This window comes from Shewanella carassii (assembly GCF_002777975.1).
GTDB classification, from domain to species: Bacteria; Pseudomonadota; Gammaproteobacteria; order Enterobacterales; family Shewanellaceae; genus Shewanella; species Shewanella carassii.
This window is the reverse complement of sequence record NZ_NGVS01000006.1, coordinates 461,373-519,043: the sequence shown is the minus strand read 5'-3', so window position 1 is coordinate 519,043 and position 57,671 is coordinate 461,373. Positions and strand designations below refer to the sequence as shown.

51 protein-coding genes, 9 tRNA genes, 1 other RNA gene, 1 pseudogene and 1 riboswitch (2 of these 63 cut by a window edge) are annotated in these 57,671 nt (G+C 53.5%); of the genes and pseudogenes, 38 read left to right on the top strand and 24 right to left on the bottom strand.

The genetic code is table 11. The features are described 5' to 3' along the window. The 11 genes from CBE72_RS05350 to CBE72_RS05300 all read left to right on the top strand — a co-directional run. A protein-coding gene (locus tag CBE72_RS05350; protein ID WP_100142614.1) for an outer membrane protein assembly factor BamD crosses the window boundary here: on the top strand, positions 1–180 show its 3' end. 582 nt of this gene lie to the left of the window's left edge; 180 of the gene's 762 nt are visible here — the last part of the coding sequence; its start codon lies off the left edge, out of view; the stop codon is at positions 178–180. A gap of 269 nt (positions 181–449) precedes the next feature. Continuing rightward, positions 450–525, top strand: a tRNA-Phe gene (locus CBE72_RS05345). Between the two features lie 52 nt (positions 526–577). Further along, a tRNA-Leu gene (locus tag CBE72_RS05340) sits at positions 578–664 on the top strand. 40 nt (positions 665–704) lie between these two features. Continuing rightward, a tRNA-Leu gene (locus CBE72_RS05335) sits at positions 705–791 on the top strand. A gap of 40 nt (positions 792–831) precedes the next feature. Continuing rightward, a tRNA-Leu gene (locus CBE72_RS05330) sits at positions 832–918 on the top strand. A gap of 33 nt (positions 919–951) precedes the next feature. After that, positions 952–1,038, top strand: a tRNA-Leu gene (locus CBE72_RS05325). Between the two features lie 33 nt (positions 1,039–1,071). After that, positions 1,072–1,158 (top strand) — tRNA-Leu (locus tag CBE72_RS05320). A gap of 33 nt (positions 1,159–1,191) precedes the next feature. Continuing rightward, a tRNA-Leu gene (locus CBE72_RS05315) sits at positions 1,192–1,278 on the top strand. Positions 1,279–1,311: 33 nt separating this feature from the next. Next, a tRNA-Leu gene (locus CBE72_RS05310) sits at positions 1,312–1,398 on the top strand. A gap of 33 nt (positions 1,399–1,431) precedes the next feature. Continuing rightward, positions 1,432–1,518: transfer RNA gene (locus CBE72_RS05305), tRNA-Leu, on the top strand. Between the two features lie 168 nt (positions 1,519–1,686). Then, positions 1,687–3,309: a methyl-accepting chemotaxis protein gene (locus CBE72_RS05300; RefSeq protein ID WP_100142613.1), complete on the top strand. Its 1,623-nt coding sequence runs from the start codon at positions 1,687–1,689 to the stop codon at positions 3,307–3,309. 207 nt (positions 3,310–3,516) lie between these two features. Here CBE72_RS05300 and CBE72_RS05295 read toward each other — a convergent pair whose 3' ends face one another. Continuing rightward, positions 3,517–5,379, bottom strand: coding sequence for a methyl-accepting chemotaxis protein (locus CBE72_RS05295; protein WP_100142612.1), 1,863 nt, complete (start codon positions 5,377–5,379; stop codon positions 3,517–3,519). A 597-nt stretch (positions 5,380–5,976) separates the two neighbouring features. Here CBE72_RS05295 and CBE72_RS05290 point away from each other — a divergent pair. From CBE72_RS05290 to CBE72_RS05280, 3 genes are read left to right on the top strand one after another with little or no spacing between them, the layout of a single operon-like run. Next, positions 5,977–6,534, top strand: coding sequence for an RNA polymerase sigma factor (locus tag CBE72_RS05290; protein ID WP_372239340.1), 558 nt, complete (start codon positions 5,977–5,979; stop codon positions 6,532–6,534). Next, complete coding sequence (locus tag CBE72_RS05285) at positions 6,531–7,052, top strand: hypothetical protein (RefSeq protein ID WP_025009055.1); 522 nt, start codon at positions 6,531–6,533, stop codon at positions 7,050–7,052. The genes CBE72_RS05290 and CBE72_RS05285 overlap by 4 nt, the downstream gene beginning before the upstream one ends. Beyond that, positions 7,049–7,987, top strand: coding sequence for a DUF4097 family beta strand repeat-containing protein (locus tag CBE72_RS05280; RefSeq protein ID WP_100142611.1), 939 nt, complete (start codon positions 7,049–7,051; stop codon positions 7,985–7,987). The genes CBE72_RS05285 and CBE72_RS05280 overlap by 4 nt, the downstream gene beginning before the upstream one ends. Before the next feature lie 47 nt (positions 7,988–8,034). On the opposite strand, the gene rsuA is transcribed toward CBE72_RS05280, so the two are convergent. After that, on the bottom strand, positions 8,035–8,727 hold the full coding sequence (gene rsuA / locus CBE72_RS05275) for a 16S rRNA pseudouridine(516) synthase RsuA (RefSeq protein ID WP_100142651.1): 693 nt from the start codon (positions 8,725–8,727) through the stop codon (positions 8,035–8,037). A 289-nt stretch (positions 8,728–9,016) separates the two neighbouring features. Here rsuA and CBE72_RS05270 point away from each other — a divergent pair, with 289 nt between their 5' ends. The 4 genes from CBE72_RS05270 to CBE72_RS05255 all read left to right on the top strand — a co-directional run bounded on the left by CBE72_RS05270 (position 9,017) and on the right by CBE72_RS05255 (position 13,078). Further along, entirely contained in the window at positions 9,017–11,116 is a 2,100-nt protein-coding gene (locus CBE72_RS05270; protein ID WP_071237054.1) for a M13 family metallopeptidase, read from the top strand. Between the two features lie 142 nt (positions 11,117–11,258). Continuing rightward, positions 11,259–12,041 carry a RelA/SpoT domain-containing protein gene (locus CBE72_RS05265; protein WP_100142610.1) on the top strand — a complete coding sequence of 261 codons (783 nt, stop codon included), beginning with the start codon at positions 11,259–11,261 and terminating at the stop codon, positions 12,039–12,041. Positions 12,042–12,109: 68 nt separating this feature from the next. Further along, a complete protein-coding gene (locus CBE72_RS05260) occupies positions 12,110–12,514 on the top strand; it encodes an SMI1/KNR4 family protein (RefSeq protein ID WP_039035558.1) in 405 nt (134 codons plus the stop codon). Between the two features lie 60 nt (positions 12,515–12,574). Beyond that, positions 12,575–13,078 (top strand): DUF4447 family protein, encoded by a 504-nt coding sequence (locus CBE72_RS05255; RefSeq protein WP_100142609.1) that lies wholly within the window; start codon positions 12,575–12,577, stop codon positions 13,076–13,078. Between the two features lie 46 nt (positions 13,079–13,124). On the opposite strand, the gene CBE72_RS05250 is transcribed toward CBE72_RS05255, so the two are convergent. Both CBE72_RS05250 and CBE72_RS05245 read right to left on the bottom strand, forming a co-directional pair. Further along, complete coding sequence (locus tag CBE72_RS05250) at positions 13,125–13,700, bottom strand: glutathione S-transferase family protein (protein WP_229671867.1); 576 nt, start codon at positions 13,698–13,700, stop codon at positions 13,125–13,127. A gap of 280 nt (positions 13,701–13,980) precedes the next feature. Beyond that, a complete protein-coding gene (locus CBE72_RS05245; RefSeq protein WP_100142608.1) occupies positions 13,981–16,563 on the bottom strand; it encodes a TonB-dependent receptor in 2,583 nt (860 codons plus the stop codon). Between the two features lie 434 nt (positions 16,564–16,997). Here CBE72_RS05245 and CBE72_RS05235 point away from each other — a divergent pair, with 434 nt between their 5' ends. From CBE72_RS05235 to CBE72_RS05215, 6 genes and pseudogenes are all read left to right on the top strand, one after another. Then, a complete protein-coding gene (locus tag CBE72_RS05235; protein WP_100142606.1) occupies positions 16,998–17,540 on the top strand; it encodes a PH domain-containing protein in 543 nt (180 codons plus the stop codon). Continuing rightward, positions 17,537–17,695, top strand: a complete 159-nt coding sequence (locus CBE72_RS20075; RefSeq protein ID WP_157929040.1) for a hypothetical protein — start codon at positions 17,537–17,539, stop codon at positions 17,693–17,695. The genes CBE72_RS05235 and CBE72_RS20075 overlap by 4 nt, the downstream gene beginning before the upstream one ends. A gap of 6 nt (positions 17,696–17,701) precedes the next feature. Next, positions 17,702–17,935, top strand: a pseudogene (locus CBE72_RS05230) (divalent metal cation transporter); the annotation flags it as partial. A 9-nt stretch (positions 17,936–17,944) separates the two neighbouring features. Beyond that, the gene (locus CBE72_RS05225; protein ID WP_100142605.1) at positions 17,945–19,108 is read left to right on the top strand and encodes a serine hydrolase domain-containing protein; all 1,164 of its coding nucleotides are present in this window, start codon (positions 17,945–17,947) and stop codon (positions 19,106–19,108) included. A 104-nt stretch (positions 19,109–19,212) separates the two neighbouring features. Then, positions 19,213–19,677: a YehS family protein gene (locus tag CBE72_RS05220; RefSeq protein WP_025009045.1), complete on the top strand. Its 465-nt coding sequence runs from the start codon at positions 19,213–19,215 to the stop codon at positions 19,675–19,677. Between the two features lie 225 nt (positions 19,678–19,902). Beyond that, entirely contained in the window at positions 19,903–21,591 is a 1,689-nt protein-coding gene (locus CBE72_RS05215; protein ID WP_100142604.1) for an NAD-dependent malic enzyme, read from the top strand. A gap of 53 nt (positions 21,592–21,644) precedes the next feature. Here the strand turns inward: CBE72_RS05215 and CBE72_RS05210 are convergent, their stop codons facing one another. Beyond that, entirely contained in the window at positions 21,645–22,082 is a 438-nt protein-coding gene (locus tag CBE72_RS05210; protein WP_100142603.1) for a DUF3069 domain-containing protein, read from the bottom strand. 236 nt (positions 22,083–22,318) lie between these two features. Here CBE72_RS05210 and CBE72_RS05205 point away from each other — a divergent pair, with 236 nt between their 5' ends. Further along, the gene (locus CBE72_RS05205) at positions 22,319–24,190 is read left to right on the top strand and encodes a tetratricopeptide repeat-containing diguanylate cyclase (RefSeq protein WP_100142602.1); all 1,872 of its coding nucleotides are present in this window, start codon (positions 22,319–22,321) and stop codon (positions 24,188–24,190) included. Between the two features lie 24 nt (positions 24,191–24,214). On the opposite strand, the gene CBE72_RS05200 is transcribed toward CBE72_RS05205, so the two are convergent. Continuing rightward, positions 24,215–25,036 carry a substrate-binding periplasmic protein gene (locus CBE72_RS05200; protein WP_100142601.1) on the bottom strand — a complete coding sequence of 274 codons (822 nt, stop codon included), beginning with the start codon at positions 25,034–25,036 and terminating at the stop codon, positions 24,215–24,217. Positions 25,037–25,160: 124 nt separating this feature from the next. On the opposite strand from CBE72_RS05200, the gene queG reads away from it, so the two are divergent. Beyond that, entirely contained in the window at positions 25,161–26,342 is a 1,182-nt protein-coding gene (queG, locus tag CBE72_RS05195) for a tRNA epoxyqueuosine(34) reductase QueG (protein ID WP_100142600.1), read from the top strand. Between the two features lie 8 nt (positions 26,343–26,350). Here the strand turns inward: queG and CBE72_RS05190 are convergent, their stop codons facing one another. Further along, complete coding sequence (locus CBE72_RS05190; RefSeq protein ID WP_100142599.1) at positions 26,351–26,554, bottom strand: dodecin; 204 nt, start codon at positions 26,552–26,554, stop codon at positions 26,351–26,353. A gap of 137 nt (positions 26,555–26,691) precedes the next feature. Here CBE72_RS05190 and CBE72_RS05185 point away from each other — a divergent pair, with 137 nt between their 5' ends. Then, positions 26,692–27,018 carry a hypothetical protein gene (locus CBE72_RS05185; protein ID WP_100142598.1) on the top strand — a complete coding sequence of 109 codons (327 nt, stop codon included), beginning with the start codon at positions 26,692–26,694 and terminating at the stop codon, positions 27,016–27,018. 58 nt (positions 27,019–27,076) lie between these two features. Here CBE72_RS05185 and metE read toward each other — a convergent pair whose 3' ends face one another. Further along, positions 27,077–29,347 (bottom strand): 5-methyltetrahydropteroyltriglutamate--homocysteine S-methyltransferase, encoded by a 2,271-nt coding sequence (metE, locus tag CBE72_RS05180; RefSeq protein WP_100142597.1) that lies wholly within the window; start codon positions 29,345–29,347, stop codon positions 27,077–27,079. 166 nt (positions 29,348–29,513) lie between these two features. Here metE and CBE72_RS05175 point away from each other — a divergent pair, with 166 nt between their 5' ends. Beyond that, positions 29,514–30,416: a LysR family transcriptional regulator gene (locus tag CBE72_RS05175; RefSeq protein ID WP_100142596.1), complete on the top strand. Its 903-nt coding sequence runs from the start codon at positions 29,514–29,516 to the stop codon at positions 30,414–30,416. 48 nt (positions 30,417–30,464) lie between these two features. On the opposite strand, the gene CBE72_RS05170 is transcribed toward CBE72_RS05175, so the two are convergent. The 5 genes from CBE72_RS05170 to CBE72_RS05150 all read right to left on the bottom strand — a co-directional run bounded on the left by CBE72_RS05170 (position 30,465) and on the right by CBE72_RS05150 (position 36,316). After that, positions 30,465–31,187: an HDOD domain-containing protein gene (locus CBE72_RS05170; RefSeq protein ID WP_025009036.1), complete on the bottom strand. Its 723-nt coding sequence runs from the start codon at positions 31,185–31,187 to the stop codon at positions 30,465–30,467. A gap of 144 nt (positions 31,188–31,331) precedes the next feature. Further along, positions 31,332–31,952: a GDSL-type esterase/lipase family protein gene (locus CBE72_RS05165; protein WP_100142595.1), complete on the bottom strand. Its 621-nt coding sequence runs from the start codon at positions 31,950–31,952 to the stop codon at positions 31,332–31,334. Between the two features lie 108 nt (positions 31,953–32,060). Then, positions 32,061–34,010 carry a TonB-dependent receptor gene (locus CBE72_RS05160; protein ID WP_100142594.1) on the bottom strand — a complete coding sequence of 650 codons (1,950 nt, stop codon included), beginning with the start codon at positions 34,008–34,010 and terminating at the stop codon, positions 32,061–32,063. A 93-nt stretch (positions 34,011–34,103) separates the two neighbouring features. Continuing rightward, positions 34,104–34,295: riboswitch (cobalamin riboswitch) on the bottom strand. A 142-nt stretch (positions 34,296–34,437) separates the two neighbouring features. Beyond that, positions 34,438–34,785 (bottom strand): DUF805 domain-containing protein, encoded by a 348-nt coding sequence (locus tag CBE72_RS05155; RefSeq protein ID WP_100142593.1) that lies wholly within the window; start codon positions 34,783–34,785, stop codon positions 34,438–34,440. A 265-nt stretch (positions 34,786–35,050) separates the two neighbouring features. Further along, positions 35,051–36,316 (bottom strand): DUF3592 domain-containing protein, encoded by a 1,266-nt coding sequence (locus tag CBE72_RS05150; RefSeq protein WP_100142592.1) that lies wholly within the window; start codon positions 36,314–36,316, stop codon positions 35,051–35,053. Between the two features lie 147 nt (positions 36,317–36,463). Between CBE72_RS05150 and rihA the strand changes: the two genes are divergently transcribed. Further along, complete coding sequence (gene rihA, locus CBE72_RS05145) at positions 36,464–37,402, top strand: pyrimidine-specific ribonucleoside hydrolase RihA (protein ID WP_100142591.1); 939 nt, start codon at positions 36,464–36,466, stop codon at positions 37,400–37,402. Positions 37,403–37,405: 3 nt separating this feature from the next. Continuing rightward, entirely contained in the window at positions 37,406–38,311 is a 906-nt protein-coding gene (gene rbsK / locus CBE72_RS05140) for a ribokinase (protein ID WP_100142590.1), read from the top strand. Between the two features lie 68 nt (positions 38,312–38,379). Here the strand turns inward: rbsK and CBE72_RS05135 are convergent, their stop codons facing one another. After that, positions 38,380–38,901: a DUF2059 domain-containing protein gene (locus CBE72_RS05135; protein WP_157929039.1), complete on the bottom strand. Its 522-nt coding sequence runs from the start codon at positions 38,899–38,901 to the stop codon at positions 38,380–38,382. Positions 38,902–39,109: 208 nt separating this feature from the next. On the opposite strand from CBE72_RS05135, the gene azu reads away from it, so the two are divergent. Further along, positions 39,110–39,577, top strand: a complete 468-nt coding sequence (gene azu, locus CBE72_RS05130; RefSeq protein ID WP_100142588.1) for an azurin — start codon at positions 39,110–39,112, stop codon at positions 39,575–39,577. Between the two features lie 419 nt (positions 39,578–39,996). Beyond that, on the top strand, positions 39,997–40,233 hold the full coding sequence (locus CBE72_RS05125) for an HP1242/YdcH family protein (protein ID WP_100142587.1): 237 nt from the start codon (positions 39,997–39,999) through the stop codon (positions 40,231–40,233). Between the two features lie 121 nt (positions 40,234–40,354). Here CBE72_RS05125 and CBE72_RS05120 read toward each other — a convergent pair whose 3' ends face one another. After that, positions 40,355–40,930 carry a hypothetical protein gene (locus tag CBE72_RS05120; protein WP_100142586.1) on the bottom strand — a complete coding sequence of 192 codons (576 nt, stop codon included), beginning with the start codon at positions 40,928–40,930 and terminating at the stop codon, positions 40,355–40,357. A gap of 154 nt (positions 40,931–41,084) precedes the next feature. On the opposite strand from CBE72_RS05120, the gene CBE72_RS05115 reads away from it, so the two are divergent. Both CBE72_RS05115 and CBE72_RS20545 read left to right on the top strand, forming a co-directional pair. Further along, positions 41,085–42,020 carry a LysR family transcriptional regulator gene (locus tag CBE72_RS05115; RefSeq protein WP_100142650.1) on the top strand — a complete coding sequence of 312 codons (936 nt, stop codon included), beginning with the start codon at positions 41,085–41,087 and terminating at the stop codon, positions 42,018–42,020. A 158-nt stretch (positions 42,021–42,178) separates the two neighbouring features. Then, positions 42,179–42,304, top strand: coding sequence for a hypothetical protein (locus tag CBE72_RS20545; RefSeq protein ID WP_268239841.1), 126 nt, complete (start codon positions 42,179–42,181; stop codon positions 42,302–42,304). Positions 42,305–42,396: 92 nt separating this feature from the next. On the opposite strand, the gene CBE72_RS05105 is transcribed toward CBE72_RS20545, so the two are convergent. The 9 genes from CBE72_RS05105 to CBE72_RS05065 form a co-directional block, all read right to left on the bottom strand. Beyond that, positions 42,397–42,852, bottom strand: a complete 456-nt coding sequence (locus CBE72_RS05105) for a hypothetical protein (protein WP_100142585.1) — start codon at positions 42,850–42,852, stop codon at positions 42,397–42,399. A gap of 225 nt (positions 42,853–43,077) precedes the next feature. Next, positions 43,078–44,352: a serine hydrolase domain-containing protein gene (locus tag CBE72_RS05100; RefSeq protein WP_100142649.1), complete on the bottom strand. Its 1,275-nt coding sequence runs from the start codon at positions 44,350–44,352 to the stop codon at positions 43,078–43,080. A gap of 589 nt (positions 44,353–44,941) precedes the next feature. Then, positions 44,942–46,615 (bottom strand): hypothetical protein, encoded by a 1,674-nt coding sequence (locus CBE72_RS05095; RefSeq protein ID WP_100142584.1) that lies wholly within the window; start codon positions 46,613–46,615, stop codon positions 44,942–44,944. Between the two features lie 1,183 nt (positions 46,616–47,798). Further along, entirely contained in the window at positions 47,799–50,687 is a 2,889-nt protein-coding gene (gene gcvP, locus CBE72_RS05090; protein ID WP_100142583.1) for an aminomethyl-transferring glycine dehydrogenase, read from the bottom strand. 110 nt (positions 50,688–50,797) lie between these two features. Continuing rightward, entirely contained in the window at positions 50,798–51,187 is a 390-nt protein-coding gene (gene gcvH, locus CBE72_RS05085; protein WP_100142582.1) for a glycine cleavage system protein GcvH, read from the bottom strand. A 23-nt stretch (positions 51,188–51,210) separates the two neighbouring features. After that, positions 51,211–52,305, bottom strand: coding sequence for a glycine cleavage system aminomethyltransferase GcvT (gene gcvT / locus CBE72_RS05080; RefSeq protein WP_100142581.1), 1,095 nt, complete (start codon positions 52,303–52,305; stop codon positions 51,211–51,213). A 249-nt stretch (positions 52,306–52,554) separates the two neighbouring features. Further along, positions 52,555–53,766 (bottom strand): FAD-dependent monooxygenase, encoded by a 1,212-nt coding sequence (locus CBE72_RS05075; RefSeq protein WP_100142580.1) that lies wholly within the window; start codon positions 53,764–53,766, stop codon positions 52,555–52,557. Positions 53,767–53,768: 2 nt separating this feature from the next. Then, positions 53,769–55,037 carry a 2-octaprenyl-6-methoxyphenyl hydroxylase gene (gene ubiH, locus CBE72_RS05070; protein WP_100142579.1) on the bottom strand — a complete coding sequence of 423 codons (1,269 nt, stop codon included), beginning with the start codon at positions 55,035–55,037 and terminating at the stop codon, positions 53,769–53,771. A gap of 67 nt (positions 55,038–55,104) precedes the next feature. Then, a complete protein-coding gene (locus tag CBE72_RS05065) occupies positions 55,105–55,686 on the bottom strand; it encodes a UPF0149 family protein (protein ID WP_100142578.1) in 582 nt (193 codons plus the stop codon). Between the two features lie 265 nt (positions 55,687–55,951). Here CBE72_RS05065 and zapA point away from each other — a divergent pair, with 265 nt between their 5' ends. The 4 genes from zapA to CBE72_RS05045 all read left to right on the top strand — a co-directional run. Beyond that, on the top strand, positions 55,952–56,260 hold the full coding sequence (gene zapA, locus CBE72_RS05060) for a cell division protein ZapA (RefSeq protein WP_039034557.1): 309 nt from the start codon (positions 55,952–55,954) through the stop codon (positions 56,258–56,260). A 40-nt stretch (positions 56,261–56,300) separates the two neighbouring features. Further along, positions 56,301–56,481: non-coding RNA, 6S RNA (ssrS, locus tag CBE72_RS05055), on the top strand. 7 nt (positions 56,482–56,488) lie between these two features. Further along, positions 56,489–57,163, top strand: a complete 675-nt coding sequence (locus CBE72_RS05050; protein WP_100142577.1) for a 5-formyltetrahydrofolate cyclo-ligase — start codon at positions 56,489–56,491, stop codon at positions 57,161–57,163. 32 nt (positions 57,164–57,195) lie between these two features. Further along, positions 57,196–57,671, top strand: partial view of a hypothetical protein gene (locus CBE72_RS05045; protein WP_100142576.1) — the 5' portion only. The gene runs 34 nt beyond the window's last position; the window shows 476 of its 510 coding nt (coding positions 1–476); it begins with the start codon at positions 57,196–57,198; its stop codon lies off the right edge, out of view.

Genomic DNA, 57,671 nt, shown 5'->3' with positions numbered 1-57,671 from the left:
AGCGCTGCCGCCATCAGGGCTCAGTCGGTGATGGAAACCTATCCCGGCACTCCATCGATAGAACGCGCGCTCGAGATCATGGCCACCGCCTATGGTGAGTTGGGTCAGGAACAACTGAAACAGCATGTACTCACAGTCATGCGAGCCAACTATCCGGGGAATGACCTCCTCAAGGATTAATCCCTCCCAACGCCCCACATCAATGTGGGGCGTTTTGTTTTCCGGGAAAAGTAAAAAGCACTTTGCCTTAAATAGCCAAGCCCCGCTTTTGTCGACCAGGTTTTCGGTTGAGTTAATTTCCCCCTAACCCAGCAATGACGCGGCTTTCGTTCAAAAGCTAAACAATATGCGTCTTTTCGAGCAAAACTTACTCAAACGAGCCTCGTTTTTAAATATTTCTCAGAAAAGAGTTGACTCAAAACCGTAAAAGTCTTTTAATGCACGCCGTCGCCCGAATAGCTCAGTTGGTAGAGCAGCGGATTGAAAATCCGCGTGTCCCTGGTTCGATTCCGGGTTCGGGCACCACCTTCAACTTTAAGGTGCTCAGGCGACTGAGAAAATTGCAAGGCAGTACAGTGCAGGTGTGGTGGAATTGGTAGACACGCCAGCTTCAGGTGCTGGTGCCCTCACGGGCGTGGAAGTTCAAGTCTTCTCACCTGTACCACTTTGCAATAATAGTTAGCTGTACGTTAGACTCTCAATGTGCAGGTGTGGTGGAATTGGTAGACACGCCAGCTTCAGGTGCTGGTGCCCTCACGGGCGTGGAAGTTCAAGTCTTCTCACCTGTACCACTTTGCAATAATAGTTAGCTGTACGTTAGACTCTCAATGTGCAGGTGTGGTGGAATTGGTAGACACGCCAGCTTCAGGTGCTGGTGCCCTCACGGGCGTGGAAGTTCAAGTCTTCTCACCTGTACCAATTAACACATTAAAGAGTCGAAATGAAAACAGTGCAGGTGTGGTGGAATTGGTAGACACGCCAGCTTCAGGTGCTGGTGCCCTCACGGGCGTGGAAGTTCAAGTCTTCTCACCTGTACCAATTAACACATTAAAGAGTCGAAATGAAAACAGTGCAGGTGTGGTGGAATTGGTAGACACGCCAGCTTCAGGTGCTGGTGCCCTCACGGGCGTGGAAGTTCAAGTCTTCTCACCTGTACCAATTAACACATTAAAGAGTCGAAATGAAAACAGTGCAGGTGTGGTGGAATTGGTAGACACGCCAGCTTCAGGTGCTGGTGCCCTCACGGGCGTGGAAGTTCAAGTCTTCTCACCTGTACCAATTAACACATTAAAGAGTCGAAATGAAAACAGTGCAGGTGTGGTGGAATTGGTAGACACGCCAGCTTCAGGTGCTGGTGCCCTCACGGGCGTGGAAGTTCAAGTCTTCTCACCTGTACCAATTAACACATTAAAGAGTCGAAATGAAAACAGTGCAGGTGTGGTGGAATTGGTAGACACGCCAGCTTCAGGTGCTGGTGCCCTCACGGGCGTGGAAGTTCAAGTCTTCTCACCTGTACCAATCATTTAAACCTCGCGAATGCGAGGTTTTTTTGTATCTAAAATTTACTCCCCTCCCCCGTATCACACGTCCGATACTTTTTTGCTATACCTTTTGTATGGCTCAACAAATTGGAATGACAGGGCCTAATCCAAGGACAAGTTCCCTTCTGGACTAAGGTTCTCAAGCATGAAGTTACAACTGAAACACAAGATGTTGCTCGGTATGGCCGTGCCACTTCTCTTGATGCTGCTACTGTGCGGTATTGCCATCAATATCATGAACAAAATCGACTCTGGGGTAGAAAACATCTATAGCGACCGGGTTGTACCACTCAAAGATCTGAAAACTATTGGCGATGATTACGCCGTCTTCGTTATCGATGCCATCAATAAGGCCAATGCTGGAGACTTCAGCGCCGAACAAGCCAGTACCGCACTCAATGAGGCCAACAGAAGCATCAAGCAAAAATGGCAGGACTACACAGCCACTCAGTTAACCGCCAGAGAGTCTCAACTGGTCAATGAGGCCAAACGCTTGTTTATTCCTGCCGATGAGCAAATAAAACGTCTGCAAAATCGATTGGCTACCATGAGCGGCAATATTGAGGGGCAACTCAACCAGGAGATCATGCCGCTCTATCAAGTGATAGATCCCATCAGCGGCAAGATCGCCGAGTTAGTCACCCTGCAGTTGGATGTCGCCAGACAGGAAAGGGATCGGGCGCAAAACCTTTACTCCTCTTCCGTTGTGCTGTTTATCTCTCTGGTCAGTGTGGCCGTTGTTGCCAGCTTACTGCTTAGTGTCTGGGTTAACCGCAGTGTCATGTTACCCATAGGCGATATTCTCACCCAGCTGAAAAAAATTCGCAGCGACTCGGACTTAACCGTGCAGTTCAAAACCTTTAATAGCGACGAGCTGGGGCAGATATCCGATAACTTAAGAGATGTGATCTCGCACCTCAGGGGGATACTCAACAATATTGCCAATGCCGCCAATACGGTCAGCGACTCGGCGACAGAGCTCTCCAGCTTCACCCAACAAACTAACGAGCGCATGCACAGACAACAGGCCGAAACGGAGCAGACGGCTACCGCCATGAATGAAATGACCGCCACAGTCTCCGAAGTAGCCCAAAGCACCACAGCCGCTGCCGACTCGGCTCGTAGCGCCGATGCCAGTGCTGCCAATGGCGATGTGATAGTGCAAGAGTCGATAGCCAGCATGGTGGCGCTTTCCGCACAAATTCAGGGTACGGCGCAGGTGATCACTCATCTGGCCAATGAAAGCCAAAACATAGGTAGAGTACTGGATGTGATTAAGGGTATTGCCGAGCAAACCAATCTGCTGGCACTGAACGCCGCCATTGAGGCGGCCCGTGCCGGCGAGCAGGGCCGAGGCTTTGCCGTGGTGGCCGACGAGGTCAGAACCCTGGCCAGTCGCACCCACAGCTCAACCCAGGAGATTGAATCCATGATAGCCACCCTGCAAACAGGTGTGCAGGAGGCCGTAACCGCCATGGAGCAAGGCATCACCCAGGTCGAACAGGCCAACAGTAAGGCCAATATGGCCGGTGAGGCCCTGAAAGAGATAGTGGTGTCGGTCGACTCCATTGCCCAGCTCAATACCCATATCGCTACCGCCGCCGAAGAGCAAAGCAGCGTGGCCGAAGATATCAATCGCAGCATTATGGCAATCAGCGACATCACCCAGCAATCGGCCCAGGCAGCCAATGAGTTGACCGAGTCTGTCAGCAACTTAAGCCATCTGGCGGAAAACATGCGCGCCGAAGTGGCTCGCTTCCGGCTTTAGTCCCCACTCTCCCTCTGGGCCCTTCGGGGCCTCTTTTTTATCCTGAATGATTCAGCACCCTAGGTGGCCCAAGGGTCGTTCAAGGCGAGTATCTAACTGTCTGTATCCTAGACAAAGAAAGCGATAAAAGCAGTGTCAAAACAGTCAGCGAAAGCAACTAAAACAAAACCGCGGACATGCCGCGGTTTTTCATCTGAGCCTGGATAGCTAGATTTTGAATTGACTCACAGCCTGATGCAGATAATCGGCGCGGCGACGAACCTCATCGGATGCCGTGGCATTTTCTTCTGCCGCCTGCGATGATTCTTCGGCAATATCACGGATCACCACCACATTCTTATTCACCTCTGCAGCCACCATACTCTGCTCTTCTATGGCGGCGGCAATCTGAGTGCTCATATCCATGATATTGGTGACATCGGCATTGATCTGCGCAAGCAAGGTGCCGGCACTGGCCGCCTGCTGAGCGCTCTCACCACCCTGCTTCTGGCTCTGCTCCATAATATCCACTATCGAATGGGTACGGCTCTGCAGAGTTTGAATGATGCTGGCAATCTCTTCGGTCGACTCTTGAGTTCGCATCGCCAAGCTGCGCACCTCATCGGCCACTACCGCGAAGCCTCGGCCCTGCTCACCGGCACGGGCCGCCTCAATGGCGGCATTCAGTGCCAGCAGATTGGTCTGTTCGGCTATGCCACGGATCACATCCAACACACTGCCTATGGTTTGACTGTCTTTTTCAAGCTCGGCGACCACATTGGCAGAATGATCCAACTGCTGTGCCAAAGACTGGATCTTGTTGATGGTATCCTCAACGCCAACCTGACCTTCCTGAGCATTATTATGGGTCTGCTCGGCCTTGCCCGCAGCCAATTCAGTATTCTTGGCAATCTCGTCTATGGTAGCGCCCATCTCGGTGATCGCCGTCGCAACCATATCGGTTTCGTTCAGCTGCTTCGCCACGCCTTCCGAAGCGCTGATGGCGTTGCGGGACAGCTCTTCACAGGAATGGCGCATGGCATCCACTGATTCGATAACCTGTTCTATCAACTGCTGGAAACTGCCCACCATACTGTTGAAGTGGCGTCCTATCATGCCCAGTTCATCATTGGAGCCAACTTCACAGCGCAGTGATAGATCTTTTTGCCGTTCGATGCGGGATATGACCCCAGTAATACGCTCGACCGGCCCCATGATGCTGCGAATGATCACCACAGTGCTAATCACCAACAGAAGTGCTATGAGTCCAAATAGTGCCAAACCCAGCACAAAGCTACTTCTTTCCTCACTCTTGACTTCCGCCAATGCCAATTCACGTAACTTGGTCGATGAGGTTTCAGTGGCAAAAATCGCCTCACGCAGCTGTCCCATCTTGCCCTTGGACTCATCGAGCCCCAACTCCTGCTCCTTGGCCACTAAACTCTTGAAGCTCTGCTGGTACTTGCCCATCAGTTGCTGAATATTGTTACGGACACTGAAGTCCAGCAAACTGGCATCGAGTGTCTCGTTGAAGCGTTCAATGTTAGCGTCAAATCTGGTCAGGTAACTGAGATCCCGCCGCAACATAAAATCTTTCTCGTTGCGTCTCAGTTGCAACATCAACACCATCAATTCGGGTGTTTCATTCTCAGCCACCAGGGTCTCAACATTGTGCACCGCAGAACGTAATTCACCATAAAGACCACTCTTGGGATCCAGGCCTATCTCCTGTTGCAATTTCACCACTTCGGCAAACAACCGCAGATAACTGGCAAAATCTTGATTAAAGCTGTTTATCGGCGCTTCCGGGAGATTGTACTCTTTAAAAATCCCCGCCAACTCTTTCATCTTCTGCGCCGTGGCCTGTGCTTCCTGCTGGTGCACCTCAACATACTTGAGATCCAAGCGGCCAAAAAAATCCTTCTCATTTTTGCGCATGCTTAATACTTCTTTGTCCAGTTCAACCACTTTTTGAATGGCGATGGACAGCTCTGTCTGCACCGAGCTGGAATACTGTTGCAATATAAACATCAGTATCAAGGCGCCAATGGAAACAGCGGCACTCAGCAACAACTTGTGGCGAATAAGCATGGTGTTACCTCAATAAAAAACAATCACTCTAAAAAAATAGTCGCAATTCTGTTTCCATGTCAGCAGAGTTAAACAGGCAACAAAAATGTTAACCCATATTGTCAATGATTAACCTCTTGAAAAACACCCCCATTGTCCTACTACATGGCAAAAAAGTTATTAACCAAGTCAAAATTTGCGTAATCGCCCCCGTTCACAAGAACAGTATCGCTTTCCATTGGCACGCCAGCAGTCCATCACTCTTGAGGGGCGTTTTTACAGATTACCAAGCCCTATGTTCATGCCTTGGGATTGTTGGGATTGGCGCGGCTCAAATGAAAGGTCATACAGAAAATGCGATACCTCCTCGAATTCTGCCTCGTCCCATGCCTGCAAGACTCTTAGGAAACCGACAAGTTTCGAGCGCAACAGCAAGATAAGGCATAATCAAACCCGCCATGAAGGCGCGGCCAATAAATCAACCTCTTGATTTAGGATTAGCCTACAAACCAAGGTTCCAGGAAAAATATCAAAGATTTTTTCAATTGTTTTTAAACCTTTTAAGCGGGTCAAACTATCCAATTACCATGACTCGCCCAAACCATTAAGGACAGCCCAGTGAATGCCAGCCCGCAGCTGACAGAAACCAGATACCAGCAAGAAGTGGACTTCCCGCTGGTGCAGCGTGCCCGTTTGGGGGACAAGCTTGCCTTCGCCGAGCTCTACCGCCTGCACCATGGCAGAGTCTATGCACTGTGTTTGCGCCTGGCCGGCCAGGTGCCACTGGCAGAAGAGATGACCCAGGACTGCTTTATCCGTGCCTGGGAGAAGCTGGACCAATTCCGCGGTGAAAGCAAATTCAGTACCTGGCTGCACAGCCTGAGCGTCAATCAGGCATTGAGCAGTTTGAAGAAGCAGCGCAGCTTCTGGGCCAGATTTCTGCCGGTGACCACAGAGGCAGACACAGAAGAGTCGACCACAACCCACACGGAGGAAACCTCTGTGTTGGAGCGCAAGATCCTCAAGTTACCCGAGCGGGCCAGAGTCGTGTTTGTGCTGTTTGCCATTGAGGGCTACAGCCATGAAGAGATAGCCGCCATGATGGGCACAAGTACCGGCACCAGCAAGGCGCAGTACCACAGGGCAAGAAACTTGCTTCAGGAGATGTTGTCATGAACAAGCAGCCAACATTGGAACAACTGATAGAACAACTGCCACGGGAAAAAACACCCGAGCGCGACCTCTGGCCTGAAATCGCCGCCAGGCTGGAACAATCTCAGCCACCCAAGGCCGCAAAATCCAGCAACGGCTGGCGCAATCTGGCTATCGCCTGCAGCCTGCTGTTGGTGTCTCTGCTCGGCTATCAGGGATTGCAACAAACCCAAAGCCGCGTCGACCCACAGATGCTGGCCATGCTGGAGCAGTTGCAGTATCAACACCAACAACAGGTGAAACAACTGGAAGCCAGTGTCAATTTCGGCCAATGGCAAAAGGTCAGCATGACCACGCCGCTCAGTCGCGGCATAGATGAACTCAGGGAAGCCGCCACGCAGATATTCCAGGCACTAAAACAAGACCCGACCGATCAACAACTTTGGCAACTCTGGCTTTGGGTACAGCAAAGGGAGATAGAGCTGCTCACCCGGGGTGAACAACTGCCCACTCAACTCGACCAACAAGGAATCAGCATATGAACAAGATATCACTAACCCTACTCTCTTCAGCCCTGCTGCTGAGCCCAGTATTGCATGCGGCCGAGAAGGTCGATCAGAGCGCGGCGCTGGAATCCGGAGCCAAATTGAATATCAAGATCCAACGGGGAGAAGTGAAGATCCGCAGTTGGGACAAGGCTGAAGTCGCCATCAAGGGCAAGCTGGATGAGCTCAGTGAAGGCCTGGTGTTTGGTCAGCAGGGCGGCAGCTTTGTTATCGAAGACAAGCTGCCAAAAAGCTATAACAGCCGGGACAAAGACGGCTCAAAGCTGGAGATCTTTCTGCCCACCACAGTCAATATGAAGCTTAAAGGCGTTTCCGCCGATTATGACCTTCAAGGGTTGGAGGGTGAGATCAGCTCGGCCAATGTCAGTGGCGATATCAAGGGCCAGGATCTCAAAGGCAATCTGCAACTGACCACGGTTTCCGGCAGTATCCTAACCCAGAGCAACCAGGGTGAACTGTATCTGGAAACCGTTTCCGGCGACATTGAGGATAAACAGAGTCTGGGCAAGGTGAGTTATCGCCTGGTGAGCGGCGAACTAAACGCCGAGAGTGATGCCATAGAAGTGGAGCTGGACCAGGTCTCGGGCAAGAGTCAATTGACCCTCAAGGCTCCTGAGTCACTCAAGGCCAGAACCGTCAGTGGCGACTTGAGTATTGCCATGCAAAGCCTGGCCGGCAATGCCAATGTCGATAGCGTCAGTGGCGATATTGAACTCAAGTTTGCCAAACTGCCGAATGCCGCCTTTGATATCAGCGGTGGCCCAGGTGGCAAGATTGACAACCAACTGACTCAGGACTCACCGAAAAAAGCCAAGTACACCAAGGCTGAATCGCTGCAATTCCAAAGTGGTTCCGGCCAAGCCGATGTCAGTATCAACACCATCAGTGGCCGGATTAAACTGCAGCAATAATCAGCTGTATCGCACCAAGGCCTCCGGCTGGCCTTGGTGCCTTTTCTTCAGCCTACCGAGGCTATCTCCGCTTCGGTCAGATAACGCCACTCACCGGGTTCCAGTTCGCTATCCAGTTCTATGGCGCCGATTGACTCACGATGCAGGGCTTCCACTTTGTTGCCCACAGCGGCAAACATACGTTTCACCTGATGATATTTACCTTCGGTAATGGTTAACAAGACTTCGGTTGGGCTAATCAGCTGCAGCTGCGCCGGCCGGGTCAGCCCCTCTTCCCGGTGCAGCGCCAGGCCAGCGGCAAATTGTGGGATCAAGTCTTCAGTAACTGGGCTGGCCAGCCACACCCGGTAGCGTTTGCCGCATTCCTTCTTGGGAGAGGTTAGCTTGTGCGACCACTGACCATCGTCGGTAATCAACACCAGACCTGTGGTATCAGCATCCAGGCGCCCGGCAATATGCAAATTCTCGGGCTTTTCTATCTCCATTAGACTGATGACCGAAGGATAGACCTCATCCACGGTTGAGCAGATGGTATCGACCGGCTTATGCAACATCAGATATCTGTTGCCTATCAAGCTGATAGGTTCACCGTCGAAGCACACTCTCATGCCATCACGCACCTTGAAGCTGGAGTCCTTGACGATTTCACCATCGACACTGATTTCACCGCGGTGCAGCGCCTTCTTGGCCATGGAACGGGTCAGCTCTGTAGACTCACAGATAAATTTATCTAAACGCACTTGGCTATCCAACCTCTTGAGTTATGCCGTGTCAATTGCGCGCCATTATGGAGCCTGACACGCTAAAGGGCAAAGACTGTCAAACGCTCACTCAAATAAGCGCCTGTAACCTTTGCTTACAACTCCCGCGGCGCCGAGGCTCGCTGTCATCGCTGCGGGACTTGTTTACATTCCCACACAGGCCTTAACATAGGCATCACTGCGGTTTTTCCCGAACAAACGGGTGTGCAGCCAATCTGATAAAAATGTCCCCTCGCGGGACACCAAAGAACAAAGAAAAGGAAACAGCATGAGAAAAGTACTCATTGGGGGATTGTGTGCCTCACTCATCGCAGGCCTATCTGCCTGTAATGACAAAACGGCTGAGACCCAGGCTGAAACAGCCAAACAGCCGGAAGTCGCCAAAACCGCAACTGCCGCCGCCGTCAGCCAAGCCCTGGGCTCGGGGATTGAATTTGCCAACTTTGACAAGTCTGTTCGTCCTCAGGATGACTTCTATACCTATGTCAACGGCGGCTGGATCAAGAACACAGAGATCCCGGCAGATCGCACCAGCACAGGCGCATTCTATGACCTCAGGGAAAAATCCCGTGACGATGTCAAAGCCATTATTGAAGAAGTGGCGCAGAGCAAAGATCTCAAGCCCGGCAGCGACGAGCAAAAAGTGGCCGATCTTTACCGCTCCTTTATGGACAGCGATACGCTCAACCAGTTGGGGATCAAGCCACTGGAGAGCGAGCTGGCAATCATAGATGCCATCAAAGACAAGCAAGCTCTGGCGGCCTACTTCGGCAAGAGCCAAATTCTCGGTGGCGGCACGCCCATGGCCTTCTATATCGATGTTGATGCCAAGGACTCCAGCCGCTATGCCACCCATATCTGGCAATACGGCCTGAGCCTGCCGGAGAAAGACTATTACTTCAACGAAGGTGAGCGTTTCGTCAACATCCGCAAGGCCTTTGTTGAGCATATCGCCAAGATGTTCACCCTGGCCGGTTTTGCCGAGCCACAACAAAGCGCCGAAGCCATCATGAAGCTGGAAACCGCCATCGCCGCCAAGCATTGGGATGTGGTTGAAAGCCGTGACAGCACCAAGACCTACAACAAATTTGAGGTCAAAGAACTGTCAACACTGGCGCCGGATATCGACTGGAACGCCTACCTGACTGCGCTTGGCGCCGACAAGCAAGCCGATATCATCATTAATCAGCCCAGCTTTATCGAAGGTCTGAACCAGATAGTCAAAGACACAGATCTGGCGACCTGGAAGACATATATGCGCTGGCAGCTGTTGACCCACTTCGCCTCAGATCTGAGCGAGCCGCTGGATAAAGAAAACTTCGAGTTCTTCGCCAAGACACTCAACGGCCAGCAAGAACAGGAACCTCGTTGGAAGCGCGGTGTAGCCAAGGTCAACAGCCTGCTGGGTGAAGTCGTGGGTAAAGTATACGTCAAGCGCCACTTCGCCCCTGAAGCCAAGGAGCGGATGGAGCATCTGGTGGAAAACCTGCGCGGTGCCTACGCCGACAGCATAGATGAACTGGAGTGGATGGGCGCAGACACCAAAGTCGCCGCCAAGGAAAAACTGGCCAAGTTCAACCCGAAAATCGGCTATCCCGACAAGTGGGAAGACTACAGCAAGCTGACTATCAAGGCTGACGACCTGGTCGGTAACGAGATCCGCGCCGGTGAAGTGGAACATCAGAAGCAACTGGCCAAGTTGGGCAGCCCCATAGACAAGGGCGAATGGCACATGACGCCACAAACTGTCAACGCCTACTACAACCCGACCATGAACGAAATCGTGTTCCCGGCCGCCATCTTGCAGCCACCTTTCTTTAATATGGCTGCCGACGATGCCGTCAACTATGGTGGTATAGGTGCGGTTATCGGTCATGAGATGGGTCACGGCTTTGACGATCAGGGTGCCAAGTTCGACGGCGAAGGCAATATGCGCGACTGGTGGACCGAACAGGACCTGAAAGAGTTTGCCGCCCGCGGCAAGGCGCTAATCGCCCAGTACGACGGCTACTATGTGTTTGACGACCTGCACGTTAACGGCAGTCTGACCCTGGGTGAAAACATCGGCGATCTCTCTGGTGTCACCATAGCCTACAAGGCCTACAAAAAATCCTTGGCGGGCAAAGAGGCTCCGGTAATCGATGGTCTGAGCGGTGATGAACGCTTCTTCCTCGGCTTCGCTCAAATCTGGCGCGCCAAGATCAAAGAGGAAGCCATGCGCAACCGAGTGGCCACAGATCCTCATTCACCGGCCAAGTTCCGCGCCATAGGTTCACTGTCCAATATGCCGCAGTTCTATAGCACATTTGATGTGAAGCCAGGTGACGGCATGTATATTGAGCCGGCCCAGCGCGTGAAAATCTGGTAATTTTACGCTTGCTAACAAAGGCGCCTCAAGGCGCCTTTGTTTTTAGATGAATAAAGTTTCATTTGAGGTTCAGCAAGGGTTCAGAGCAAAGTGCTACATTGGAGTCAAAGCCACTTAGAAGTCATTCTGGATGCGAGGCCCCATGACCCGATTATTCCGCACTTTCCTGGTTTTCCTGTTACTGCTTTCGGCGCGCACCGCCTACGCTCAACCTTCAGAGTATGAAGCTGAACCGAGAGACGACAGCGGCTACAGCCTGCGCCAAAACTCGGCCCATCCATTCAATGCCCTCAAGAAACAAAGCTTTAGCACCCCAAGGCAGCCCGTCTCCAGCCTCAATGCCCTCTATCAGCAGGCACCGATGGCACAAAATGAATTGCACAGTCTCCTGTCACAGGTAGCCAATCAGAGCGAAACTGAGCTGCTCCTTGCCAAAGTGAAAGAGCGTCAACGGGCCGAAGTCAAGGTAGCGCACAAGCTGAATAACGACCCCGCCGCTCTGACAGATCTGGTGCGAGCCACCCTGATAGCCGACAACCTTGATGATCTGCAACAGGCCTTTGACACCCTGAATCAACAGGCCAATGTGCTACAGGTCAAAGACAGGTTTGCCCAGCCAAAGGCCTCTGGCTATCGGGATATCAACCTGCTGCTGCAGCTGCCGAAAAGTGGCCTGATTGCCGAAGTTCAGTTGCACTTAAGGGAGATTGCCGCCATCAAAAACGGCGCCGAGCACCAAGTCTATGAAGAGGTGCAGGCGATGGAACGCAAGGCTGCCCGCGAGCAAAGGCCTTTGAGCGAGCTGGAACTGGCCCGGATCCAGAAGCTACGCCAGGAATCACACAAGCTGTACCACAAGGCCTGGTTGGGTTATAAACGCCAACAAACCCAGACTCTTGGCATAGAAAATACCATAGTCGCCTGACAAAGCTTGTCAGCGGCCAACAAGCCGCTATACTCCAGCGCATTGACCCTCGGCCAAAGCGTAAAATCATGCATGAAATCATAGAGCAACTGCAGGAACTGTCAGAGCAGGTTCCTGTACCGCTGGATCTGCCCGGCTTTGACGATCTGGTGGATATCGAAGAGCAAATACTCATCCCTTTGCCTGCGGAGCTGAAAGAATATCTGCTGCATGCCAGCGATGTTATCTATGGCAGCCTGGAACCGGTGACCGCTGCCGATCCCCAGTCCCACACCTATCTGCCGGAAGTGACCTCCTATGCCTGGTCGCTGGGAATGCCCAGAGATCTGATTGCCATCTGCCAAACCGGTGATGACTTTTACTGCATAGATCAGGAAGGTGTGGTCTACTTCTGGAACCAGGACGGCCTGGATGAAGAAGATTGCTGGGAGTCATTCTGGCAATGGGTCGAAGACGTCTGGCTGCAAAGCTGACACAGGTCGGCATTCCCTAGGCGCCACGCCATCAGACACATAGAAAAAACAGGAAGCATTATGTCCAAACAATATCCGCTCAACGCCATCGAGTTTCAGTGCCTGCGCCAATCTCTTGGCTTGGGCACCGCCCAGGCCGCCGAGTTGCTGAAAGTCGATGAAGCCGAGTTGCTCTCCTGGGAAACGGGCGAGGCGCAGGTAAGCGAACTGGCTCAGAAAAAACTGCTGGAAATCGACGATATTATCGAGATGCAGGTGCTGAACACCTGTGATGGTATCGAGGCCATGTTCAAGAAAGAACCCAAGCGCCGTTTGGCCTTTGTGGTTTATCCCACCCAGGCGATTTACACCCAGTACAACCCTGAGTTTTTAAGCTCGCTGCCACTCACTGAGCTGTACAACACCGCTGCCTGGCGGATCAAGAAAGAGTGCAAACTGGTGCTGGAAGTGGATATCAGCCTGGTGCCATTGGATGTGGAAGCCTACAAGGCCTTCAGAGAGCAGCAAGGCGGGCTGGGTGAGAGCCGCGAAAGCCGCGCCAAGTGGGCGGCCGCGCAGCTCTGAAATATCACGGCCCTGAAATACCGCGGCTTTGAAACCAGAGTTTGAATTAATCAGTTAAATTGGCGCTGGCTTTGTCCAGCGCCTTTTTCATTGCCGGACGCAGGTTAAGCCTGTCTCGGTAAGCCGCCAGTTTGGGCGGGATCTGCTGCTCAAAAATGGTGGCCCAGTTCAGAGTATGGGCCAGCAGTATATCGGCCACAGTCAATTCATCACCGAGCAAAAATGGGCTATCAGGCAGCCACTGCTCGGCAATGGCCGCGGCCTTGTTGAACTCCCATACGGCAGTGGCTTGAATCGCCGCCACCCGCTGCTGCTCCGGCAAGGCAAACCTGTGCTTGCCCATGGTCCATAACGGCTGCTCCAACTCGGTTATCACAAAGCTCAACCATTGATGATGATGCCCGGAGGCTGCCGTGCCGGGCTTGGGCAACAGACGCCCCTCACCGTAACGCTCGGCCAGATAGAGCATAATAGCCGCCGATTCGGTCAATACCAGACCGTCATCCTCGAGCACGGGGATTTTGCCGCAGGGATTAAGCGCCAGGAACTCAGGAGTGCGGTTCTGCTGCTTGGCCATATCCACAAAGTGGAACTCCCAGGGCAGTTCCAACTCTTCCAACAACTAGGAAACCCGCAGCGCCCGGCTTCGCGGCGTGCCATAGAGTCGAATCATATTACTTTCCTTAAATTGCCCTGTCGCCATAAGCAATGGCTAACGCAGGTATGATGGCAGAAAAGGCGCCCGCTGGCGCCATGATGATAAGGTCAACAGCAACAAGATACTCCCACTGCCTCAAGCTTGTCACTCAGTCCCTATTTCTCGGCTCTTATGTCTCACTTCTTATCTCAACTCTCTAGCATCCGGCCCTTGTCAGTTTGCCATCAAGGGCCGGGTGCCTGCCTCAGAAGTTAAGACTGACCTTGGTGTAGATGAAACGGCCTCTGGGGTTATGCACAGACATCACATAGCCATAGAGATCCGCATCGCCATCGCCTATGGCAAACGGCGGCTCTTCATCCAACAGGTTGTTGACCCCGAGCGTCCACTTGAACATCTCGTTGAAACGGTAGGAAGCCTGCAAGTCCACCAGGAACTGGGCATCCACCATACGTGACTTGTTTTCGGTAAAGTCGAGGGCGCCGTCGAAGTTGATATCCGGCGTATCCTCAAATTCGCCTATGTAGCTGACATTGAGGTTGGCGGCAAAGTCGCCCATGGTCCAGTTAGTGCTGGCCAGCCAGCGGTACTGGGGATACTCATACTCGCCGGTATAATCCAGGCCGTCCTTTTCAAACTTGTCCAGATAGCTCCACTCAAGGCCAAACTTGAGATCGCCATAGCTGTCCAGCTCTAGGCCGTAGTGAGCCGAGATATCCAGGCCCTGGGCCTCCTGGGAGCTTAAGTTAACAAAGCTTGAGTGAATCACATCAAGCACCCCGAGCGGCTCGCCACCGGCGGGGGGCAGGCGCACACAGATAGCGCTGTTTTGATCATTACAGTTGGCGGCATAGATATCGCCCAGAGGCTGCTCGTCTATCTTGTTGTCCTGGGTGATGTTCCAGATATCGAAGCCGATATCGAACTTCTGGCTCGGCGCCCAGATCATACCTATGTTCCAGGTTTCCGACTCCTCGGCGTCCAGATCCGGGTTACCGGCAAATACCGTGTTGTAATCCAGTACCTCACAGTCGGCCTCGGAGATACCCTGAGCGGCGCAGGCATAGGTATCTTTAAAGAAGTTACTCTTTTCCGAAGGGCCCAGGCCTATCTGAGCCAACGATGGTGCCCGGAATCCCTGGGCCCAGGAGGCGCGCATGCTCAAGTCTTCCGTCATGCCCCAATGGAACGCCACCTTGGGATTGGTGGTGGAGCCAAAATCGCTGTAATGATCGTAGCGCCCCGCCAGTTGCAGCTCGAAGCTGTCGGTCACCGGAATGGAAAACTCCAGGTAGGCGGCATACTGATCGCGCTCGGCCGCGGCGGAAACCGCTTCAGTCCCGAAGATAAGCCCGCGCTGGAACTGCTCATCGGGCACATCGCTGACATCCTCTTCACGATATTCCATCCCGGCGGCCAGCATGATATCCCTGTCTGCCAGGGTAAAGGCATGCCCCGAAATGCTGGCATCATAGGCGGTAATGTGTGACTTGCCCTGACGCACCAGACTGGTGGTAATGGCATCTATCACCTCGGGTGAGTTGATGGTGCCGCCAAAGGGGTTGTAGTTGCCGAGATTGATTTGCTCCTGCAGATAGTCCACCCGCACCCAGCCCTGGCTGCGATCCCCTGTCTGGGTCGACTCACTGCGCCCCTTTTGGGCCGAGACTTCCCAGTCCCACTCCTTGAAGCTGCCGCGCAGACCGGCCACCAATCTCAAGCTGTCGGACTCGATATCCCAGCGGCGGGGACCGGCATCCACTGTGCGGAAGCGGCCTATGTCAATGTCCTGACCAAAAGGATTGTTGGGATGTGAACCGGGAACCGTCAAACCGGCAGTTTCATCCAGCGGTGTGGCGGCGCCACCAGCCTTGGAGGTATTGTGCTGAGCCGCCAGCTCCAAAAAGGCGGTCAGGGAGTCACTCAGGTGATACTCAAACTGACCTATGGCGCCTATGCGCTCGGCCTCGGGGATCACCAAGTTATAGGGGCCGTAATCGAACAGGCAACTGCCGCTCGATGTGGTGGAATCGGCCGGACAAGCCGGATCTATGGTCTTGACGCCGTTGACATAGAAATACCCCGGAAAGCCCCGGGAAGAACGGAAATCCTCCCCGCCCCAGGGCGACTGATTGGCGGTACCAAACTGCCCCATCTCATCGGCGCTCAGGGTCGAGTTGCTGAAGTAATCCAGGATCACAGACGCGCTGCCCTTGTCACTCATGGTGCCCCACACCAGACTGGCGGTCTTTTCGTTGTAATTGGGGCCATCTGTGGCGCCATAGCCGAGATTGACTTCAATGCCTTCGATGTTTTTCCTCAGCACTATGTTGACCACCCCGGCGATGGCATCCGAGCCATAGATGGCCGAGGCGCCGTCCTTGAGTATATCTATCCGCTCAATGGCCGATACGGGAATGCTGTTGATATCGACAAAAGAATTGCTGACCCCTTCGGCAAAGGCACTGATGGAAACCCGGCGACCATTGATCAGCACCAGGGTCGCATCCGGCCCCATGCCACGCAGGCTAATGGCGGCGGCACCGTTGGCGGTAGAGTCCTGGCTGTTGCCGCGGGTGGAGAAAGTGCCGGCCCCGGCCGCCGGCATTCTTTCCAGCAACTGCTGCAGGTTGTCGTAGCCCATGTTGGCAATATCTTCCTTGCCTATGGATTGAATGGGCGATGGGCCTTCCATATCGGTACGTTTGATCCGCGAGCCTGTGACTTCGATACGCTCCACAGACTCCTCGGCCGCGAAGGATTCTCCGGTAGGGGTCAAGGCTAGTGCCGCGGCGCAGGCACTCAGGACAAGGTGAGGTCTGTTCATAATTATCCCTAATTTCTTCAGCTGTTTTTGTGGAAAACAACCACGACTACAAACTTCCGCGTTGTCATATTTTTTTAACATTTACCGATTCAACTTAACTCTTTAATATCTAAAGTCAATGCCTCTAACTGGGGTAAATTTGATTTTACTGATATAGAAAGTCGCCATGTCCACAGCCGCCGCGCCACTGCTTCAGGCCCGCTTTGCCGATAATCTCGGACTCTATTGGTTGATGTCTGGAGTCGGGAAGGTGCAAACAAGTCCCATGTGTGCTCTGCGTCGGCTTACAGGCTTGGATGCAAGGCGTGGTTCGCAGCAAATGGCCCAAGCCCTTTGCAAGAAACACAACACAGCAGGCAGGCCTGTAAGCCACGCCCTTTGGGGCTTGCACAGCAATCGGCTCTCTGCGTTATCCGACTTCGACAGGCCCCGGCATGCCTTCAGTCAGATGCCTTGAACACCAATTGCTGTGCAAGCCAGAGTGCCACGAGGACTTATTCGCACCTTCCTTAGCCCTCTGCCTCAGTATTGTCGGCATTCCCTTGTTGCTGCTATGGCTGCCCATTGGCTTGTGGGGCACACGCCGCTATATCGCCAACATGAGCGCCGAGCTGACCGAGCGTAAGCTAGTGGTGCGCCGCGGCCTGCTGACCCGCACCGAAAATACTGTGCCCTTGGATAAAATCACCGACATGGCGCTTATTCAGGGGCCACTGATGCGCCTGTTCGGTCTGAAGAAACTCAAGGTGGAAACCGCCGGACAATCCGGCAATGACGCCCTGATAAGCCTGGTTGGCATAGTCGATGCTGACGGATTTCGCGCCGCTGTACTGGCACAAAAAGAGCGTTTGGATCACAAGGAGCCCAGCTCGAATGGACATGACAACAACTATGAGCAGCTGATGTTACTCAGGGAGATCCGTTCCTCGCTGGTCAATATCGAATCCTTACTGGCCCGGGAAAAGAGCGCGCCATGAATGACACCATACTGAATCGCAAAGGTTTTTCTTTCATTCACCTTAGGCACCTAATGGCCGCCATGGGCCCGGGCGTTCTGGTGGCCGCGGCGGCCATAGGCGCCTCGAATCTGGTGGCATCAACCCGTGCCGGCGCCGAATTTGGCTGGCAGTAGGCCTGGCTGCTGATCCTGTTCTTTAAGGGTGCCTTGCTATCACTGTTGGAATTGGTGATGATCCAGGCCTTTATGACCACCTGCATCTTTGCCTAGTTGAATCTACGGCTGATGAGTTCCAAAACCCTGCCGACTGAGGCCCGTTACGGCAGGGGCATGCAACTCTGGGGCTGGCTGGGACTCGGTTACCTGTTTGGCTTTGCGCTGCTGTTTATCTATTGGTATTGCTACATCAAATAAGGAAGTTGCATGAACTGCTCACCGCTGGCGCAGCCGCGCTTTTTGGGGCTAAAACTCTCATCGACAGTCAAAGGCATCACCATGGCCTGCCTGCTGGGATTCACTCTTAGCCTGAGCGCGGCGCCAGGGCCCAAACAAGAGCCAGCACCAGGCAAGGGTTCGGCGCCATCTGTCTGCCACAGCCAAGAGCTGACACGACAGCTGCAGCTGATAATCAAGCAAAACCCCCTGCCCTTCAGCGGCGTAATCGAGTTAAGGCAAGGTAAAAAGACACTGCTGAGCCATGCGGCCGGAGAAAGCCAAGGCAAACCCATCACCCTCGATAGCCAATTTGTGCTGGGTTCACAGTCAAAGCAAGTGTTTGCCGTCTTGGTGATGCGGGCGATAGAAAGAGGCGATTTCAAGCTCAATGACAGCGCCGCTCCCCTGCTTGGCAAAGAGGCCGAACTGGATCCGGCCATCACTGTCGCCATGCTGCTGAGCCACACATCCGGCATAGGCATCCAAGGACAAGCCTTGCTGTTCACCCCGGGCAGCGATTTTAAATACAGCAATGACAATTATTGGCTGCTGGCCGAGATCCTCAAGCGTGAAGGCAGCAGCAGTACCCAATTGCTGCAGCGCTTCTTTGATGCCGAGGGGCTTGAGCTCAAGGCCCGCACCGGCAGTATTGAAAGTATCCAGGAACAGTTACCCAATCTGGCAATAGGAAGAGCCGAGACAGACAGCGGCTTTGAAAGCGTGGCCGAGCAGTTGACTCTCACAGATAAGCTACTGGCCAGCGGCGCCCTTATTGGCTCCGCCTCTGCATTTGCCCATTTTCAGCAGGCTCTGCATCAGGGGCAACTGCTTAGCCGTGGCGGCTATCTACAGTTGCTGGCGCCGAGAGGCAAACGCCCCCATCGTTGGGGCGAGTTGAATTATGCCGCCGGAATACAACTGAGCCCTGAGTTGCCCCTGGAGTTCAGCCACAGTGGTTACATAGCGGGTTATATCAGCACTGCGATTTATTATCCGGACTCGGGCTTCAATCTGGTGGTGCTGGAAAACACCTCTTGGTCACTCAAAGATATAGGCCGGGTGTTCGCCCTTCACGACAAGCTGCGACAAGCGGTGCGTGAAACGGCCGCGAACTGTCCACTGGAAAAAGCGGCAAATCTGCCCGGCTTTTAGGTATAATGCCGCAATATTGCGGAGCCTCCGCGCCTAACGCACCTAAGTCAATCGCCAGACAGTGTTAAAACTAAGCCGGAAGTCAAACCGGCCCAGGGACATTCATGACCAACAACGATATTCTGCGCCGCTTGCGCTTTGTCTTTAATTTCAACGACTCCAAGGTATTGCGTCTCTACGCCAAAATGAAGCGTGAAATGAGTGAAGCTGAGCTGGCCGGCCTGCTCAAGAAAGAAGATGAAGAAGGGTTCCGTCCCTGTGACGATCGTACCCTGTGCCAGTTTCTCGATGCCGTGATCATCGACAAACGCGGCCTGCGTCCCGGCAGTGGCATTCCGCAGCCGCTACCCAGCCTGAACAACAACATCATCTTCAAGAAACTCAGAATCGCCTTGGAACTGAAAGAAGAAGATATTATTGCCATTCTTGAACTGGCCAACTTCCGTATCGGCAAGGCTGAGCTAAGCGCCCTGTTCCGCAATCCGGAGCACAAGCATTACCGCTACTGTGGTGATCAGTTGATGCGTAACTTTATCAAGGGCTTGTCACTTAAATATCGCGGTAAATAAGCCAACAAGCAACAGCTGATATCTCCTTTGGAACCAGGCATTCGCCTGGTTCTTCGTATTGTGTCATTACCATCTCTGACACCGGCAACCGAACTTGCCGCGTTTTAAACAAATATTTTGCACAAGCCCTCGCCCACCAGCAACAAAGATCACATTTCATGGTAACCTATGCGGATTTAGATCACAGCCCGTCATCCACAAGCAAAGAACATAAAAAGGTTAGCCATGGACGATAATAAACGCCCCTTATATCTGCCTTTTGCCGGTCCGGCTATTCTCGAAGCGCCGTTGATCAACAAAGGTAGTGCATTTACCGAGGAAGAGCGTATTTTCTTCAACCTCGAAGGCCTGGTGCCCTACGTGATTGAAACGATCGAAGAGCAGGCCTCACGCGCCTACGATCAGTTCAAGAACTTCAGCAATGATCTGGACAAGCATATCTATCTGCGCAATATCCAGGACACCAACGAGACCCTCTTCTATCGTCTGGTTCAGAACCACATCACAGAGATGATGCCTATCATCTACACCCCAACCGTCGGGTTGGCCTGTGAGCGCTTCTCCAAAGACTACCGCCGTAACCGCGGCCTGTTTGTCTCCTACCCGAACAAAGATCGCATCGACGACATCCTCAACAACTCCACCCGTCACAAGGTGAAGGTGATAGTGGTTACCGATGGTGAGCGTATTTTGGGGCTTGGCGATCAGGGGATCGGCGGTATGGGGATCCCGATTGGAAAGTTGTCGCTCTACACCAGTTGCGGCGGCATCAGTCCGGCTTACACTCTGCCCATAACCCTGGATGTGGGAACAGATAACCCGCATCTGCTGGAAGATCCCATGTATATGGGTTGGCGCCACCAGCGCATAGGCGGTGAAGAATATCTGGAATTTATTGAAGCCTTTATGCAGGCGGTTCATCGCCGCTGGCCCGAGGCCTTGATCCAGTTCGAAGACTTCGCCCAGAAAAATGCCATGCCGCTGCTGGAGCGTTACAAGGATAAATACTGCTGTTTCAATGATGACATTCAGGGAACCGCCGCCATCACAGTTGGCTCACTGCTCGCCGCCTGTAAGGCCGCCGGCACTCAATTGAGCCAGCAAAGAGTTGCCTTCCTCGGCGCCGGCAGCGCAGGCTGTGGCATCGCCGAAGCGATTATTGCGCAGATGGTTTCCGAAGGGATCAGTGATGAGCAGGCCAGGCGCCAGGTGTTTATGGTCGATCGCTGGGGACTGTTGCAAGACAATATGCCCAACCTGTTGCCATTCCAACAGAAGCTGGCGCAAAAGCGCGAAGAGCTGCAGCAATGGAGCAACTTTGGTGACAACATCTCATTGCTGGATGTGGTCAACAACGGCAAGCCAACAGTGCTTATCGGGGTTTCCGGCGCCCCAGGGCTGTTCAGCGAGGAGATCATCCGCGCCATGCACAGCCACTGCCCAAGACCGATAGTGTTCCCACTGTCCAACCCCACCAGCCGGGTTGAGGCCACGCCCAAGGATATTCTGCATTGGACCAATGGCCAGGCGCTGGTTGCCACCGGCAGCCCCTTTGAGCCTGTGGTCATAGACAACCAGACCTATGAAATCGCCCAGTGCAACAACAGCTATATCTTCCCCGGCATAGGCCTTGGGGTATTGGCCAGTGGTGCCAAGCGGGTCTCTGATGAGATGCTGATGGCCTCTAGCCGCGCCTTGGCAGAATGCTCACCGCTGGCACTCAACGGCAGTGGTTCCCTGCTGCCTAAGCTGGAAGAGATCCAGAAGGTCAGCAAGCACATCGCCTTTGCCGTCGGCAAGGTCGCCATCGAGCAAGGCCACGCATTGCCGACTTCCGATGAGATGTTGCAACAGGCTATCGAGAGTAACTTCTGGCAACCTGAGTATCGCCGCTACAAACGTACTTCCTTCTAAGAGCGTCCGTGCCCATAAAAAAACCGGCATTAAAAATAATGCCGGTTTTTTATTTAGCCATTGGCTATCACATCTCGAATACTGTTGAGCAAGCGCCTATCGGTACGGGCCTTTTTCAACTTGCGTACACTTTCTTTGAGCGCCGATTGTGAAATACGATCATATATGCCGCTATATTCCTGCTCGGCAATGGCCTTATCGGTATCCGCCAACTGGGCGATATCCTGGGCCATCAAACTCAGTTGCAACCAGGCCGACGCGATAAAAAAGCCGTGAAAATCGGCTCTCGGCAACAACTTGGCGGCACTTGGCGGCAACTTGTCCCAAGCCTGTTTGAACTCAGACTCCTTATCCTCCAACAGTTGTTCAAAAAGATTGTCATAGGCTTCTTTCAGCGCCGTCGGCAACTTATCCATGGGCAGAACTTGAGAGCAGATATTGATGGCGGCACTATGTGCCTGTTGCCGGTATTGAGCATCAACTTGAGTCATTGTGTATTCCGTCTAAAAGCAGTTGGCGGCGAGTATAACATCGGCCATAAAGGGCAATCCATTCCATCAACCTCTCCCCAGTTCTAGCATCACCACGGGAAAAATCGCGGTTCACCTGCATTGCTGCAACAGTAAATCACCGAAGCGATTGGGTTAATCCACAATTAACTCTGGTCAGTCTCAAGCTTGGTGCGTATGCTTAAGCACATGATTTAAACACAACGTACTCGGTCAGCGTGAAGCCCTATTTTCTCAAATCAGTCCTCACTCTGCTGCTTCTGTCCGGCATATCTCCCTATGCCGCGGCACAGGACAACCCAGAGGCTGATCAACTGTTTAAGCTTATTGAAGATGGGCAAATCAATAACGCGGCGAAAGTACAGCAAACACTGGATCAGATAGCTAAGTTATTGGCGGACGATGATGATGACCGACAGGTAAGGCTAAGGCGAGCACGCTGCTGGGGTTTTGACTCGCAAAGCGCAGCCCAGATCGATGCCGCCATTACCTTTGCCAACCAACAGTTAGATGCTCCGGCCAATCAGTCCTATCCCGACGCGTTAACCGATTTTCGTCTCTGTCATGGCTGGTACTCCCAACAGAAGGGGGATATGGAACAGGCCAGAGCCGATTACGATCTGGCGCTGGAACAGGCTTATCACCTCGAAGATCATCGCCTGATCGCCGATACCCGCAGTATGCGCGGCGCCATGTATTCCTTTCAGGGCAATTTTGCGCTGGCGCTGGAAGATCTGTTGACGGCTCAGCGACTCTATGAGCAACTGCAACTGAATTATTGGGGCCAGTTTAACCTGATCGATCTGGCCACCAGTCTTCGCCGCTTCGGCGATCCACAGAGTGCACTCAACTATTATCGTCAACTGGAACAGCTCTACCGCCAGAGTGGTAGAGAAGATCTGGCCTATATCATCAATGGCGATATGGCATTAGCCCTTGAAGAGTTAGGCGATTTCGAGGCGGCTGTGGCCAAATTCCAGCTCTCCTACAACTATTTCAAACAGCAAGGGATAGCTATAGAGGCGGCCGGGGTTTCGGTCAATATGGCCGGTTCACTGTTGAAACTCGGGAGAGTCGAGGATGCCATAGCGGCACTGGAGCGTGCCAGACCCTTTATTACCGAGCAGCAGGGGGCATATTACAGCTTTATGCAACTCTATAGTGCCGAGGTACTGCTGCGCCAAGGGCATCCAGAACAAGCTATGGCACCACTGGCAAAAGCCGAAAAAAGTTTCAGGGATATCAATAATGACCGCGGCCTGGCCGAGCTCTACCTGCTCAAGAGCGAGGTATTTGCCGCCCAAGGACTATGGCAAGAGTCTACCAAGGTACTGAAATTATATATCTCCCTGCACTCTGAGCTGGACAACAAACTACAGTCTTATCGCACTACAGAGATGCGTACCCGTTTCAACGCCGACCGTATGGCCAAGGAGAACCAACGGCTGCTGGAAAGTGAACGTCTGAAAGAGCAAGAGGTACAGATACTGCGACAAAACCGTCTATTGCAGTTGGCGGTGCTGGTTCTTGCCAGCATCATCATCCTCATCACGGCGGTCATGGCCTTTAAGCAAACCCGCAAATCACGCCAGTTTCAAAAAATTGCCCACACAGACCACCTGACTCAGTTGGCTAACCGCCGCTACACCTACTACAAAGGTGAAACCTTATTCGACCAGGCATTGGCAACCGGTAAACCCTTATCTCTGATTCTCTTCGATGCCGATAACTTCAAGGATATCAATGATCAGTTTGGTCACGATGGTGGCGATAAGGTCTTGCAACATCTGGCAAGTCTGAGCCAAACCCTGATCCGCGAACAAGATCTGCTGGGGCGGATTGGCGGTGAAGAGTTTCTGTTGTTGTTACCGGAAACCGATAAGCAAGAGTGTTTTAAAATCGCCGAACGTCTGCGCCAGACCATAGCCCAATCTCACCCCGATGACATGAAAGATGGCCCCATGGTTACCATTAGTGTCGGCATTGCCACGCTGGATAAGGAAAAGGAGTTTGAAGAGCTTTTGAAATTGGCCGACGATGCCCTCTATTGTGCCAAGAATCGAGGTCGCAACCGGGTGGAAACCGCCTGATAGGCCAATCAGAGTCTCAGCAAATTATGGCGTACGCCACAATACTTCAGCTGGCTGTAGAGAAGGGTTAACGCCAAACCACTCATAATAGAGCGCGTCAAATTCACCATTTTGCTGCAATGCCAATAGCGCCTTGTGCCAGGCTTCGACCCGCTCAGGAGCCGTACCGCCGGAGAACGCCAGATAAAGGCGCAAGTGTGCCAATTCCAATACAGGACGCACCGCCGCCGGAGTTTGGTCCAACTGCCGCAAGACGTCCTGTACCGCGATATCCGCCTGGCACCAATAACGTACTCGCTTATGCAATAACTGTCTGGCCGAATATTGAGGAAAACTTGAGATCAACAACTGCTCATCCGGAACAGACTTCAACAACATCTGCGCCGGAGAGTTGCGGTAAAGGGCAATATTACCGGCTGCAACCGCCTGCGACAGATCTGCCGGGGTGAAATCATCATCCTCGCGGGCATAGAGCTGAATGCGGGTCTCGGCAATCGGGCCAACAAAATCAAATTCCGGCCGCCGTTGTTCATTGATGGAAGTGGCAAACAGCAAGACGTTGGGCTCCTGGTTCGCGATATTCATCGCCCGGGCCCAAGGCAATACTTCTATCACTGGATTGCTGTCGGTGGCTGCAACCCGGCGATATAATGCCCGCACCAGAGCCACCGCATAACCTTCGGCGTTACCATGACGCTCATAGCTCATAGGAGGCCAAGTTTCGGTCAAGAATCTCAGCTTAGGCAACTTATCCTCTGCAGGCCGAACATTGGCCAGGGCTAGGCTAGCAAGCGCACAACAGAACACTATCACGCAGCCCCTGAGCAAGGTGTCGATTCCCGGCATATTGTCTCCCAGTCAATTTCTTCAAGCATAGCACCGGCAAAGGCCGACATAGGCGTTTGCGGCAACTGTGAGCGATTCTGCTTTACTGATATAATCACCACTTTTACCCGGTCAGCCTCTGTTCATGCCTATCCCCCAAGCGCCACAATTTGATCCCAACATGCTTGGCAAGCTTGCCCGCGACATAAAAGCCTGGGGTAAAGAGCTGGGTTTTGCTCAAGTGGGGATCACAGATACAGATCTTCGCCGCGAAGAACCCAAACTACAGGACTGGCTCAATAAGGGCTATCACGGTGAAATGGGCTATATGGCCAGCCACGGCATGATGCGCGCTCGTCCGGCCGAGTTGCATCCCGGCACTTTGAGAGTCATCTCGGTACGGATGGACTACTTACCGCCAGAAGCGGGATTTGCCTTCAATCTCAAAGATCCCAACCTTGGCTACATCTCCCGCTATGCCGGTGGCCGCGACTATCACAAGCTGATGCGCAATCGCCTGAAAAAGTTGGGCGAGCGCATAGATGAAGCACTCAAAGCCCTGCAACTTGAAGGCAGTGGTTTTCGGCCCTTCGTCGACTCGGCTCCCATTCTGGAACGGCCGCTGGCAGAAAAGGCCGGGATCGGTTGGACAGGTAAACACTCACTGATCCTCAACCATGAGGCCGGCAGTTGGTTTTTCCTCGGCGAACTGCTGGTGAACCTGCCACTGCCTGTGGATGTTCCTATAGCCGAAGGCTGCAATACTTGCGTCGCCTGCATCACAAGTTGCCCAACCGGGGCCATAGTCGAGCCCTATGTCGTCGATGGACGCCGCTGTATATCCTACCTCACCATAGAGCTGGCCGGCAGCATTCCGCTGGAGTTTCGACCAATGCTCGGTAATCGCATCTATGGCTGCGATGACTGCCAGCTGGTATGCCCCATCAACCGCGCAGCCCCCTTGACCGCCGAGGCCGACTTTCATCTAAGGCCACAGCTGAAACAGCCCAAGCTACTGGAGCTGTTTGCTTGGAGTGAGACCGAGTTTTTGAAAAACACCGAAGGCAGCGCCATCCGCCGCATAGGCCATGAACGTTGGCTACGTAATATTGCGGTGGCGCTGGGCAATGCCCCCGGCAGCGAAGCCATAGTCGCCGCCCTGCAGGCACGACTGACAGATGCCTCGGAGCTGGTCGCCGAGCACATCACGTGGGCACTGGCGCAGCAGGCCGAAAAACTCAGCGGCAAGGACACAGCGCCCATTCCCGCCCGTAAGACGGGGCGCCTGATCCGGATAGTGGAAAAGGGTTTGCCAAGAGACGCCTGAATTCAAGCCTAATCCAGGGTAAAACCCACCTTGATGGTGACCTGCCAATGAGCGATAACACCGGCTTCCAGGTGGCCACGGGTATCTATCACTTCAAACCAGCGCAGATTGTGCAGCGACTGGCTGGCGGCCTCAATGGCATTCTTGACCGCTTCATCTGAGCTGATGGGGGATGAACCTGTCAGTTCTATTATCTTGTACACATGGCTCATAAGGCTTCTCCTGAGAGTGGCAACATCCAAGTTTGCGTGCTGACCTGAGTATAGACAGAAATGCTCGATGGCATATTTCCCTCATTTTCTGTATATTTCTCAGATGGATAACCATAGGAAGAAATCAAGGGATTGCTATGCAATTAAAACATTCGGGTCCGGGGATCGCCTCATTTGCCACCAGCATTTTTAGCGGAATCACCCTGTTTATCATGCTTATTGTCGCCGGGGTTCTGGAGACGACCACACCGGGCGGCCTGGATGAAAACTCCGTCGAAGCGGTTCTTGTGGGCTTGATGCTGATCTTCATGATGCTGGTCTGCCTGGTATCGTTGGGATTGGGTATTGGTGGCCTGCTACAGAAAGAGCGCCAGAAAATTTTCGCCATACTGGGCACGACCTTCTCAAGCTTGATCATCCTGGGCACAGTTGGCCTGATCATGGTGGGAATGAGCATGGGTTAAGCCTTGGGCTCATTAACATCAAGATACCGTCAGGGGCGCAATGCGCCCCTGACGGCTTTTAGCCGAGTCGACGTCGCAACTCCCTGGTGGCATCGACCATGTTCTTCAAGGCTGGCTCGACTTCCTCCCAATTACGGGTCTTCAAGCCGCAATCCGGATTGACCCAGAGCTGACGCAAAGGAATTTTCTGCGCCGCCTTTTCAATCAGGCTCACCATGGCCTCAACAGTTGGAATATTGGGGGAGTGAATATCATAAACCCCGGGGCCGATTTCATTGGGGTAGTCAAAGTCTTCAAAGGCATTCAACAACTCCATCCGCGAGCGTGAGGTTTCTATAGTGATCACATCGGCATCCATGGCGGCAATTGCGGCAATCGTGTCGTTGAATTCGCTGTAACACATATGGGTATGGATCTGGGTCTCATCCCTGACACCGGCGGCGCTGAGTTTGAAGGCAGCCACAGCCCAATCGAGATAATAGGCCCAATCGCTGCGTTTGAGCGGCAAGCCCTCCCTAAAAGCCGGCTCATCAATCTGAATAATGCCTATGCCCGCCTGCTCCAATGCCACTACTTCATCGCGTATCGCCAGAGCCAACTGAGTCGCTATCTGCTCGCGGCTGATATCCTCGCGGGCAAAGGACCAATGCAATAGGGTCACGGGACCGGTCAACATGCCTTTCACCGGCTTGTCAGTGAGACTCTGGGCATATTCGGCCCAGTCGACTGTCATCGCCTTGGGACGGGTCACATCGGCGTAGATCAGCGGTGGCTTAACGCAGCGGGAACCATAACTCTGCACCCAGCCATGTTTGGTAAAACCTACGCCGTCGAGCTGTTCACCAAAGTATTCCACCATGTCGTTGCGCTCGGCTTCACCGTGTACCAGCACATCTATTCCCAACTTGAGCTGCCGTTCTATGGTGTCCCGGGTCACCTGTTGCAGTTGCTCTGTGTACACAGCATCGTCCAACTCACCCTTGCGCCAGCGGCTACGCAGGTTACGAATGGCTGCCGTCTGCGGGAATGAACCTATGGTAGTCGTCGGCAACAAAGGCAACTTGAACCTGGCCTGCTGGGCTTGTCTGCGCACCTCAAACTCATGGTTTCGGTCGTAATCGGTTGCGCTCAGGGCATCGATTCTGGCACTGAGCTGCTGATTACGCCCCTGCGCCCTGGCCAAGCGCCGACTCCGGCAACGAGCCACCACGGCTTTGGCACTTTCAGTCTCAGGCGCCGCCAAAAGCGCCTTGAGCTCCTGCAACTCTTTGAGTTTTTGCCGGGCGAAGGCCAGTAGGCTCTTGAGCTCGGGCGCCAACGCGGTTTCCACTTCGAGATCCACCGGGGTATGCAACAGAGAGCAGGAAGTGGCGAGCCAGAGCCTGTCTCCCAGATCCCGCGCCAGTGGTGCCAACTGCTCGGCCACAAGATCCAGCTCGGCGGCCCAGACGTTACGGCCGTTGATCACCCCAACCGACAACACCTGCTCAGGCGCCAGTGCCCCGACAAAGGCCTGCAACTGCTCGGGCGCGGCGACCAGATCCAGGTGAATACCCGCCACCGGCAGTGCCGACAACAGACTTTGATGGTGAGCAACAGTGCCGTAATAGGTTGCCAGCAACAGCTTGAGCGGCGCCAACTCGAGCACGCCGTAGGCCTGATTGAAGGCCTGCTGCCAGTTGTCATCCAGCTCGAGTGCCAGCGCGGGTTCATCCAGTTGCACCCATTCAACCCCCTGGGCGGCAAAGCGGGCCAGAATGGCTTGATAACATTCCAGCAGCGCCGGCAGCAGTGTCAAACGGTCGAACTCTGAGCCCACTGTCTTGGACAGATACAGGAAAGTGACCGGCCCCAGCAGTACCGGCTTGGCGGTGTGGCCCAGCGCCTGAGCCTCGGCCACCTCTTCAAACAACTGTTCCCAGGCGATATCGAAGCGTTGATCTTCGCTAAGCTCCGGCACCAGATAATGGTAGTTAGTGTTGAAGTACTTGGTCATTTCTGACGCCGGGGCCTCCTTACCGCTAGGGGCTCGGCCACGGGCAATCCGGAACAGAGTATCGAGATTGACTGCGCCGCCGTCACGGTGACGCTCAGGAATGACTCCCAGAGTCGCACTCAGGGTCAGCACCTGATCATAGTAAGCAAAGTCACCGACCGGCAACAGCGCCACCCCGGCATCGGCCTGCCACTGCCAGTGGGTACGCCTAAGCTCCTTGGCAACACTCTGTAGTTCGGCTTGGCTGGACTCTCCACGCCAATACTTTTCTAGGGCGAACTTGAGCTCGCGGCGACGTCCGATACGGGGAAAGCCAAGACTGTTTAACTGCATAGTGTATTCCATCCTTTATAAAAACATGCGGCAAATGACTGGTGACGCCGGAATACAACAAATAGACATGGGCGTCTGGACGTCTAGAAGTTTATTGTGTTAGTCTCAGCACAGGCAACCGAATTGAATTCAAGGGCAACATGAGCGGCATTCATGTGGAGAGGAAATGATAGAGCTGAGACACCTTCGTACTCTGATAGCACTGAAAGAAAGTGGCAGTCTGGCCGGCGCGGCGAAGAAACGTTTTGTCACCCAGTCGGCGCTGTCACATCAGATTAAAGAGTTGGAGACCCGAATTAACTCCCAGGTATTTGTTCGCAAAAGCAAGCCTCTGACCTTCACGCTGGAAGGCAGTCGCCTGCTGACCCTGGCAGAAGAGATACTGCCGCGGGTACAGGAAACTGAGTCGGTACTCAAACGAGGCCTGGCAGTTAGCAGCGGCCCGTTAAAGGTTGGCATTGAATGCCACAGCTGTTTTCGCTGGCTGATGCCCGTGATGGAGGCCTTTCATCAGTCTTATCCGGATGCCAACCTGGATCTCTCCAGCCGCCACCTGTTCGACTCACTCAATGCACTGGAAACCGGTGAGCTGGATATAGTGCTGACCTCAGATCCCGTTCCCGGCCATGCCCTTGCCTATCAGCATCTATTTGATTTTGAAGTGAGACTGGTGATGGCCAAAGATCATCCGCTGGCGGGAAACAAGTATATTCTGCCGCAGCAGTTAGCCGGGGAAGCTATCATCAGTTATCCGGTGCCGCTGGAAAGGCTGGATATTTTCCGTCACTTCCTCGAACCGGCCGGGGTGGTGCCCGGCCCACAAAAACGCTGCGATCTCACCAATGTGTTGCTGCAACGCATCGCCTGTAAGGAAGGGGTTGCGGCCTTGCCCAGCTGGTCACTGACCGAAGCCCAAGGCTTGAGCCTGACCTCGGTGAAACTGGGACAAGAGGGCCTGAAACGGCCGCTGTTCGGTGCCTACCGCCGCGACAACAGCAATAGAGTGCAGCTGCAAAGGCTGCTGGAGTTGATTGCCAAAGAGGGATTACTGCGCCAGGACAGACACTGACTGGGCGGCTGCCACCGTCACTGATAGTCGGCGGCAGTCAAAAAGCATTTAGAGAGGATTCAGCAGCAGGCCGCGCTGCGACAATACCCTTCTCAGTACTAGTCCGGGTGAATTGGGATCCCGGGTCTGTCTCAGGTTATGGGCGACCATAAACTCGCTTTGCAGCTCATCATCCAACCCCAGAGATTCAAAAGCTTCCACCGTCAGCGTCTGCTGCTGGGTCTCTATCAGAGTCTTGATAATGCCCAGCGGGAAGCACTGCTCGGCTTCGGCGTTGAGATAGGCAAACGCTGTCAGGGCAATGATCTGACCAAAGACGCTGAACAGCGCCAGAGTCTGCACTTCATCCGCGTCTATCTGCACCCCTTGCATCTGATGCAGGCTGTCTACCGACTCGGTCGCTACGGACTCGGTCAGGCGCCAATAGCCCAGAACCAGTTTACGATAAGGCTGCGGCAGTTCATCGAGCCGCTCTTTAAGATAAAAGCTAAAGGCATAACGGTAGATATTGACCTGTCCCAGACGCACCAAGGCATCCTTGAGGCTGCGATTTGGCTGAACGGAAGGTGAAAGCGCGTTATTGCTGCGCCACAGCAGATGAGCTGCCAGAGCGGGATCGGTCGCGACAATATCGATCACATTGCGAATATCGCCATCAGCAATAATGGCCTTCTTAAGCGGGATCAGGATGCCGCGACGCCCTATCACCTGCTCTTCGTTGGCAATAATGGCACGCACTTGAGTAAAAACCTGCTGCTCAAGATCTGTCATGTGATTCTTTAAACCTGTTGTTATTTATTATGGAGGCACTATTGCCACTTATTATGGCAGAGAATTTACCCATAAAATGTCCTACAGGGTCAAGTTGAATCGATAATTAGCCTGGTTTTTGCTAAATAGAATCAAAAAGTAGCATCAAAAAGCGCCCGCCTCCTGCAGCCTGGTGAAGATGGCTTGTGCCAAACGCGAATACCCCTGTTGATTGAGATGCACAGTATCTGACTTGAGCTCGTTTGAACGCAGCAGCTCAGACAGAGTATCTTCCAGCAAGATGGCGCCGTGCTTGTTGGCCAGTTCGGCATACAAAGGCAGGGGCGACAGCAATAAATTCTTTTGTGGCACAGCCAGCAGCACTACCGGAATTTGCCGCACCTTGGCCTCAAGTAACATGGCCTCAATGTTTTGCGCCAATTGTGCCTGGCTGCGGCCGCGGAGAATATCGTTACCGCCTTCGAGCAAAATAAGCAGATCCGGCTTGGTTTCGTCCAGCAGTGCCGGCAAACGCTCAAGCCCGGCAGCAGATTGCTCACCGGAAATCCCGGCGTTGATCACCTCACAACGGCACAACTCGGCCAGACGACTGGGATAGTCCTGCCCGGCCTTGACACCAACGCCTTGGGTCAGGCTGTCACCGAAGGCCAGCAGTTTGCCATTGCTGCCGATATAAGCCAGCTTGGGCTCGGAGCAAGCGAGCAAAAGCAGCGACAACAGAGCTATGGCCACGCCTCTCAAACCATATCTAAAATCAGCTTTCATATTTCGGCTCTTGCCTCCTTGTCAGTGCTCGAAAAAGCCCAGGTTCTAAACTACAACAGATAGAAATACGGGCAGAAAAAAGCCGGGAAACCCCGGCTTTCTATGCTATCAGAAGCGATAGCTGACGCTGAATCTCAGCGCACGGCCGCTACCCGAGTAATAACCATCGCCCCAGGTACTGAAATAACCTGAGCTGGCGTATTGCTTGTCAAACAGGTTGTCGACCCTCAGGCTGGCAAGCCAGGCATCACGGCTGTAGTTGAGGGCGATATTCCCCAGCCAGTAGCTGTCCAGTTTATCGTGCTGGTTGCCATTGTCACCCTCCATATATCTGTCGCCCAGATACTGGCCCTCGACAAACAGCTGCCAGTGCTGACCAAAGTCCACACTGGTGTAGACACGCCCTGAATGCTCGGCCACCCAGGAGAGAGATTTGCCTTTGTTGGCACCTTCAGTAAATTCGGCATCGATATAGTTGTACTCAAGTCCCAACTGCAGCATTTCGTTGAGCTGCCAGTCCCAGTCGAGGCTGGCGCCATAACGGCGGGAGGCATCGGCATTGACGTTGGCGCCGGGGAAAGCGCCGCCGATAGGCATATCGGCGCTGGGGTCAAAGACAATTTCATCTTCCAGCGACAGCCGGTACAGGTTCAGACGCAGGCTCTGGTTGCTCAAGGTCCAATCCCAGCCGGCTTCAATGGAACGGCCGGTCTGCGGCTTGAGGCCGACGACGGTTGGTGGCGTATAAGCTTGCTCATCGACCTTGGCGAAACGGAAGCTCTCATCACCGCGAAGATAAAATCTGTGGCCTTCCAGCGGCCGATAGTTGAGCCCCAACTCGAGCGCGTGAGCGTCTTCATCCAAATCTATGCCATTGGGGTAAATCTGACCGTCCTTGAGTTCATCCTTGACCTTGGCATAGCGTCCGCCCACCACATAGCTCAGGCTGTTGGTCAACGGCACATTGGCCTGCAGATAGGTGCTGGTCATGGTTTGGGTGTTACTGCGCTGCATATAACTGAGATCGAACTCGGTTTCACCCCGTTGAATATCTGCACCTATGACTATGCTCAGTTCACCATTGCGGGTCAGATAACGCCCCAGTGCCTTGGGATTGAATTCCAACAGCGAGCGCTCGTTCCGACCTGGGCTGCCATAGCTGACACTGGACACCAAAGTATCACTGTAGTTGAGGTCCGCAACCAGAGCCCAGTTGGCGTGCACTTGGCGCTGAATATGACCACGCCAGGCGGAAGTCATCTCATGGTTGTAATCACCCGGCGTCGATGTCGCCTGGCGTGGGTCGGCTTCAAACTGAGCCAGGGTCAGTGAGCCTGGAGTCTGGCGCTTGTTATCGTAGTAACTGCCTTCGACAAAGAAGTTGGTCGACTCTGAATCATATTGCAAACGCCCCAGCACAGAACCGGTTTCATTGGCATTGTTTCTACGGTAGTTGTCGCTTTCGTTATAAGCAGCAGCCAAATAGTAACGCCAGTTGTCATTGATGGCGCCGGACAGATCCCCACGACCTTCGTAGGTGTCAAAACTGCCACCTGAGAGGGTCAGGTTGCCACCGCTGGCACTGGGCGCCTTGGTGATAATATTGATCACCCCGCCGACGGCCTGATCGCCATAGAGCACTCCGGCGCTGCCGGAAAGGATCTCTACTCTTTCAATCTGATTGACCGCAATGGCACTCAGGCTGGGGGCGGCAATATCGATATTGTTGAGTCGGCGACCATCTATCAGTATCAGGGTATTATTCACCGCTTGGCTGGCAGAAAAACCGCGCATCGCCAGCACAGGCCCTGAGTTATTGTCCGATATTTGAATGCCACTGCGGCCACGCAGCAACTCGCTCAGATTACTGGCACCGCTTTGCTGAATATCGGCGGCATCTATTACTGCAACATTGGCGGCAATATTGAGCGGCGTGTCATCCTGACGGCCAATGACCACCAGATGTTCATCCACGGCCTGGGTTGTAGCACTCGCCATGACGGGAACTGAGGTAAATGCACCGCAAAGCAGCGCGAGGTGATTTAGTTTGAAACCCATTTTCCTTTGACTCCTGAAAGGGAAACGGGGCAAGAGTGCCACGGCAGGGAGAGCCCCTGGGCTGCCGCATTTCGAGATCTGCCCACCGAAATCATCGAAATACCTCTAGGGCCGGTCTCCGGACTTTGGCTATGCGGTTGACCGCGCGAGACCCGACTTTTATGACGCCACTTGGGCGCGCCTGTCTCTCACCATTTACCGTTGCGGGGGCAGTGCCGGATTCTCACCGGCTTCCCGATTATCCCCGGTCTTTCATTCCGGGGCACCACGAGAGGTTGACTGAAATACTGTACTGTCATTCCCGGCCTGGCCGAGAGCGGGCATTATAGACGTCTACATGGATAAATGTCTAATCATCACTGTTTTAGGTTACTACAAAGTCTACCTTGAAAAACAAAAAGGGAGCCGAGGCTCCCTTTTCATTATCTTAACCCAGCTCTTTGGGGTTACTGCCAAAGCGGTTGTCACCCACTTCGCTATCCTGGCAGTAGAAGACCAGCAATACTATCCAGCCAACGATGGGGATAAATGCCAACAGCTGCCACCAACCACTGCGGTCAGTGTCGTGCAGACGACGCGCGGCAACCGCAATAGAGGGCAACAACAGGCCCAAGGAATAAATCAGCCCCAGCACTGTGGTACCCAGCGCATAGTCAATAGCACTGACAACCAGGCTGAAAATGATATAGAACAGAGTGAACATCCAGTATTCTGTCCGACGGGCTCGACCGGTAAAGTCGGCGTATTTTTTGATGGCTCCGATGAAATGTTCCATGTTTTCTCCCAATAACAGATCCAAGATTCGATAATGCCCGTCACCATTACTTAAATGATTTGAGGCAAGCAAAGTTTCATCAGAGGTTCTTACTCACTGAAACATTGAATGATTTTAACATACCCGAATGTACTACAAAGTGACAGAAAAGAGATCTGGCTTGCATCAATTGTGAAATCAGAGATATCTCACCCCGGCAGTCGTCATTGGTTTACAAATATCGCCATATCCATAGCCATAAATAGCCAGCCGGCGCTTTTTCATCTTATCTGCTCAGCGTAAAACCGCGGCTGGCGGCCAGCGCCTGGATATCGGTTTCAATCTGTGCCAACTGTGCCTGGCGCTTTCGACCGGTTGCCCCCGAGTTAGACTTGGATGCCAGACTGCTGAGAATATTGCGCCAGTATGGCACTTGTTTTTTACGCTGTTTACGGCTCAAAGGATGGAGTGGCGGCTGCGCTGCGAGCGCCTTGAGTAAGGCGCTCGCAGCGCTGAACCAAACATCGGGCAGCGATTCCAGGTTATTCAAAAGCCAGCCAAGGCATACCAAGCGACTCACTTCGGTGTGGATAAATCCGTTGTCACCCAAAGGCATTTGCCGCCCCAATAACAAGGCATTGAATTGCCCCTGAATTTCAGTGTTCCAAGGTTTGCGTTGCAGCTCGGCCAGGTGCTGAGAGAATACCATCTTCGCCAGTTCATGCTCAGTAAACAGGCTGCGAATGCCATCGAGCAGTGCCAGAGTAAACTCAGGGTAACGACGACCGAGAGTCCATTGCAATGAAAGCCCGAGAACCGAGTTTTCCCAGATCTCTTCTCTTTTATTTGGCGACTCCCATTTGAGGCACACAGGGACAAACCAGGCAAGAAAACGCGTCTGCCATTCAGGTCTGGCGGCGATATAGCCAAGAGCCTGCTGCCCCAAATAGCGACTGGCCGGGCTGGCCCGGTTGGCTTCAAGAAATGCCAGTAACTCGGCGGGGTTATCGGCCTCCAGCAACGGCTCAAGCCGTGGAGAGAGTCGCTCTCTGGCCAGGAAAAAGCGTAAACATTTCCCCGCTTGGGTCAAAGTCCAACCGCCTAGCGCCAACATAGGCAACGCCAATAGAATACCCAACAGTTCGTGCCAGGTATTTTGCTGCTCTCGATGATAGCGGATATCGGTGCGCACTATGCCGGGCTCCTCAGGCAAATACCAAAGGGCCACAGCCTCACCGACGCTTCTCGAGTCGCAAAACAGGCCTGGGGGATTCCAGATCTGATACTCACTGCCGTTAGGCAACTGATAATGCACCTGGCAATCCCACTCATAACGGCCGACGCCCCAGCGCCCCGGGGGCACATATTGTTGAGCACGCCGGGCGATATAACCTTGGGTCTCGGCGCCTCGCTCGAGCAGGATATTCACTTCCTGCCAGGATTGAACACTGTCCTTGACGAAATAAAGCCCGAGGGCCGAGAACATCCCACCGGCAATCGCAAAAGAGCCGATAAAAGCCAGGTCTTTCCAAATTGCCCGTATCTTTCCCACCGGGCCTCCTTTGATTCAATCCTTTAAGGCCGCGGATTGTAGCATATTTCAGCAATCAGTTGAGGAGCACTTCACAGTTTGCCACCCGTTTCTGCGCGCGCCAAAGAGTCATGCTATGCTCGGGCAAATTGCTAAAGGAGTAACAGCATGAAACGCCCTATCATTCTCGACTGCGATCCCGGCCATGATGATGCCATCGCCTTGATCTTGGCCCTGGCTAACCCTGAGCTGGACCTGCTGGCCGTGACCACCAGCGCCGGTAACCAAACCCAGGAAAAAACACTCAACAACGCCATGCGAGTGCTTACTCTGCTGGGCAGAACCGATATTCCTGTGGCCAGCGGTGCCCCCAAGCCTTTGGCAAGAGAGCTGATCATTGCCGACAATGTTCACGGTGAATCCGGGCTCGATGGCCCAGAACTGCCGGATCCCGCCTTTGAACCTCAGCCGATGATGGCCTGGGAACTGATGGCCGAAAAAATCCGTCAAAGCAGCCAGCCGGTGACTCTGGTGCCAACGGGCCCCTTGACCAATATCGCGATTTTCCTGAGCGCCTATCCCGAACTCAAATCCCGTATCGAGCAGATAGTGCTGATGGGCGGCGCCGCCGGTGTCGGTAACTGGACCCCGGCCGCCGAATTCAACATTTTTGTTGATCCGGAAGCGGCCGACATGGTGTTCAAGTCAGGTATCCCCATCGTCATGGCCGGCTTGGATGTGACCCATGAGGCGCAGATCATGGAAGAGGATGTAGCCCGTTTCCGCGCGATTCCCAACAAGGTTGCCAAGTGTGTGGCCGATCTGCTGGAGTTCTTTGTTATCTACCACAAGGATCCCAAGTGGGGCTTTGATGGCGCGCCGCTGCATGACCCTTGCACCATAGCCTGGCTGCTCAAGCCTGAGCTGTTCATCGGCTTGGACTGCCATGTGGCCATCGAAACCCAGAGCGAGCTGACTGTAGGGATGACGGTTGTCGACCGCTATCACCTGACCGGCAAGCCCGCCAACGCCAAGGTGCTGATGCATCTGGATCGTGAAGGCTTTGTGGATCTGCTGGTTGAAAGCCTCTACGCCTATCAGGATTAATCGATGAGTAGACTAGTGATAATCGGCAGTGCCAACGCCGATCATGTGATGGAATTCAGTCACCTGCCCGAGCCTGGGCAAACACTGATGAGCCGCAGCTACCGGTTGGAACATGGCGGCAAAGGGGCCAACCAAGCGGTCGCCACCGCCAGACTGGCACAGCCTGGTACCCGAGTGGACTTTATCTGCCATCTTGGGGACGACGCCATTGCCGATACCATGATTAAGAGTTGGTTGGACGATGGCATTCACCCACAGGGGTTGAAGAAGATGCCGGCAATGGCGACCGGCAGTGCGATGATTTTCATCGGTGATAACGGTGAAAACTGTATCGGAGTGGCCGCGGGTGCCAACGCCAGCCTGGAACCTGCCGATGTCCACTGTCATCAAGACCTGTTCGAAGGCGCCAGCCATCTGTTGGCACAGCTGGAAACGCCTCTGGAAGCAGTCAAAACTGCACTGCAACTGGCTAAGCAACAGGGCACAGTGACCATACTCAACCCGGCTCCCGCAAGCCCCTTGGCAGACGATATGCTGGCCTTGGTGGATATCATCACTCCCAACGAGACCGAGGCCGAAGCCCTTACCGGTATTAAGGTGGAAGATGAAGCCGGAGCTGCCAAAGCCGCAGCCGCTCTGCAAGCCAAAGGGGTGGGCGCCGTGGTGATCACCCTCGGCAGCCGCGGCGCCTATGTGCGTCACCCCGAGTTTGAGGGCCTAGTGCCTAGCTACCCGGTCAAGGTACTTGATACTGTAGCCGCTGGGGACACCTTCAACGGTGCCATGATGGTGGCCTTAAGTGAAGGACAAACCGTAGAACAAGCGGTGGATTTTGCCAATAAGGCCGCTTCCATAGCCGTGACCCGTCATGGCGCCCAGCGTGGTATTCCCTACCGCCGCGAGCTGTAATCAAGCCATTACCAACACAAAAAACGGGAGTCCTAGACTCCCGTTTTTTATGCTGGCTGCCAGTCAAATTATTTGCCTGAGTTGGCCTCTCTGTGGGCCTGAAGCTTGGTGGCGAACTCCTGCTGCAGCTGCTCCATCTTAGGCAGCAACCCCTGGCTCAATGATTGAGTCACCATCATCGACTCCTGCATCACGGCCGGCATCTTAGCGACCATGGAGCGCCCTGTATCACTGGCATAAAACGCCAGCATATCGGCAATTTCCTTGTCGCTGTAGTGCTTGACATAGATATCGGTCAACGGCTGCTTCAGCTTATCCCAGCCCAGCTCCTGCTTGAAGATCTGCGTACTCTTACGGGCGAACTCTTCAAATAAAGGCTTTTCACTCTCCTTGATATTGAACTGCTGTTGCATGCCCAAAATCATCATTTCCATCTGGGTATAAGCCGTGTCCATCATGGAATCCATCTGCATTTCCAGCAGCAACTGCTCCACCTGAGCCCGGCGAGCGCCGTCATCGGCCAACGCCAAAGGGCTTGTGAGCAATATGCCGCCCAGAACAAGAGATGACCAAAAACCAGGACCTTTCATGAGTGCCTCCGTGGCAAGTATTGATTCGGCTGCCAGTCTATCACAGTCACCCCCGCTGTCACCCGCAAGCAAAGTTGCAGCCAGCCAAATCGTGAGATTAATTCTCATTTAATGAAGATGCCGTTATGATGGATTCAGGCGGGAGCCTGCGGGGCTCTCGTGCTGTCGAGAGAAACATCGACCCTAAAAACATAAAAAGGAATTGAAAATGAATAAGTTAACCAAGAGACTCGCGGGTATTGCCCTGTTGGGAGCTGGTGCCGTTATCAGTAGCACTGCCAGCGCCGACGAATGCAGCCTAACCATCACAGCCAACGATGCGATGCAATTTGATACCAAGGAACTCAGCGTTCCTGCCAGTTGCAAGACGGTAGAACTGACATTGACTCATTCCGGCACCCTGCCCGTGACAGCCATGGGCCATAACTGGGTTCTGAGCAAGAGCGCCGACATGCAGGGCATTGCCACCGATGGTATGGCAGCAGGCGCCGATGCCGCCTATGTCAAAGCCGGTGACGAGCGGGTGATTGCCCACACTCCTCTAGTTGGTGGCGGCGAATCTGTCAGCATCAGTTTCAGCACCGAAGGCATGACACAAGAAGAAAGCTACAACTTCTTCTGCTCCTTCCCTGGCCACTGGGCCGTGATGCAGGGCAGCTTCAGCATCAAAGGCTAAGCCCACGCGCTTTGGGCCCGAATGAGGGCCCAAAGAAACATTCCCTTTCCCATAGTTAGACGTCCAATAGCCGCCTTTTGGCCAAGTGAGTCCTGGAACCCTGTGACGACTTGCCTGTCTTGGCCTTATGGATGAAAGCATCTATCACTATCGGCTTGGTTTCCAGCCATGGTGTGCCCCATCTCCTGCGGTGAGCTTTCGCACAGGCAGCCCTGTGACTCGGGCGAATGTTGCGAAGCGACAAGTTCATGAGCGCGCGCCAAAGAAGGTGAGCAGGCCGTTAATTGCTCAATTACCATTAAACAGGAAGATGGCTATTTGTCGACTTTCTACGGATGACAGACACAGCGTCACTGGGTAGAGTAGAGAGTGAGACTTGAGCCTGAGTTGGCTAGGCCATTATCTGAAGGAGAGAGCTTATGTTGGGCGAAAACCATGCGCTGATCCTGGAGTTTCCGGAATACAAACAAAAAATTCAACAACTCGGGGAAAACGATCCGCACTTTAGTGAGCTGGCGACCGAGTATCAGACTCTCGACCTTGAGATCCGCGGCCTGGAAGAAAACTGTGTTCCTACGGCAGAAGAACGTTTCAGCCAATTGACATTGCGCCGCGCCGAACTCAAGTCCTGGCTTTATCAACAGCTATTGCGCTGAGCATTACTCGGCGCCAAGGCAGAGAAACTTAAGTCCCGGATAACGCTGAAAACAACCAGGGCACCGTGGCATTTAACCCAGCGGAGCCCCATCTGCTGATCCAGCATTCAATCACCTGAGCTTAGAGCCTATCCAACTGCAGAGCGTTGGCAAACGCTTGCAGTTCACTGACTTTAACCCCTTCCCCCGAGAGAGTGAACATAGCGTTACCATTGACTATCACAGTCAGCTCAGCCTCACCGGATTCTGTACTGAGCATGGCGTTGTGCCCCTGAACCTTGACCAGCTTGCCACCACTCATGGCAATCATGGAAGGATTGGTCAGCATGGCCATAACAGATTGCAGCAAGGGAGAATCCAGTACCAGTTCTATCTCCAACTGTGCACTGTCTTCTTTGTAATAGTGGCGACTGGCATTGATGCCGCCACCCAACATCATGCCACCGCTATCACTGGAAGGCTCGTCGGCTTGCCAGCCCGGCAATGGTTCGGGAAATACCCCCACCACTTCCGCGGCCCGCTGCTGACGAATAAGGGTTGCGGCATAATCCAGCTGCGAACTGGCCTGGCTCAACTCGCCCTTGCGATAGTGTTGTAACCCGGCCTCAATGGCTTCGGCTACAGCAGGATCCTCGACCGCCTGCAGCGGCGCCGCCAATGCCAATGAGGCAACAAGTAATAGATTCGAAGGTTTCATTATCTTTCCCTGATAAAAAGTCCGCGAATAGCATAGCGGTAAGCCAAGTTCTGCGCCAGTTGTTAATTTAATGTTCAAAATTAGCGTTCCGGAATCGCGACCTTTGGTCAGCCAGAGCAAGCTGTTAAACTGCTGTCTCTACCCTGCGCTCAGGATAATAATGAAAGTCGATCTCAACCTGCTTCCGGTATTGGAAGTCCTGTTGGAAGAACAAAGCGTTACCGGTGCGGCCAGACGATTACACCTGAGTCAGTCGGCCGTCAGTAAGCAGCTCAACCGCCTGCGGGAGTTGTTCAATGACCCGCTGTTTGAACGCAGCGCCTTCGGCCTCAAGCCCACTCCCAGAGCGCTGGCTCTGGGGCCAGAGCTGCAGCAATGGCTCAGGTTGGCCGAGCGGCTGACGCTACCGGACGAGTTTGACCCCGCCGCCAGTGAACGTCAGTTTCGTATGCACTTGGTGGAAACCGCCTACTCCCTCACCCTGCCGCACTTTATGCCTTCCTTGCTGCGCCAGGCTCCGGGGCTGGATATCAACTGCAAGACCTGGCATCCGGGTACCATGGAACAACTGCATCGCTGCGAGTTGGATTTTGCCATAGGCTGCCGCGAGTGGGATCCCCGCTCACCCATGCATATCAACAGCCTGCCGGATGAACTCGAGTATCTGGAGCTGACCCGCGATAAGCCCATCAGCCTATTGTCGCCAATGCACCCGGCACTCAAGGGCGACTGGAACCTGGAGCGTTTTCTCAGTTTCGAACATCTGCAAGTGGCCTTTGGCGGCATCGAACATTGGTTACTGGATGATGTGTTGGCACTCAAGCGCAAGACCCGGCGGATCCGCGCCAATGTCACCGATTTCCCTACCGCGTTGGAACTTTGCCGTCACAGCGAGTTAATCCTTTGCGCACCGGCCAAATACGCCGCTCAGGCACTGCAACACATTGAACTGGCGACACTGGACGTACCGATAGAATTGGTACCCGGCGCCTATGTGTTGTTATGGCACAAACATTTTAACCAGGATCCGGCTCACAGGTGGCTTAGGGAGATGATTGCCAACACGGTAATCCTGGCCAATCAGCAATGAGGTGAGTCGCCCACGGCGCCGGGCAACTCTTATATGTCACGGAAGGAAGGGGTTGGATCCAAAAAGCCGGTCAGCCGAAACAGCTGATTGAAGCCGGTGATACCGTATGGATTGCAGCCAACGAAAAACACTGGCACGGGGCCAGCCAAGACAGGGCCATGAGCCATGTGGCCGTAGCCGCAGCACCGGAGACAGCACCGGCTGCCATCTGGGTGGAAAAGTCACTGATGATGAATATCAGGCTTGATGCCGATCAGCCCGGAGCGGCTTTTGACTCGATTTAAGCCATATCCGGATAATGGCGCTCAGCTGAATAATACCCTTCACACGGGTAATGGGCTTGATATAGGGTGCGGCCAAGGCAGGTGCCGACGCTTCAGTTGAGGCGCTCGGCATTGTCCAGCATTTTCACCGGCAATTGGTTATCCAGCAAAAAATAGTAGAGTTGCAAATCGGCTATCAATGACGGCTCGGATAGCTCAAAGTCCTGATAGGTGTGATCCTTGAAACGAAACCTCAGTTGGTGTTCAAAGCGCTTGCTCTGGCAGTAAAGTACCTGTTCTATCTGGGCTATCTCTATGGTGACCCCAAGCAAGACTAACTTGCCTTCAACCAGTTTGACCTCCAACTCGCCTTTGCTTCTGGCTGTTAAATAGTCCATCAGCAGCGACAACAGCACGCACACGGCTATATAGGCTAACTGATGCTCAAAAGGCTCATTGGCGAGATACACCAAATAGTAGGCGAACATAGCGCCTACCAAAGTACGAACAACAAAGCTTTGCAACAGCCTGAAGTCCGGCCGTTTGTTTTCCCTGACAAGTTCTTTCATGAATTCCCTTCTAAACGTTTCCAGCCAACAACCGAGCGGCAATAATAGAGATATTTTGTATTAAGAACAAATCATTACCAAAATGCGCAGCACCGCAACTCAGGGGAGCGGAAGAAAACTGCAAGGCATAAAATCATGCCAGGCGATGGCTTTATGGCGCAAATTGGAAGAGGCCAATCAGGAGGTTTGCCGGGGAGGCTCTCCTTCCCCGGCACAGGTTTAACGCTAACTGGATGGAATATAGAGCATGTTAATTAGGGCCGCCGCTATAGTGGTAGCCGGATCTTTGCCATCCACCGCCGGTGCCAGGTTGGTCCAAACCACCAGAGTCACCTTGTTGACAGGATCATGCCCCATAAAGGAGTTATAGCCAGGCAGCTCACCTGTATGACCATAGAGGCTGCCAAATTTGGCGATCCCTAGGCCATAATAGGCCGTATTGGGATTATCGGGATCTATCGGCCTGACACTATCCAGACGCCTTCGCTGCAACTCGGCATTCAGCAGTTCTCCAGCAACCAAAACTTCTACCCAGGTTGCCAACTCATTGGCAGTGGAGATCCCGGCGCCGGCCGCCCAGCCCCAGGAAGGATTGACCTCGGTTTGATCTATGGGTGCCAGAATGCCCTCTCTGGCTTCTCGCTGCATCTTTTCGGGCAGCATATAGGGCGGATCCATAGTCAACACATTGGTGCCATACATATAACCCCGCGCCAAGGGCGTGGGAAGAGTATTCGAATGGATATCGGGAAACAGAGTCCGCTCAAGACCCAAGGGGGCAAACAACCTCTGCTGCATCACAGCCGCCAGCGGCTTGCCATCGATTTGCTCGGCGATCAGTCCCAGCAAGACGGTATTGGTATTGGAGTATTCAAATGCGCTGCCGGGGGCAAAACCTGGCTTATGGGCAAAACTCATTGCCAGCAGCTCAGTCTGAGTCCACACCTTGGTTGGCTGCTCATCAAGTGTCTGATTCAACTCGAGCGTGGTGGTGTAGTTGAACAGGCCGCTGCGCATCGTAAGCAAATGCTCTATGGTGATCGACTCACCGTTTGGCACATTATTGAGAAACATGGAGACAGCGTCATTCAATTGCAATCGCCCTTGCTGCACCATCTGTAAAATCACGGTACCGACCCAGGTCTTGGTATTGGAGCCCACCCTGACATGCTGATCAAAGTCGGTCGCTTCACTGCCGCCATAACGGGTTACCCCATAGGCGGTTTTAAAATCGCCCCTTGGCGTTCGCAGGATCACCACGGCGCCGGGTACCAGCATCTCCTTGGCCAGTTGTTCCACCGTCTGCTGCATCTTGGCCGTGTCGACAGGATTGAGCACCGCCTCTTGCGAATCCGAATTGCAGGCGCTAAGCACACTCACAGAGACCAAGATAGACGCGTAGATAGGCAGATAAGCCCAACCCCACTTGGCACTAACGGCCGCCTTATCGCCAAAGGTTCTGGCTCCTAAGCACACCCTACTCAACACTCGATTAAACATAAACAGCCTCCCTATCTGTTGTTGCATACGGCGAGCTAGACTATCCCGCCTTCCATTGCATCACACAAAGCTAGTCAGCTTTAGCTGTGGGTTCAAGTTGTTGTGAGAGAAATATGGCGGGCGCTTCCAGAAGGATGGTCTAGTTGGCTAAATCCTTGAAACGGGGGAAACCAAAGCATAAAAAAACATGAAAAACAGACAAATAGAAATGCCACATAGGCATCTATCATTTTTATAGCCCTATCCTGCCTGAAAATTCGATTTCTGTATTCACTTATCACCTGAACGAGCCCAAATCGGCTTAGATGCCGACGACTCATCATTAAAAGAGCTTACCTTTAAGTACCTTGGCAGCTAGAACCTTGACTCATTCAGTAGTGGATGCGTCGTTTTATTATTGGCAGTGACGCCACCTTTAACTCAACGCTTATGCATCGGCATATATATTTTTACTGCGCTACCAGTTAAGAGGCGAATAATCCACCGCCTAACTGGTAACCACTTTTTCGCATTAGGATAAAACTGAAATGCGCTGTTTCACACTTTAATATAGGCTTGACTAACACCTATTGAGAACAACTGAAACCGGTCAAAGAGCATCACACAACATTTCCCTAACCCCCTTACCACTCTTGAAGGCACAATCAATGGCTAATTGTCTATCGGCACTGAGATTACCCATCTCCTGGTCAATTAACTCTGCACCTTGTTCCAGGGTATTGGCATCCATCACAGTTTGAAAAAGCTGCAAATACCAGTCTTGGTTCGGCCGTAACGCTATTCCTTGTCTTTCAAAGTACTGACATGTTCGAATGATCACAGAGCATTGCATCATCACATAGGTGGATTTCACCTCTGTACGGCGCCATAACCGCTCTACACTCATTAACGCAAATAAGCCAGACAATGTTTGAGCAAGCAAATATTGCCCTACCAATTCAGCTGTATCCTGATGCCGATATTTTAAGTGAGAGTCAACAATGAAAAAGGTACTAAAACAACATTCCGCCATCGAAGTAACCAACTGTTTATTCTCTGGGTATCCCTTGTCCCTCAAGCCGGAAACAACATCATCTAATACCACTTCGTATATGCTGGATAACAAAGTATCCAAAGCTGCAGGTAATTCAAGCTGCTCGTCAGCAGCCGATACGGAGTCAGACTTACGCAATGCGACCACTAACTCTTCGAGCATATTCGTCAGTATCAAAACTTCGTTTTCAGAAAACTGATCCAAGTACTGGAAGTCATAGTCATTAATAAAGAGAGTTTTTTTATCACAACGAATACTACGAATTTCACTTAAGGAAAAACTCTCTACCTTTCTCAGCGTACCTTTAGCCCAAATGGCATGAGGAGTCACAACCAAAAAATCTTTGGTTGTTTGCATAAAGGTGTTATCCACAATCATCAGGATATCGTAAGGTTCGATTTTACCCTCTGATATTTCGATGACTTTTCTGACTTTGTGGACTTTGATAGCCGGCGCGATTTGGATTTGCTGGGATAGACGATGCCTCTTGGCCACAGCGTTAACTATATCCAAGTATTCCCGCTGATAGCTACCTTCAAAAGCGGGCTTGGGACTGGATTCCTGCTGGGGCTTTTCAGGCGTAACGCTTGCGGGGGCAGCACTTTCAGCAGTGACGCTCGCCGGAGCTGTATTGGTGATAGAAGCGCCACCATTTGCATTTGCTACCGGAGTAACAGTCTCGGTTGTAACGCCTTCAGGGGAAAGATTTTCAGTAGTAACGCTCGCCGAAGCTGTATTGCTGACAGAAACGTCACCATTTGCATCTGCTGCCGGAGTAACGTCGGCTTGTGCCACATTCGAAACTTCAGCAGTTTCTGTCGCCCCTGTATTGCCTTGTATTTTTTGGGCCAGTTTTTCCAATAGTGTCAATAAAACCGCGGGCTTCATCCCGGAACCCGCCATACCAAAAGCACAGCCTTGACCCAACAACAGCTCGGAACCCTCAACGGCATGCTCTTGACTGGTGTTTATCAACTCTTCCCACGACATTTGGTTTTTTGCAGAAGTTGTGGTCCAGTCATTTTTCCAAAACAATCCTTCAGATGTAAATGCCAGACCATTTTTTGCAGAACCAAAAACCGTAGAATCGACTATCGCATAAATATTGACCGACGCAGGCATGCCATAACATGCACTGGCATTTTTAGCTTTCTTGCTGGGTATGTTGGGCGCAACAAAAAGCCCATCAGAGTGGAAGTTCTGCAAAATCTCCAGCACATCTGTTTCCATTAATCCTGTTCCTTTTATAAAACCGTGCTCAATACTTAGCTATGTAACGTATTGATATAATTTGAGTAAGAACCAGAATAAGTGTTGCAAGCAGCTCCCTGCAATGCTTTCTTAACAAAAGTATGAACTCTAACGACTTCGTCATTCCAACACCCAGTATCCTATAGGTTCGGGGGTCCGCCATGACCAGCGCTGTGATATTACAGTGAGCACCGTAGCCATGTTGAACCGCTTAAAGATCCCATAGATGACAGGCTCAAGCTGACGACCGACTTTAGCCGAGTATTCAAAGGGCCGGATGGTACGCTGGAGCCACTTACAGCGCTTTGTAAAACCAGAGCTGTGGTTCTGCAACGACGGCGAAGGCAAGGGGCTGCTAATTGTCAAAAGCTTTTTAGCTAAATCCCCGAGGCCCCGGGTACTAATCTTGAGGAAAGGTCCGGGTCTAACCAGCTGATATGTTCCCGAACGATACCGCAATCAGGGCAAAGAATACGGCGGACGGGTAACCGTAACTGAACCTGAAACGACAGTATGGTTCGTTCCGATTAGGTGCGAAGTGAAGCGTTGTGAACGGCCTTAGCCTGTTTGCCGCGAGCACAGTGAACGTTATCAATCAGTTTTAGATGAATAATGAGCAAAATGGGAAAGGTAATATTCGACATTGAGAACGGTTGGGGTTGATCATTGTTTTTGTTTAGCGACTAAACAATAACTCTCCAACCGTTTTCATTTCCGGTCCACGCTAATCTGCGATGAACCATAAAAAAGCGAATCCTGAGATTCGCTTATTATCGATTATATTAGCCTCAAGCAGCAATAATGGCGTCACTGCCGAAGAGAAGACAATGAAGCCAATCATTTTCGCCGCGCAGTTTACTTGAGTAAATGAGCAGCGAAAATGATTGGATGACGCCCTAACTAATGTGCTCCACTAAACCATAATTGCGTCGCTGACGAAACTAATGCTAGGCAAATCGATGGCGCCAGCGCGCAGTTGACTGATGTCAATGAGCACTGGCGCCAAGATTTAACGCCGCAGTAGCGAGTCCAAGCAGCAACCATGGCGCCACTGCCGAAGAGAAGGCAATGAAGCCGATCATTTTCGCCGCGCAGTTTACTTGAGTAAATGAGCAGCGAAAATGATTGGATGAAGCCGTATTATCGAGGCCAAGTAGCCATGTTACTCGTAATCAGACATGGGCACACAGGCACAAAACAAATTCCTATCCCCATACACATCATCAATACGATTCACGGTCGGCCAGAACTTGTTGGCCTTGACTGTGGCATTTGGGAATACCGCCAGTTCGCGATCGTATGGACGGCTGTCGAAGGCGGGATCCATGATGTCGGCTAACGTGTGTGGTGCATTGTGCAGCGGGTTATTGTCCGCAGGCCACTCACCGGCTTCGACCCGGGCGATTTCACCGCGGATGGCCACCATGGCTTCGATAAATCTGTCCAGTTCGGCCTTGGACTCAGACTCGGTCGGCTCGATCATCAGGGTTCCGGCAACCGGGAAGCTCATGGTCGGTGCGTGGAAGCCGTAGTCGTTGAGACGCTTGGCCACATCCATTTCGGTAACGCCGGAGGCTTCTTTCAGCGGACGCAGATCAATAATACACTCGTGAGCCACACGGTCATTACGGCCGCGGTACAGCACTGGATAGTGCTCTGACAGCTTCTTCATCACATAGTTGGCGTTGAGCATGGCGTTTTGGGTTGATTCACGCAGGCCCTTGGCGCCCAGCAGCTTGATGTACATCCAGCTGATTGGCAGTATGCTGGCGCTGCCGTAAGGCGCGGCAGAAACGGCACCGTTGTTGTCGCTTTCGCGGCCCGGCTTAACCAGAGTATGACCGGCAACGAAAGGAGCCAAATGCGCTTTTACACCGATAGGGCCCATGCCTGGACCACCACCGCCATGAGGGATGGCGAAGGTCTTGTGCAGGTTGAGGTGGGAAACGTCCGCGCCGATAAAGCCGGGAGTGGTCACGCCCACCTGGGCATTCATGTTGGCACCGTCGAGATACACCTGGCCGCCGTGTTGATGGATCACCTCACAGATCTCCGAGACGGTTTCTTCATACACGCCGTGGGTAGAAGGATAAGTGATCATGATGCAGGACAGGTTATCGGCCACTTCGGCCGCCTTGGCGCGCAGATCTTCCATGTCCACGTTGCCGCGCTTGTCACAGGCCACAACCACTATCTTCATACCGGCCATCTGCGCCGAAGCCGGGTTGGTACCGTGAGCAGACTGAGGGATCAGACAGACATTGCGGTGCCCCTCGCCGCGGGATTCATGGTACTTCTTGATGGCCAACAGACCGGCGTATTCGCCGGATGCACCCGAGTTGGGCTGCAGGCACATGGCGTCATAGCCGGTGATTTCCACCAGATAGTCAGACAGCTCATTGAGCAGCTTTTCATAACCCTTGGCTTGCTCCAGCGGGCAGAAAGGATGCAGGTTGGCAAATTCCGGCCAGCTGATAGGCAGCATCTCGGCGGTGGCGTTCAGCTTCATGGTGCATGAACCCAGAGAGATCATCGAGTGGTTCAGCGCCAAGTCTTTGTTTTCAAGACGCTTGATGTAGCGCAGCATCTCGGTTTCGCTGTGGAAGCTGTTGAAGGTTGGATGCGTCAGGATAGCCTCATCACGCAGCAGCGCCGCAGGGATGGACTCACTGCCCTTGGCAAGGATTTCAGCGTCCAGTGCCGCCACATCCAGACCATGACCGGCGCCCAGAATGATATCAAACAGGGCAGCCAGATCATCAGCAGTCGTGGTTTCATCCAGGCTGACACCCAGAGTGCCTTCGGCATCGATACGCAGGTTGCTCTCGGCGGCAATGGCGCGAGCCAGCACGGCGTCTTTGTCGGCCACTTTGAAGGTCAGAGTGTCGAACCAGCTAGCGTTGACCAGCTCAACGCCCTTGGCCTTGAGGCCGGCGGCGAGAATGTCGGTCAGGCGGTGAATACGCTCGGCTATGGTCTTCAGCCCTTGTGGACCATGGTATACGGCGTAGAAAGAGGCCATGTTGGCCAGCAGGATCTGCGCGGTACAGATATTGGAGTTGGCCTTTTCGCGGCGGATATGCTGCTCACGGGTTTGCATCGCCATCCGCAGCGCTGTGTTGCCGCGACTGTCTTTGGAAACGCCTATGATACGGCCAGGCATGGAACGCTTGTGTTCGTCTCGGGTCACGAAGAAGGCGGCGTGAGGGCCACCATACCCCATAGGCACGCCGAAGCGCTGCGCGCTGCCAAAGACCACGTCGGCGCCCAGGCTACCGGGAGACTTGAGCAATACCAGCGACATGATATCGGCGGCAACTGTCACAATCGCTTTCTGCTCGCGCAGCTTGGCAAAGAGTTCACGCTGATCGTTCAGCTCGCCTGTCTTGCCGCTGTACTGGAACAGGGCACCAAAGAGTTCATGATTGAGCGCTTCCTCGGCGGGGCCTACGACGACTTCAAAACCAAAGCATTCGGCGCGGGTCTTGACCACATCCAGCGTCTGCGGGAACACGTCATCGGCAACGAAGAAGATATTGGCTTTCTTGGCCTTGGACACCCGCTTGGCCAGCGCCATGGCTTCGGCGGCGGCTGTGGCTTCGTCCAGCAGCGAGGCGGAGGCCAGATCCAGGCCAGAGAGGTCCATAGACATCTGCTGGAAATTCAGTACCGCTTCTAGGCGGCCCTGGGCGATTTCCGGCTGGTATGGGGTATAAGCCGTGTACCAACCTGGGTTTTCCAGCACATTACGCAAAATGACGTTAGGCACTTCAGTGCCGTAGTAGCCCATGCCTATGTAGCTCTTGAATACCTTGTTCTGCTTGGCCAGACTCTTGATATAAGCCAGACCTTCGGCTTCGCCACAGGCTTCGCCCACGGCCAGATCCCGGTTCAGACGAATCGACTCCGGTACTATCTGCGCCGTCAGATCTTCCAGTGACTCGGCGCCAACATAATTCAGCATCTCTTGCTGCTGTAGGGCGTCGGAGCCGATATGACGACGGATAAAGAGTTCGTGCTGCTCTAACTGAGTGAGGGTTTGCTTGGTCATGATTAACCTTGTTCCATGTTCGCCGGTATCCTGCCGTAGGGAGGCGGTGTACCAGTCTCTTTATTGGTAAAACAAACGAAGCCCCGGAGGGCTTCGTTTTTCAGCAACGCTTATTCTTCGTCGATGACAGCCTGATATCCTTCGGCATCGAGCAGGTTATCCAGCTCAGACAGATCGGAAGGCATGACGCGGAAGAACCAGCCATCACCGAATGCATCGCTGTTGACCAGCTCAGGGCTGTCTTCCAGCGCTTCGTTGATGGCAATCACTTCACCGGATAGTGGAGCATAGATATCTGATGCCGCCTTAACAGACTCGGCCACGGCGCAGTCTTCGGAGGCGCTGACGATGTCACCTACATCCGGCAATTCAACGAAAACCATATCACCCAGCAACTCCTGTGCATGTTCAGTGATACCGACTGTGTAACTACCGTCTTCTTCCTTACGGATCCATTCGTGAGAAGAAGCGTACTTCAGTTCGCTTGGAATATTGCTCATTATTCTTGTTCCTTTCCCATGTTTTAGAATGCTTGTTTACCGTTACGCACAAAGCCTGGTGCCACTACTTTAACAGCGACACGCTTCTTGCGCATTTCGACTTCGGCCGTATCCCCTATGGAGTTCGGTACCCGGGCCATCGCAATAGAATAGCCCAATGTCGGTGAGAATGTACCACTGGTGATCACGCCTTCCTGCTCATTGCCGTTGGCGTCGGTGAAGAATACCGGCATGCCGTGGCGCAGCACGCCTTTTTGCTCCATCACCAAACCGATAAACTTGTCTGCACCGGCCGCTTTGATGGCGGTAAGAGCTTCACGGCCGATAAAGTCACGATCGCTCGGTTCCCAGGCAATGGTCCAGCCCATGTTGGCGGCCAGCGGGTTAACGGTTTCGTCCATGTCCTGACCGTAGAGGTTCATCCCGGCTTCCAGGCGCAGCGTATCACGGGCCCCCAAACCACATGGTTTAACACCGGCATCGAGCAGCGCTTGCCAAAGGGCTTCGGCTTCTTCGGCTGGCACGGTAATTTCGTAACCTTCTTCACCTGTATAGCCGGTAGTAGCCACAAACAGGCTGCCCGCCTGCACACCGAAGAAAGGCTTCATGCCTTCAACGGCCGCTTTTTGCTCGGCGCTGAACACAGTTGCGGCTTTGGCCTTGGCGTTAGGGCCCTGCACGGCAATCATCGCCAGCTCAGGGCGTTCGGTCACTGTGACATCATAGGGCTTGGACTGCTCACCAATCCAAGCGAGATCTTTGTCGCGGGTGGCTGAGTTAACGACAACCCGGTAATGGGTGTCATCGAGATAATAAGTGATCAGATCGTCAATCACCCCGGCGTCATGATTCAGCATGCCGCTGTAAAGCGCCTTGCCGGAGACCTTGAGTTTGGCGATATCGTTGGCCAGCAGTTTACGCAGGAAGGCTTTGGCATCGCTGCCGCTGACATCAACAACCGTCATATGGGAGACGTCGAACATACCGGCGTCCTGACGCACTGCGTGATGTTCTTCAATCTGCGAACCATAGTTGAGTGGCATATCCCAACCATGAAAATCAACCATCTTGGCATTAGCTTCCAAGTGCTTGTTAAAGAGTACAGTTTTATTAGCCATTGTTATCCCTTCTCATCGGGGCTTTTCGGTGTTACCCAAAGGTAAAACCGAGTTAAAATGCTGCGAAATTATACCCTGCGTCACAAATTTGTATATAAGTGATTTTTCTAATCCGAACCATTATGGATTAATTTTTCTCATGGTTTACCTGTAATTTTTTTACAGTAAATCACAGTTGAAGCATAAAAAACGCCCAATAACGACTGTTTTTGGGCGTTTTCCTTCACATTCGGCTAACCGGGATGAAGATTATTCAGGACGGCACAGACGCGGCAGCTTGAATTTGTGCCCCATGGCCTGTTGCATGAACACAGTTTTCAGCCCAGCGAAATTGTCTACTAAGTTGAGACCGAGATCGCGAATCGCCTTCTTCAAAGGATTGCTACCGGCAAACAGCCGCTTGAACCCCTCCATGGCGGCTATCATCTCCATCGCCTCGGCCTTGCGCCAGCGCTCGAGGGCGCGCAGTTCGCCATAGGCGCCGATATCTTTGCCTTCTCCGTGCAATGCCGCCACGGTTTCCACTATGGCGCCGGCATCGAGGAAGCCCAGGTTAACCCCCTGCCCCGCCAACGGATGTATGGTGTGCGCCGCATCGCCGGCCAGCAACAAGCGATGACGGGCGAAATGGCGCGCATAACGCATCCGCAGCGGAAAGCTCTGGCGTTCACTCTCCAACTGACACAGGCCCAGGCGGCCATCGAAGGCGGCGGTCAGTGCCCGGGAGAAGGCTTCATCATCCAAAGCCTGCAAGGCTTCGGCCTTTTGCGGCGGCACCGACCAGACGATGGAACAGAGGTCGCTCTCATAAAGCGGCAGAAACGCCAACGGGCCATCGGCACTGAACACCTGGCGGGCACAGTCACCATGGGGCAACTGAGTGCGAATGCTGGCGACTATGGCGTGATGGCCGTAATCCCAGAAAGTCAGTGGGATCTGACACTGTTGGCGAACCCAGGAGTTGGCGCCATCGGCAGCCACCACCAGGGCGGCACTGAGGTTATCGCCGTTATCCAGCGTCAGCCAGGCTTCACGTTCACCAAAGGCGATACGCTCAAGCCGGGTATGTTCCAGCAGTGTCAGCTGTTCCAGCTCTGCGGCCCGCTGAGCCAGGGCGTAGTGAATGGCATCGTTTTCGATTATGGTGCCGAGGGAAGTCTCACACTGGCTCTGGGCATCAAACTGGATGCGCCCCATGCCGTCTTTTTCCCAGACATCCATCTTGCTGTATGGCCCGAGGCGGGACTTATCCAGATAGGCCCAGGCCCCCAAGTGTTCAAGCAGCGCCTGGCTGGCCTTATTGATGGCACTGACCCGCAGCCGCGGCGCGCCCTCGACCGGCGCGGCACCGGCGGCATCTATCACCACCACCTTGAGCCCGGCCTGTGCCAAACCGCAGGCCGTTGCCAATCCCACCATACCGCCGCCCACCACGGCCACATCATAGCTTTGGAAATTCATCGTCACTGACTCCTGGAAAACAGACATGCCGATTGTCTGTGCCACCCCATGGCTCTGTGGGCCACCGGGGTCTTGAGAGGTGGGCACCAGGAGAGGATCCTGAGTCCCAGATTTCGTCCGGCCACCAGCGGCCAGTAGTTGTTGGAAAAACCGCGCACCAGAAACTCGATATTGTTGATGGTCTGGCGTCTGTCCTGCTCACGGGCAGCATGATAGGCATGCAGCACCTGGGCTGCGCCTGGGTCAGCGCCTTCGGCCAATACCGGCTCCAGCGTTTCCAGCACAGTGACCAGATCCCTGAGCCCCAGATTGAAGCCCTGCCCGGCTATCGGGTGCAGAGTCTGGGCGGCATTGCCCAAATAAAGCGTGCGGTGATAAATGGGCCTTGGCATGTAAGAGAGGCTCAGTGGGTAGCGGTGACGCTCCCCCACGGCCACAAAACGCCCGGCCCGATAACCGAAGGCCTGTTGCAGCTGCTGCAAAAACTCGGCCTGCGGCAGAGCCTGCACCCGCTCGGCCTCTTCATGGGGCAAGGCCCACACCAGAGAGAGCCTGGCCTGGCCGTCGCTGTCACCCATAGGCAGCAGTGCCAGGGGGCCGTGCTCGGTGAAGCGCTCCCAGGCCATGCCATTATGGGGCTTGTCGGTAGCAACATTGGCGATAACCGCGCTCTGACCAAACTCAAACTGCTGCAACGCCTGTTGCTGCTGGGCACGCACCGAGGAGTTAACCCCATCTGCCGCCAGCAATAAGCGGCAGGAAAGCCGCTGACCATTACTGAGGGTCAAACTATGGCCCGCAGCCGAAGTTTGCAGCTTCTCGAGACGCGCCGGGCAATAAAGCTGGATATCACTCTTGCCGATGGCGCTAAACAGCCGCTGGCCGACCCGCTCGAGTTCCACCACCTGGCCGAGGGAGTCCAGCGCAAACTGCTCGGCATTGAGCTCTGTCATGCCGAAATGGCCGCGATCCGAGACATGAATATCGGTTATCGCTGTGCCTAGGTCTTCAAGCAAAGGCCAGATACCGAGGCGCTTGAGTTCAAACACTGAGCCATTGGCTATGGCGATGGAGCGGGCATCGAAACCAGGATGTTGCTTGGCGGGATCGAAGGCCTCGATAACGGCAATTTTCAGCGGACGGGAGAGTTTCCTGGCCAGGGAGGCCAGCCCCAATGCCAGGGTGGCACCGGCCATGGCACCACCGACAATGGCGATATCCAGCTCAGTGCATTCCTGACTCACAGCTTGGGCGTCAACTTGCGGGTTCATCTTTCCTCTACTCAGGCACGCTCAATGGGTGCCGTCACAGAAAATGACAGGGCAAACAGGTGCCCTGTCAATGCAGCGTATTATTGTCTGGTGTTTCGGCGTCGAGATCAGGCAACTCTGGGCCGAACTCTGAATAGCAGAGAATGGCGGCCATGCGAACAAACTCCAGCAGCTCGAGATATGCACTTTCAGATTCGTCATCGTCGGCAACATCGAACTCTACCTGGGCAATTTCCGCCAGATCTTTGATCACTTCACGAACATCTTCCGATGCCTGATTCAAACCCGGTTGAATAATGGCGATGCCGGTGAGGAAGCTCTGAGCCCAGAGCGAGAGCGCCTCTACCCGCACCGTCAGAGGTTCTTCCTCTTCAGGCAGCAGCAGGGTGAAGCCAAAGTCTGGATCCTGCAGTCGATTGACGGTATCGCCAAAAAGTTCGGTTATCAGTTGTGTCAGTTCGTCGGGCAGGCGCTGACCGTCGTTCATCAGCTCGAGCAAGGGCTGATACCAGGCCTGCTCCTGCTGTGGCACGCCGCCACAAATCAGGCCCACCAAAGCGCCATGCACTTCAACCGGATGCTGACCTATGTCGGCGTTGTCGAGCGCACTGCGCAGGCTTTCGATACGTAATGAGGGTGGGGTTGCCATAAAGCTGTCCAAGTATTGAATTTACCCCCGTCATGCTAGCAGAGTTAGGGATGGCGACCAAGACTGGAATCTTACCCAAGCTGCGAGCCAGGTCGTGCATTTGCAATGCATCTGGGCTTCGCCGTTTAGCTACTGCCGGGATTTTGCGCCAGGGAAGCTCATAGAAACAGCAGCCGACGCAACCAAAGTGGCGCTTGTCTTGCACTTTAACGCTGAGCTAGATATATTCCGCCACAGAGCCAAAGAAAAGGATCCCGTGCGGAAGATGAGTAACAGTGCCATAGATATCACCCTGTTGGGGCGCACCTACTCCATCGCCTGTCCCCCGGGTCAGGAACAGGCACTGCAAGCGGTGGCGCAGAAATTGGAGCTGCAACTGGGCAAGATAAAGGCCCGCACCAACGCCATCAGCCGTGAGGAAATGGCTTTGATGGCCGCACTCAACATAGGCTATGAGCTCTATGAAGAGCAGCGGAAGAATCAAGATTATATGAGCCAAATGGATGATAGGATCCGTTTGCTGCAATCCACTCTTGAGCACGCATTGGTTGAGCGAAGCGCAAGAGAGGATTAAACTGAAATAGCACGAACCCTCACAGGTTCGACCCAGAATTTGCTCCCTGGGGTGTGCGACAGCTGGTAATGTCCCTGTGCCGATATTTTTAATCTCAGGGTGAATGTTTTACTGACATTGTGCATGCTCGGCGCGAACCGAGAAGCCTTAGGATGTAATCATTTACCCGCCTTGAACCTACGGTTCAAGGGCTACACCGGCATCGACATTCTGGGGAGCATCCTCTTTATGACCCACACAAACTCAAGCAGCCAAACCCGTGATGGGCGTTGCAAGACGCTCAGGCAGGCTATTCGCCATGCCCGCAGGGCCATTCCCGAAGCCGAGCAGCATGTTGCCGCCCTCAAGGGCTGTGAGCAGTTTCTAACCTTGCTCGATGAACTGAGCGCCCAAGGCAGAGCCATCAAGACAGTCGCCCTCTACTTTAGCTGTGACGGCGAGCTGGACACAGCTCCCCTTATCGAAGCGCTATGGCAACGGGGAATCACCACCTGTCTGCCGATCATTCATCCCTTTGCCCCGGGACGTTTACTGTTTCTGCGTTATCAACTCTCCAGTCAACTGCACGCCAACCGCTTTGGTATCCCCGAGCCCAGACTGGATATCCGCACTCTGGTGCCTTTGGCTGAACTGGATCTCATCCTTACGCCATTGGTGGCCTTCGACGCCCAGGGCAACCGTATGGGCATGGGCGGCGGCTTCTACGACAGAACACTGGCCGCGGCGCAGCAAAGCGCCCGAACTGTGCCATTGCTGGCAGTCGGCTTTGCCCATACCCTGCAGTTGGTGGACTCCCTGCCCCTCGCCCCCTGGGATATCCCACTGCCCTTTATCGTTACTCCGGACAAGCTGCATAGCTTCAACACTTTGACGGCTGAATCTTGCCCCAAAAAAGTGGTATAACGTCAGCCAGAGATGTCGCGGAGTAAGCAAGTATGGCACGCCAGTATCGCAGCCTTGATAGACCAGACAGTGCCCAGCGGGCCAAGGTTAAGCAGCAGATGCAGCGGGAAACCTATCAAAATATGCGCCGGCGACAGTCACGGCCCAAGGCAATGCTCGGCGCCTTGCTGGGCGCCATTCTTGCTGTATGGCTGTTTCTATTTATGGCCAGCAGCAACAGCACTCTGGTTTGGCTGTATATGCTGCCGGCGGTGGCTGTGGGCCTGGGTGCCAGATGGCTGGGGAAGTGTTTCGAGTGGCAGCTTTTGCTGCCGGTTCCGCTGATTACGCTACTGCTTTATAGCCTGGCACTCTGGTTGTTACTGCGCTTTCATGCCTCGGATCTCCTGATAGTGCCGCTTTGCTGCGGTATCAGCCTTTACTGCGCCCGCCGTTCACTCAGGGAAGGTGCGAATAAGTCCTCGTGGCACTCTGGCTTACACAGCAATTGGCGTTCAAGGCATCTGAC

Coding starts and splice junctions, on each gene's coding strand:
- gcvH (WP_100142582.1), bottom strand. CDS start 51,187: ATGAGCAATATTCCAAGCGAACTGAAGTACGCTTCTTCTCACGAATGG.
- rihA (WP_100142591.1), top strand. CDS start 36,464: ATGAAACGCCCTATCATTCTCGACTGCGATCCCGGCCATGATGATGCC.
- CBE72_RS05200 (WP_100142601.1), bottom strand. CDS start 25,036: ATGCCGGGAATCGACACCTTGCTCAGGGGCTGCGTGATAGTGTTCTGT.
- CBE72_RS05225 (WP_100142605.1), top strand. CDS start 17,945: ATGAACTGCTCACCGCTGGCGCAGCCGCGCTTTTTGGGGCTAAAACTC.
- rbsK (WP_100142590.1), top strand. CDS start 37,406: ATGAGTAGACTAGTGATAATCGGCAGTGCCAACGCCGATCATGTGATG.
- CBE72_RS05285 (WP_025009055.1), top strand. CDS start 6,531: ATGAACAAGCAGCCAACATTGGAACAACTGATAGAACAACTGCCACGG.
- CBE72_RS05255 (WP_100142609.1), top strand. CDS start 12,575: ATGTCCAAACAATATCCGCTCAACGCCATCGAGTTTCAGTGCCTGCGC.
- gcvP (WP_100142583.1), bottom strand. CDS start 50,687: ATGACCAAGCAAACCCTCACTCAGTTAGAGCAGCACGAACTCTTTATC.
- CBE72_RS05235 (WP_100142606.1), top strand. CDS start 16,998: ATGCCTTCAGTCAGATGCCTTGAACACCAATTGCTGTGCAAGCCAGAG.
- CBE72_RS05280 (WP_100142611.1), top strand. CDS start 7,049: ATGAACAAGATATCACTAACCCTACTCTCTTCAGCCCTGCTGCTGAGC.
- CBE72_RS05075 (WP_100142580.1), bottom strand. CDS start 53,766: ATGAATTTCCAAAGCTATGATGTGGCCGTGGTGGGCGGCGGTATGGTG.
- CBE72_RS05135 (WP_157929039.1), bottom strand. CDS start 38,901: ATGAAAGGTCCTGGTTTTTGGTCATCTCTTGTTCTGGGCGGCATATTG.
- CBE72_RS20075 (WP_157929040.1), top strand. CDS start 17,537: ATGAATGACACCATACTGAATCGCAAAGGTTTTTCTTTCATTCACCTT.
- CBE72_RS05210 (WP_100142603.1), bottom strand. CDS start 22,082: ATGACTCAAGTTGATGCTCAATACCGGCAACAGGCACATAGTGCCGCC.
- CBE72_RS05095 (WP_100142584.1), bottom strand. CDS start 46,615: ATGGAAACAGATGTGCTGGAGATTTTGCAGAACTTCCACTCTGATGGG.
- CBE72_RS05160 (WP_100142594.1), bottom strand. CDS start 34,010: ATGGGTTTCAAACTAAATCACCTCGCGCTGCTTTGCGGTGCATTTACC.
- CBE72_RS05220 (WP_025009045.1), top strand. CDS start 19,213: ATGACCAACAACGATATTCTGCGCCGCTTGCGCTTTGTCTTTAATTTC.
- CBE72_RS05300 (WP_100142613.1), top strand. CDS start 1,687: ATGAAGTTACAACTGAAACACAAGATGTTGCTCGGTATGGCCGTGCCA.
- CBE72_RS05170 (WP_025009036.1), bottom strand. CDS start 31,187: ATGACAGATCTTGAGCAGCAGGTTTTTACTCAAGTGCGTGCCATTATT.
- azu (WP_100142588.1), top strand. CDS start 39,110: ATGAATAAGTTAACCAAGAGACTCGCGGGTATTGCCCTGTTGGGAGCT.
- CBE72_RS05125 (WP_100142587.1), top strand. CDS start 39,997: ATGTTGGGCGAAAACCATGCGCTGATCCTGGAGTTTCCGGAATACAAA.
- CBE72_RS05175 (WP_100142596.1), top strand. CDS start 29,514: ATGATAGAGCTGAGACACCTTCGTACTCTGATAGCACTGAAAGAAAGT.
- CBE72_RS05100 (WP_100142649.1), bottom strand. CDS start 44,352: ATGTTTAATCGAGTGTTGAGTAGGGTGTGCTTAGGAGCCAGAACCTTT.
- zapA (WP_039034557.1), top strand. CDS start 55,952: ATGAGTAACAGTGCCATAGATATCACCCTGTTGGGGCGCACCTACTCC.
- CBE72_RS05215 (WP_100142604.1), top strand. CDS start 19,903: ATGGACGATAATAAACGCCCCTTATATCTGCCTTTTGCCGGTCCGGCT.
- queG (WP_100142600.1), top strand. CDS start 25,161: ATGCCTATCCCCCAAGCGCCACAATTTGATCCCAACATGCTTGGCAAG.
- CBE72_RS05120 (WP_100142586.1), bottom strand. CDS start 40,930: ATGAAACCTTCGAATCTATTACTTGTTGCCTCATTGGCATTGGCGGCG.
- metE (WP_100142597.1), bottom strand. CDS start 29,347: ATGCAGTTAAACAGTCTTGGCTTTCCCCGTATCGGACGTCGCCGCGAG.
- CBE72_RS05270 (WP_071237054.1), top strand. CDS start 9,017: ATGAGAAAAGTACTCATTGGGGGATTGTGTGCCTCACTCATCGCAGGC.
- CBE72_RS05155 (WP_100142593.1), bottom strand. CDS start 34,785: ATGGAACATTTCATCGGAGCCATCAAAAAATACGCCGACTTTACCGGT.
- CBE72_RS05190 (WP_100142599.1), bottom strand. CDS start 26,554: ATGAGCCATGTGTACAAGATAATAGAACTGACAGGTTCATCCCCCATC.
- CBE72_RS20545 (WP_268239841.1), top strand. CDS start 42,179: ATGAGCCATGTGGCCGTAGCCGCAGCACCGGAGACAGCACCGGCTGCC.
- CBE72_RS05295 (WP_100142612.1), bottom strand. CDS start 5,379: ATGCTTATTCGCCACAAGTTGTTGCTGAGTGCCGCTGTTTCCATTGGC.
- CBE72_RS05265 (WP_100142610.1), top strand. CDS start 11,259: ATGACCCGATTATTCCGCACTTTCCTGGTTTTCCTGTTACTGCTTTCG.
- CBE72_RS05165 (WP_100142595.1), bottom strand. CDS start 31,952: ATGAAAGCTGATTTTAGATATGGTTTGAGAGGCGTGGCCATAGCTCTG.
- CBE72_RS05050 (WP_100142577.1), top strand. CDS start 56,489: ATGACCCACACAAACTCAAGCAGCCAAACCCGTGATGGGCGTTGCAAG.
- CBE72_RS05185 (WP_100142598.1), top strand. CDS start 26,692: ATGCAATTAAAACATTCGGGTCCGGGGATCGCCTCATTTGCCACCAGC.
- CBE72_RS05065 (WP_100142578.1), bottom strand. CDS start 55,686: ATGGCAACCCCACCCTCATTACGTATCGAAAGCCTGCGCAGTGCGCTC.
- CBE72_RS05245 (WP_100142608.1), bottom strand. CDS start 16,563: ATGAACAGACCTCACCTTGTCCTGAGTGCCTGCGCCGCGGCACTAGCC.
- CBE72_RS05105 (WP_100142585.1), bottom strand. CDS start 42,852: ATGAAAGAACTTGTCAGGGAAAACAAACGGCCGGACTTCAGGCTGTTG.
- CBE72_RS05260 (WP_039035558.1), top strand. CDS start 12,110: ATGCATGAAATCATAGAGCAACTGCAGGAACTGTCAGAGCAGGTTCCT.
- ubiH (WP_100142579.1), bottom strand. CDS start 55,037: ATGAACCCGCAAGTTGACGCCCAAGCTGTGAGTCAGGAATGCACTGAG.
- gcvT (WP_100142581.1), bottom strand. CDS start 52,305: ATGGCTAATAAAACTGTACTCTTTAACAAGCACTTGGAAGCTAATGCC.